The organism is Azohydromonas lata NBRC 102462, assembly GCF_001571085.1.
In the GTDB taxonomy this organism is placed as follows: Bacteria; Pseudomonadota; Gammaproteobacteria; order Burkholderiales; family Burkholderiaceae_C; genus Azohydromonas; species Azohydromonas lata.
Genome location: NZ_BCTC01000018.1, coordinates 1 through 56,784, shown reverse-complemented (window position 1 = coordinate 56,784; position 56,784 = coordinate 1). Strand labels below are relative to the sequence as shown.

At 71.0% G+C, this 56,784-nt stretch carries 45 protein-coding genes; 23 read left to right on the top strand and 22 right to left on the bottom strand.

The window, feature by feature from the left end; genetic code table 11:
* Window positions 1-196 precede the first annotated feature (196 nt).
* Window positions 197-1,801, top strand: coding sequence for a 4-alpha-glucanotransferase (malQ, locus tag ALA01S_RS09095; RefSeq protein ID WP_259375515.1), 1,605 nt, complete (start codon window positions 197-199; stop codon window positions 1,799-1,801).
* A 31-nt stretch (window positions 1,802-1,832) separates the two neighbouring features.
* Here malQ and ALA01S_RS09090 read toward each other — a convergent pair whose 3' ends face one another.
* The 3 genes from ALA01S_RS09090 to ALA01S_RS09080 all read right to left on the bottom strand — a co-directional run bounded on the left by ALA01S_RS09090 (window position 1,833) and on the right by ALA01S_RS09080 (window position 4,312).
* Window positions 1,833-2,255, bottom strand: a complete 423-nt coding sequence (locus ALA01S_RS09090; protein WP_066335030.1) for a VOC family protein — start codon at window positions 2,253-2,255, stop codon at window positions 1,833-1,835.
* A 58-nt stretch (window positions 2,256-2,313) separates the two neighbouring features.
* Entirely contained in the window at window positions 2,314-2,949 is a 636-nt protein-coding gene (locus ALA01S_RS09085; RefSeq protein WP_066335029.1) for a LysE family transporter, read from the bottom strand.
* 112 nt (window positions 2,950-3,061) lie between these two features.
* Window positions 3,062-4,312, bottom strand: coding sequence for an MSMEG_0565 family glycosyltransferase (locus ALA01S_RS09080; RefSeq protein WP_066335026.1), 1,251 nt, complete (start codon window positions 4,310-4,312; stop codon window positions 3,062-3,064).
* A 275-nt stretch (window positions 4,313-4,587) separates the two neighbouring features.
* Here ALA01S_RS09080 and ALA01S_RS09075 point away from each other — a divergent pair, with 275 nt between their 5' ends.
* Window positions 4,588-5,046 carry a hypothetical protein gene (locus ALA01S_RS09075; protein WP_066335023.1) on the top strand — a complete coding sequence of 153 codons (459 nt, stop codon included), beginning with the start codon at window positions 4,588-4,590 and terminating at the stop codon, window positions 5,044-5,046.
* Window positions 5,047-5,064: 18 nt separating this feature from the next.
* On the opposite strand, the gene ALA01S_RS09070 is transcribed toward ALA01S_RS09075, so the two are convergent.
* The 3 genes from ALA01S_RS09070 to ALA01S_RS34695 form a co-directional block, all read right to left on the bottom strand.
* Window positions 5,065-6,432: a class II 3-deoxy-7-phosphoheptulonate synthase gene (locus ALA01S_RS09070; protein WP_066335020.1), complete on the bottom strand. Its 1,368-nt coding sequence runs from the start codon at window positions 6,430-6,432 to the stop codon at window positions 5,065-5,067.
* A 191-nt stretch (window positions 6,433-6,623) separates the two neighbouring features.
* The gene (locus tag ALA01S_RS34700) at window positions 6,624-7,298 is read right to left on the bottom strand and encodes a LysR substrate-binding domain-containing protein (protein WP_259375514.1); all 675 of its coding nucleotides are present in this window, start codon (window positions 7,296-7,298) and stop codon (window positions 6,624-6,626) included.
* 9 nt (window positions 7,299-7,307) lie between these two features.
* Window positions 7,308-7,997: a LysR family transcriptional regulator gene (locus ALA01S_RS34695; protein WP_238455740.1), complete on the bottom strand. Its 690-nt coding sequence runs from the start codon at window positions 7,995-7,997 to the stop codon at window positions 7,308-7,310.
* Between the two features lie 438 nt (window positions 7,998-8,435).
* Here ALA01S_RS34695 and ALA01S_RS09060 point away from each other — a divergent pair, with 438 nt between their 5' ends.
* The 8 genes from ALA01S_RS09060 to ALA01S_RS09025 all read left to right on the top strand — a co-directional run bounded on the left by ALA01S_RS09060 (window position 8,436) and on the right by ALA01S_RS09025 (window position 16,929).
* On the top strand, window positions 8,436-8,897 hold the full coding sequence (locus tag ALA01S_RS09060) for a MarR family winged helix-turn-helix transcriptional regulator (protein WP_066335019.1): 462 nt from the start codon (window positions 8,436-8,438) through the stop codon (window positions 8,895-8,897).
* Between the two features lie 82 nt (window positions 8,898-8,979).
* Window positions 8,980-9,171 carry a heavy-metal-associated domain-containing protein gene (locus ALA01S_RS09055; protein ID WP_066335017.1) on the top strand — a complete coding sequence of 64 codons (192 nt, stop codon included), beginning with the start codon at window positions 8,980-8,982 and terminating at the stop codon, window positions 9,169-9,171.
* Window positions 9,172-9,239: 68 nt separating this feature from the next.
* A complete protein-coding gene (locus ALA01S_RS32735) occupies window positions 9,240-9,761 on the top strand; it encodes a hypothetical protein (RefSeq protein ID WP_157118865.1) in 522 nt (173 codons plus the stop codon).
* A gap of 121 nt (window positions 9,762-9,882) precedes the next feature.
* Window positions 9,883-11,163, top strand: coding sequence for a TolC family protein (locus tag ALA01S_RS09045; protein ID WP_084267368.1), 1,281 nt, complete (start codon window positions 9,883-9,885; stop codon window positions 11,161-11,163).
* Window positions 11,160-11,747 (top strand): hypothetical protein, encoded by a 588-nt coding sequence (locus ALA01S_RS09040; protein ID WP_066335005.1) that lies wholly within the window; start codon window positions 11,160-11,162, stop codon window positions 11,745-11,747. The genes ALA01S_RS09045 and ALA01S_RS09040 overlap by 4 nt, the downstream gene beginning before the upstream one ends.
* A gap of 406 nt (window positions 11,748-12,153) precedes the next feature.
* Window positions 12,154-13,308 (top strand): efflux RND transporter periplasmic adaptor subunit, encoded by a 1,155-nt coding sequence (locus ALA01S_RS09035; RefSeq protein ID WP_066335003.1) that lies wholly within the window; start codon window positions 12,154-12,156, stop codon window positions 13,306-13,308.
* 13 nt (window positions 13,309-13,321) lie between these two features.
* Entirely contained in the window at window positions 13,322-16,438 is a 3,117-nt protein-coding gene (locus tag ALA01S_RS09030) for an efflux RND transporter permease subunit (RefSeq protein WP_066335001.1), read from the top strand.
* A 56-nt stretch (window positions 16,439-16,494) separates the two neighbouring features.
* Complete coding sequence (locus ALA01S_RS09025) at window positions 16,495-16,929, top strand: hypothetical protein (RefSeq protein WP_066334997.1); 435 nt, start codon at window positions 16,495-16,497, stop codon at window positions 16,927-16,929.
* Between the two features lie 7 nt (window positions 16,930-16,936).
* On the opposite strand, the gene ALA01S_RS09020 is transcribed toward ALA01S_RS09025, so the two are convergent.
* Window positions 16,937-18,004 (bottom strand): alpha/beta fold hydrolase, encoded by a 1,068-nt coding sequence (locus ALA01S_RS09020; RefSeq protein ID WP_157118864.1) that lies wholly within the window; start codon window positions 18,002-18,004, stop codon window positions 16,937-16,939.
* A gap of 195 nt (window positions 18,005-18,199) precedes the next feature.
* Between ALA01S_RS09020 and ALA01S_RS09015 the strand changes: the two genes are divergently transcribed.
* Entirely contained in the window at window positions 18,200-20,035 is a 1,836-nt protein-coding gene (locus ALA01S_RS09015) for a GGDEF domain-containing protein (RefSeq protein WP_169805885.1), read from the top strand.
* A gap of 368 nt (window positions 20,036-20,403) precedes the next feature.
* Window positions 20,404-22,203 carry a galactose oxidase early set domain-containing protein gene (locus ALA01S_RS09010; RefSeq protein WP_169805884.1) on the top strand — a complete coding sequence of 600 codons (1,800 nt, stop codon included), beginning with the start codon at window positions 20,404-20,406 and terminating at the stop codon, window positions 22,201-22,203.
* Here the strand turns inward: ALA01S_RS09010 and ALA01S_RS09005 are convergent.
* The gene (locus ALA01S_RS09005) at window positions 22,190-23,083 is read right to left on the bottom strand and encodes a ketopantoate reductase family protein (RefSeq protein WP_066335092.1); all 894 of its coding nucleotides are present in this window, start codon (window positions 23,081-23,083) and stop codon (window positions 22,190-22,192) included. The two genes, ALA01S_RS09010 and ALA01S_RS09005, sit on opposite strands and share 14 nt — an antisense overlap.
* Before the next feature lie 363 nt (window positions 23,084-23,446).
* On the opposite strand from ALA01S_RS09005, the gene ALA01S_RS09000 reads away from it, so the two are divergent.
* Window positions 23,447-24,559 carry an exonuclease/endonuclease/phosphatase family protein gene (locus tag ALA01S_RS09000; protein ID WP_157118862.1) on the top strand — a complete coding sequence of 371 codons (1,113 nt, stop codon included), beginning with the start codon at window positions 23,447-23,449 and terminating at the stop codon, window positions 24,557-24,559.
* A gap of 161 nt (window positions 24,560-24,720) precedes the next feature.
* The gene (locus tag ALA01S_RS08995) at window positions 24,721-25,872 is read left to right on the top strand and encodes an exonuclease/endonuclease/phosphatase family protein (RefSeq protein ID WP_066334988.1); all 1,152 of its coding nucleotides are present in this window, start codon (window positions 24,721-24,723) and stop codon (window positions 25,870-25,872) included.
* Window positions 25,873-25,894: 22 nt separating this feature from the next.
* Here ALA01S_RS08995 and ALA01S_RS08990 read toward each other — a convergent pair whose 3' ends face one another.
* The 11 genes from ALA01S_RS08990 to glgX form a co-directional block, all read right to left on the bottom strand.
* Window positions 25,895-26,422 carry a hypothetical protein gene (locus tag ALA01S_RS08990; RefSeq protein ID WP_157118861.1) on the bottom strand — a complete coding sequence of 176 codons (528 nt, stop codon included), beginning with the start codon at window positions 26,420-26,422 and terminating at the stop codon, window positions 25,895-25,897.
* 40 nt (window positions 26,423-26,462) lie between these two features.
* The gene (locus tag ALA01S_RS08985; RefSeq protein ID WP_238455739.1) at window positions 26,463-27,581 is read right to left on the bottom strand and encodes an extracellular catalytic domain type 2 short-chain-length polyhydroxyalkanoate depolymerase; all 1,119 of its coding nucleotides are present in this window, start codon (window positions 27,579-27,581) and stop codon (window positions 26,463-26,465) included.
* Between the two features lie 275 nt (window positions 27,582-27,856).
* Window positions 27,857-28,108, bottom strand: coding sequence for a YbdD/YjiX family protein (locus ALA01S_RS08980; protein ID WP_084267363.1), 252 nt, complete (start codon window positions 28,106-28,108; stop codon window positions 27,857-27,859).
* A complete protein-coding gene (locus tag ALA01S_RS08975) occupies window positions 28,105-30,168 on the bottom strand; it encodes a carbon starvation CstA family protein (protein WP_066334980.1) in 2,064 nt (687 codons plus the stop codon). The genes ALA01S_RS08980 and ALA01S_RS08975 overlap by 4 nt, the downstream gene beginning before the upstream one ends.
* Window positions 30,169-30,327: 159 nt before the next feature.
* On the bottom strand, window positions 30,328-30,966 hold the full coding sequence (gene ptuB, locus ALA01S_RS31635) for a retron Ec78 anti-phage system effector HNH endonuclease PtuB (protein ID WP_084267362.1): 639 nt from the start codon (window positions 30,964-30,966) through the stop codon (window positions 30,328-30,330).
* On the bottom strand, window positions 30,967-32,418 hold the full coding sequence (locus tag ALA01S_RS08970; RefSeq protein WP_066334978.1) for an AAA family ATPase: 1,452 nt from the start codon (window positions 32,416-32,418) through the stop codon (window positions 30,967-30,969).
* A gap of 141 nt (window positions 32,419-32,559) precedes the next feature.
* Window positions 32,560-33,786, bottom strand: a complete 1,227-nt coding sequence (locus ALA01S_RS08965) for an amylo-alpha-1,6-glucosidase (RefSeq protein WP_084267361.1) — start codon at window positions 33,784-33,786, stop codon at window positions 32,560-32,562.
* A 266-nt stretch (window positions 33,787-34,052) separates the two neighbouring features.
* Window positions 34,053-34,502 carry a hypothetical protein gene (locus ALA01S_RS08960; RefSeq protein ID WP_157118860.1) on the bottom strand — a complete coding sequence of 150 codons (450 nt, stop codon included), beginning with the start codon at window positions 34,500-34,502 and terminating at the stop codon, window positions 34,053-34,055.
* Between the two features lie 233 nt (window positions 34,503-34,735).
* On the bottom strand, window positions 34,736-39,814 hold the full coding sequence (locus ALA01S_RS08955) for a malto-oligosyltrehalose synthase (RefSeq protein WP_157118859.1): 5,079 nt from the start codon (window positions 39,812-39,814) through the stop codon (window positions 34,736-34,738).
* Window positions 39,807-41,624 carry a malto-oligosyltrehalose trehalohydrolase gene (treZ, locus tag ALA01S_RS08950; RefSeq protein WP_066334968.1) on the bottom strand — a complete coding sequence of 606 codons (1,818 nt, stop codon included), beginning with the start codon at window positions 41,622-41,624 and terminating at the stop codon, window positions 39,807-39,809. Before treZ ends, ALA01S_RS08955 begins: the two co-directional genes overlap by 8 nt.
* Window positions 41,625-41,695: 71 nt before the next feature.
* The gene (gene glgX, locus ALA01S_RS08945) at window positions 41,696-43,828 is read right to left on the bottom strand and encodes a glycogen debranching protein GlgX (protein WP_066334966.1); all 2,133 of its coding nucleotides are present in this window, start codon (window positions 43,826-43,828) and stop codon (window positions 41,696-41,698) included.
* A gap of 115 nt (window positions 43,829-43,943) precedes the next feature.
* On the opposite strand from glgX, the gene ALA01S_RS08940 reads away from it, so the two are divergent.
* The 7 genes from ALA01S_RS08940 (at window position 43,944) to ALA01S_RS08910 (ending at window position 49,140) form a co-directional block, all read left to right on the top strand.
* Complete coding sequence (locus ALA01S_RS08940) at window positions 43,944-44,588, top strand: hypothetical protein (protein ID WP_066334964.1); 645 nt, start codon at window positions 43,944-43,946, stop codon at window positions 44,586-44,588.
* Window positions 44,585-45,229: an RES family NAD+ phosphorylase gene (locus ALA01S_RS08935; RefSeq protein WP_066334961.1), complete on the top strand. Its 645-nt coding sequence runs from the start codon at window positions 44,585-44,587 to the stop codon at window positions 45,227-45,229. Before ALA01S_RS08940 ends, ALA01S_RS08935 begins: the two co-directional genes overlap by 4 nt.
* Before the next feature lie 124 nt (window positions 45,230-45,353).
* Window positions 45,354-46,151 (top strand): SEL1-like repeat protein, encoded by a 798-nt coding sequence (locus tag ALA01S_RS08930; RefSeq protein ID WP_066334959.1) that lies wholly within the window; start codon window positions 45,354-45,356, stop codon window positions 46,149-46,151.
* A 5-nt stretch (window positions 46,152-46,156) separates the two neighbouring features.
* Entirely contained in the window at window positions 46,157-46,645 is a 489-nt protein-coding gene (locus ALA01S_RS32730) for a MotA/TolQ/ExbB proton channel family protein (RefSeq protein ID WP_066334957.1), read from the top strand.
* The gene (locus tag ALA01S_RS34690) at window positions 46,642-46,959 is read left to right on the top strand and encodes a DUF2149 domain-containing protein (RefSeq protein WP_238455737.1); all 318 of its coding nucleotides are present in this window, start codon (window positions 46,642-46,644) and stop codon (window positions 46,957-46,959) included. The genes ALA01S_RS32730 and ALA01S_RS34690 overlap by 4 nt, the downstream gene beginning before the upstream one ends.
* A 55-nt stretch (window positions 46,960-47,014) precedes the next feature.
* Window positions 47,015-48,511, top strand: a complete 1,497-nt coding sequence (locus ALA01S_RS08915; RefSeq protein ID WP_157118858.1) for a sensor histidine kinase — start codon at window positions 47,015-47,017, stop codon at window positions 48,509-48,511.
* Window positions 48,508-49,140 (top strand): response regulator, encoded by a 633-nt coding sequence (locus tag ALA01S_RS08910; RefSeq protein ID WP_066334953.1) that lies wholly within the window; start codon window positions 48,508-48,510, stop codon window positions 49,138-49,140. Before ALA01S_RS08915 ends, ALA01S_RS08910 begins: the two co-directional genes overlap by 4 nt.
* Window positions 49,141-49,168: 28 nt before the next feature.
* Here the strand turns inward: ALA01S_RS08910 and ALA01S_RS08905 are convergent, their stop codons facing one another.
* A complete protein-coding gene (locus ALA01S_RS08905; protein ID WP_066334946.1) occupies window positions 49,169-49,594 on the bottom strand; it encodes an SRPBCC family protein in 426 nt (141 codons plus the stop codon).
* 456 nt (window positions 49,595-50,050) lie between these two features.
* On the opposite strand from ALA01S_RS08905, the gene ALA01S_RS08900 reads away from it, so the two are divergent.
* Entirely contained in the window at window positions 50,051-52,213 is a 2,163-nt protein-coding gene (locus ALA01S_RS08900; RefSeq protein ID WP_238455736.1) for a 4Fe-4S binding protein, read from the top strand.
* A gap of 20 nt (window positions 52,214-52,233) precedes the next feature.
* On the top strand, window positions 52,234-53,202 hold the full coding sequence (locus ALA01S_RS08895) for an FAD:protein FMN transferase (protein ID WP_066334944.1): 969 nt from the start codon (window positions 52,234-52,236) through the stop codon (window positions 53,200-53,202).
* Window positions 53,203-53,233: 31 nt separating this feature from the next.
* Here ALA01S_RS08895 and ALA01S_RS08890 read toward each other — a convergent pair whose 3' ends face one another.
* Both ALA01S_RS08890 and ALA01S_RS08885 read right to left on the bottom strand, forming a co-directional pair.
* Window positions 53,234-55,483 (bottom strand): hybrid sensor histidine kinase/response regulator, encoded by a 2,250-nt coding sequence (locus ALA01S_RS08890; RefSeq protein WP_066334943.1) that lies wholly within the window; start codon window positions 55,481-55,483, stop codon window positions 53,234-53,236.
* Window positions 55,480-56,784, bottom strand: a 1,305-nt coding sequence (locus tag ALA01S_RS08885) for a response regulator (protein ID WP_157118857.1), incomplete at its 5' end; no start/stop codon positions are given. The genes ALA01S_RS08885 and ALA01S_RS08890, both read right to left, overlap by 4 nt.

The following is a 56,784-nucleotide window of genomic DNA, read 5'->3' as shown; positions in this document are numbered from 1 at the left end:
CGTACTGGGGCGCAAAGCCCGGTAATTCCTGCATCACCTCTGCGCTTGGGCGTGGGCCCGCCTGGATTCCCGCCTCCGCGGGAATGACGGCTCGGGATGCGCTGCGCCGCAAGCTCCGGCCGCCGCCCGTCAACTTCGCCAATCGCCCGCCTCGCCGCTTACTCACTTTCGTGAACAAGCTGGCGTTCCCGCCGGATTGACAGGGCGGTGTGCGGGCGCGCCCGTTGACGGGGGGCGTGCAAAACGACGACACAGCACACCAACACCCAGGGAGCCTTTTTCCATGCCCATCGCCCAACGCTTGCCCCGCGGCAGCGGTGTCGTCCTGCATCCCACCTCCTTGCCGGGCCCGCACGGGGCGGGCGATTTCGGCGCGGGCGCCTACCACTTCGTGGACTGGCTGGCCGCCGGCGCGCAGACGCTGTGGCAGATGCTGCCCCTGGGCGGCGTGGGCCTTGGGCATTCGCCCTACATGAGCAGCTCGGCCTTCGCCGGCAACGTGCTGCTCATCGACCTGCACGCTCTGCACCGCCAGGGCTGGCTCACGGCCGAGGAGGTGGCCGCGCCGGCCGGCTTCAGCGACCGCCACGTGGACTACGAGCGCGTCATTCCCTGGCGCATGGAGCGCCTGGCCGCCGCCGCGCGCCGTTTCGCCGACACCGCCACGCCGGCCGAGCAGGCGGCTTTTGAAAGCTTCCGCACCGAGCAGGCTGCCTGGCTGCCGGATTACGCCCTCTTCATGGCCCTGGCCGAGGCGCATCCCGGCCAGGACTGGATGGACTGGCCCGCGCCCCTGGCCTGGCGCGAGGGCCCGGCCCTGCGCGCGGCGCGTGCGGAGCTCGCCCAGCGCATCGCCTTCTGGGAATTCACGCAGTGGTGCTTCAGGACGCAGTGGGACGCGCTGCATGCCTACGCCCGCGCCCGCGGCGTGCGCATCGTGGGCGACATGCCCATCTTCATCGCGCTGCAAAGCGCCGACGTGTGGTGCCACCCCGAGCTGTTCGAGCTGGACGCGCGGGGCCGCCCAACGGTGGTGGCCGGCGTGCCGCCGGACTTTTTCAGCGCCGACGGCCAGCGCTGGGGCAATCCGCTCTACCGCTGGAGCGCGCATGCCGAGCAGAACTTCGGCTGGTGGACCGAGCGGCTGCGCCGCACGCTGGAGCTGGTCGACATCGTCCGCATCGACCACTTCCGCGGCTTTGCCGGCTACTGGGAGATACCGGCCGAGGAGCCGACGGCGCTCAAGGGCTGCTGGAAGCCGGGCCCGGGCGCGGCGCTGTTCCAGGCGGCGGCCGCCGCGTTGGGTGAGCTGAGCGTGATTGCCGAGGACCTGGGCGTGATCACGCCGGACGTGGAGGCGCTGCGCCTGGAGCTGGGCTTTCCCGGCATGCGCGTGCTGCAGTTCGCCTGGGGCGATCCGGCCGACGGCGGCGAGCCGCGCTTTCTGCCCCACCGCCACGCGCACGACACCGTGGTCTACACCGGCACCCACGACAACGACACCACGCGCGGCTGGTGGGCCAGCGCGCGTGAAGACCTGCGCCACCACCTGCGCGAATACCTGGCCACCGACGGCATGGCCATCCACTGGGACCTCATCCGCGCCGCCATGGCCAGCGTGGCCGACCTGGCCCTCTTTCCCCTGCAGGACGCGCTGGGCCTGGACGGCACGCACCGCATGAACCGTCCCGGCACGCCGCAAGGCAACTGGGCCTGGCGCTTCGACTGGAGCCTGGTGGCGCCGGACACCGCGGCGCGGCTGCGCCGCATGGCGCAGCTCTACGGGCGGCTGCCCGCGTGACGCGCGACAGGGCGGCGCGCGCCGTTGCGCCTCAACCCAGGTCTTTGAAACCCGGGTTGAAGCTCACTTCCCACAGGTGCCCGTCCGGGTCCTGGAAGTAGGCGGCGTAGCCGCCGTAAAAGGTGTCGGCGGCCGGCTTGACGACGGTGGCGCCGGCCTGGCGGGCCAGGGCCAGCGCCGCGTCCACCTCGCCGCGCGAGCCGACGTTGTGCGCGAGCGTGACGTGGGTGGGCGCCGGGCCGCTGTCGGCCAGCCCGGTGTCGGCGGCGATGCTCTTGCGCGGCCACAGCGCCAGCTTCAGCCCGCCTTCCAGCTCGAAGAAGGCCACGGCGCCGTTCTCGAACTCGCGGCCGACGATGCCCTGCGTCGGCCATCCCAGGCCGTCGCGGTAGAAGGCCACGGCGCGCTCCAGGTCGGCCACGCCCAGGGTCAGCAAGGTGATGCGCGGTTTCATGCCGCGGGCGGGGCAGGCCGCGTGCCGAAGCAGGGCACGCGCATCGGCTGCGCCGGCCTCAAGCGGCCCGCTTGAACGTCGCCAGCAGCATGGCCACGAACACGAACAGCGAGCCGAAGACGCGGTTGAGCGCCTTCACCTGGCGCTCCGAGCGCAGCAGCCGCAGCACGCGCGCGGCCAGCACGGTGTAGCCGGCCATGACCACCAGGTCCGTGAAGGCCAGCGTCGCGCCGATCACCAGGTACTGGCCACCCAACGGCCGTGCCAGGTCCAGGAACTGCGGCACCACGGCCAGCAGGAACACGGTGCCCTTGGGGTTGACGGCGTTGACCATCCAGCCCTTGAGCACGAGCTTGTGCCGCGCCACGGGCTGCGCGGGGGCGTCCGTGGGCTCGCCGGCCAGCGCCTGCGCCGGCGCGCGCCACTGCTTGATGCCCAGCCACAGCAGGTAGGCCACGCCCACCCACTTGACCACCGCGAAGGCCAGCGACGAGGCCGCGATCAGCGCGCCCAGCCCAACGCCCACCACCACGATCTGCGTCCAGATGCCCAGCACCAGGCCCAGCGTCATGAAGTAGCCGCGCTTGAACCCGTGCGCCAGTCCGGCGCTCATGGCCGCCACGGCACCGGCGCCGGGCGAGAGGCTGATGGCCCAGGAGGCCGCGAAGAATGCAATCCAGACGGAGATATCCATCCCGCGATGGTAGAGCCCCCATCCAGGGGGCCGACGGCCACTTTCAACGGCCGCCGGCAAAGCCCGCGGTGGTGAGGGCTAAGAAAAGCGGTTTAGTCCCGCCAGGCGGGCTTCAAGCCGCCCGGCGCCGCACCTGCCGGTGCGCCAGCACCTGCGCGTACCAGGCCTCGTGCGCGGCGGCGCCGTGCTCCCAGCCGTGCTCCACGCACACCTTGGGCGGCCGCTGGTGCCGCGGCTGCATGGCTGCGCGCTGCAGGCCCAGGGCGATGGAGTCCTCGTCGCCCGGGTCGCACCAGGACACGCCGCCGGCCTGGTCCATGAGCTCGCTGAAGGGCGCGCGGCGCGACAGCAGCACCGGCGTGCCGCAGGCCAAGGCTTCGAGCGCGGCTTGGCCGCTGCCCTGGGCCAGCGAGGGCAGTGCCAGCAGGCGGGCCCGGCGCAGCAGCGCGGGCAAGGCCGTGTCCGGCACGCTCCCGCAGCGCCACACCGGCTCGCCGGGGCCTTCTTGCCAGCCCAGGCGGCGCAGCGCGTCGCGCCAGGCGCGCTGGGCGGCGCCGGCTTCCGAGCAGTCATCGTCCCCGGCCAGCACCAGGCGGGCGTGCGCCCAGTGCGGGCGGGCGGCGCGCCAGCTCGCGAAGGCTGCGAGCAGCCGCGCGGCGTTGCGGTGCGGCTGCAGCCCGCCCAAGGCCAGCACCAGTGGCGCGCCGTCGTCCGGCAGCCCAAGCGCGCGAAGGTGCGCGGCATCGTCGGCGCGTGCCGTGGGCTGGAATGGGCTCAGGTCCACGCCGGCGTGCAGCCGGCGGGCTTGCGCGCCGTGCTGCTGGCGCAACTGGCGGCAACTGGCCTCGCTCAGGCAGGCCACGGCATCGGCCGAAAGCCAGCCCCGCGCCTGCCAGCGCTCCAGCAGCGGCTGGCGCAAGGCGTCCAGCCGGTGCACGGTGCGCACCCAGGGCGGCAGCTGCGGCAGGTGGTTGCGCAGCGTGGCCAGCGCGTTGCCGTTGAGCCCGTCCTGGGCATGCAGCAGGTCGAAGCGGCCGGCTGTCAGCACCGCCGGCAGCGCCTGCTCCAGCGCGGCGATGCGCCGCGCCACCTGCTCCACGCGGCAGCCCGTGGCCGGCGGCACGGGCAGCAGCGCCACCGCGCAGCCCGGGTCGCGGAACGGACGCTCGCCGGCCTGCGCGGGCGCCACCACCGTCACCGCGTGGCCGCGCGCGGCCAGCGCACGCGCCAGCCCAAACGTGTGCGCCGCCGCACCGTCCGGCTGCACGCCCGGCGCCAGCAGCGCGATGCGCATGGCGTCGCCGTACCGCGCGCCGCGCGTTGCCGGCCACTGTTCAAAGGCTGCTTGCTGCTGTGCTTCCACGGTGGGCTGTCCTCCTGCGGATGTAGGCCGCCCGCCACGTCGGCGGGCCGGGGTTGGGCGGCGCAGGGCAAGCCGCGGGCCCGGCGCCTGGCGCACCCCGCAGTGGGGCAATTCCCCATGGTCCCGGTACAAAGCTCCTGTGGTGCGTGTCGGACATGGCTATGGCCGCACCGTGGGGGAACCGGGACCATGGTTTCCAGCCCGTTGCGATGCAGGACGGCAGCGGGCCAGGCGGCGCGGGCCTGGGCTGCGCCGAACCACAGCGGAGGGAAGCCATGAAGAACGTCGTCATCCATGTCGCGGCCGGTTCCTGTCTGGCGGCGCTCCTGCTGGCCGGCGGGGGGCTGCTGGGGGGCGAGGACGCGGACCTCTCGCCGCGCGGCTGGAGCCGCGCGCTGGCGCTGCGCACCGAGGTGTTCCAGGCCGAGCGCAGCGCGGGCGACGGGCGCATCACCGTCACGCTGGTCAACGAGGGCGAGGACACTGCCACCCACATCCAGCCCCTGGTGCTGCCGCCGCATTTCAAGCTGCTGCGCGACGACTGCACCGCGCAGCGGCTGCCCGCCGGCGCGAGTTGCGGCTACACGCTGGCGCTGGACGCGGCCGGCCCGCGTGCCGGCACGGTGGGCCTGGAGGTGCGCTACGACTACGCCGACGCGCGCGACCGCAGCGTCGGCGGCACCGTCTCCTACCCCGGCGTCGCGGCCGTGGCGGCCACCAGCCTCAACGACTGACGGCCGCCGGACCCGGCCTCAGGCGGCGGCCGGCGCCGCTGTGCGCTGCCCGCGCAGCATCTCGGCGATCAGGAAGGCCAGCTCCAGGCTTTGCGAGCCGTTTAGGCGCGGGTCGCAGGCCGTGAGGTAGCGCTGTGACAGCCCCTCGTCGGTGAGCGCCTGCGCGCCGCCGCGGCACTCGGTGACGTCCTGCCCCGTCATCTCGAAGTGCACGCCGCCCGCGTGCGTGCCTTCCGCCGCGTGCACGGCGAAGAACTCGCGCACCTCCTGCAGGATGCGATTGAAGTCCCGCGTCTTGAGCCCGTTGGACGCCGTGACGGTGTTGCCGTGCATGGGGTCGCAGCACCACACCGGCAGCCGCCCGGCGCGGCGCACCGCGCGCAGCAGCGCCGGCAGCTTTTCGCCCACCTGGCCCGCGCCCATGCGGCTGATGAGCACCATGCGGCCGGGCTCGTTGTCGGGGTCCAGCACGTCCAGCAGCCGCAACACGTCGTCGGGGTGGGCCGTTGGGCCGAGCTTGACGCCCAGCGCGTTGTCCAGCCCGCGCAGGAATTCCACGTGGGCGCCCTGCGGGTCGCGCGTGCGCTCGCCCAGCCACAGCATGTGGGCCGAGCCGCCGTACCAGCGGCCGTTCTCGCCGCGGCGGGCCAGGGCCTGCTCGTAGTGCAGGTGCAGCGCCTCGTGCGAGATGTGGAACTCCACCTCGCGCAACTGCGGCGTCTGCGCCGCGAAGCCGCAGGCCTCCATGAAGGCCAGCGAGTCGGTGATGCGGTCGGCCAGTTCCTCGAAGCGCGCGCCCTGCGGGCTGGCCTTCACGAAATCCGCCGTCCAGCGGTGCACCTGGTGCAGGTCGGCAAAGCCGCCGTGCGAGAGCGCGCGCAGCAGGTTGAGCGTGGTGGCCGAATGGCCGAAGGCCGCCAGCAGCCGCTGCGGGTCGGGTTGGCGCGCCGCGGCGTCGAAGGCGCCGGCGTTGACGATGTCGCCGCGGTAGGAGGGCAGCGTCACGCCGCCCTGGGTCTCGGTGTCGGAGGAGCGCGGCTTGGCGAACTGCCCGGCGATGCGCCCCACCTTCACCACCGGGCACTTGGCCGCGTAGGTGAGCACCACGGCCATCTGCAGGATGACGCGGAAGGTGTCGCGCACCGTCGCTTCGCTGAGCTCGTCAAAGCTTTCGGCGCAGTCGCCGCCTTGCAGCAAAAAAGCCTCGCCGCGGGCGACCGCCGCCAGGCGCTGGCGCAGCGCGGCGATCTCGCCGGCAAAGATGAGCGGCGGGCGGCTGGCGAGCTGGCGTTCGGCCTCCTGCAGCGCGGCCGCGTCGGGGTAGGCGGGGAGCTGGCGCGCGGGGCGGCCGCGCCAGCCGTCGGGGGTCCAGGGCGTGGTGGGCATGAGGGATGTCCTTGTGTCGTGTGCCGCGTGCGCGGCCAGGGCCGGCAGCGTAGCGCCGCGGCTGGGCTTGTCCGGGGATTGTTCTGCCGGCGACAACGAAGCCGCCGCCTTTCGCGCCGCACGCCTTGCAGGCGGGCCGGCGGCGGGCCGAATTGCAACCGGGCCACGGGTTCGGCCCGCCAGCGGGCCTCCTACAAGCGGGGCGCCGCTGGCTTGTCGATGGCTACGGCCGGCAGCACCGCCGCCACTGCCGCCGCGCAATGCTCGACAAACCGCTGCAGCTCCGGCGCCGGCTCGCCCGTGCCGCGCAAGGCCAGGCCGATGTGGCGCGCGGTGCCCGGCAACGGCACGGGGACGATGGCCGCCGCCCCGTCGGCCTCCGCCAGCGTCTGCGCCCGCGACGCCAGCGCCAGGTGGCCGGTCTGCAAAGTGAACGCCTGGGTGAGCGCCGGGCTGCTGGCGCGCAGGCGGCCTGGCGGCGGCTGTAGACCCTCGCGCTCGAAAGCCAGGCGCAGCGCGGCGGCCGCGGGCGTGCCGGGCAGGGGCACCACCCATTCCCAGGCCAGCAGCGCGCGCAGCGAGGGCGACGGCAGCGCCAGCGCCGGGTGGCCGCGCCGCGCCACCACGGCCAGCTCGTCCTCGAACAGCTTCAATTGCCGCACCTCGGCCGGCGGCGCCTCGGCGCGCAGCGCGCCGGCAATCACGTCGACGTCGGCGCTCAGGAGCTGCTGCACCAGGCTTTCATAGGTGCCGTCCACCACCTGCACCTGCACGTTGGGGTGCTCGCGCAGCAGCGACTCCACCGCGCGCGGCAGGAACAGCGCCACCGACAGCGGCAGCACCCCGACCACCACGCGGCCGCGCACCTCGCCGCGCTAGGCCGCCACGTCGCCCGCGATGGCGCGCAGCTCCGCAAACGCCAGCTTGGCGCGCCGCAGCAGTGTCTGGCCCGGCGGCGTGAGCCGCGTCCCTTGGGCCGACTTGTAGAAGAGGCGCAAGCCCAGTGCCTGCTGCAGCGCCTGCAGCGCCCCATGCACGGCCGGCTGCGACAAGCCCAGCGCCTGCGCCGCGCGCGCCTCGCTGCCGCGCGCGGCCACGGCCACCAGCGCGCGCAGCGCGGCCGGCGTGACGGCGGCGGCAAAGCGCTCGGCCGCCACGGGCCGCGGCGGCTGGTCCGGCGCGGCGGCCTCGGCTTCGGCCGCGCCACGGGCCAGGTGGGCGAACACCGTGTCCGCGCGCCGCGCCACGCGCTCGCCCGCGGGCGTGGGCACCATGCCGCGCGCGGTGCGGACGAACAGCGGCACCTGCGCCGCCCGCTCCAGTTCCGCCACGGCCCGCGCCACCGCCGGCTGCGACAGGTGAATCGCCTCGGCCGCCCGCACCGTGCTGCCATGCCGCGCCACGGCGCGCAGCGCGAACAAGGCCTTCAGGCGCTCGGCCAGTGGCGGGAATTCAAAGGGGTCCGGCCCCGCGGGTGCTGCGGCCTGGGGAGGGGCGGCGGCGACGGGCGCGCGGCGGGCCAAAGACGCCGGGCCGGCGCTGTGCCGGCGAGCGGGATCGGACATGGAGGGCTCGGTGGGCTTCGATGCCGGGCGGCGACAAGCGGCACGCCGCGGAGGCGGCGGATTGCACCACGCCACGCGCCCGGCCGCCGAAAAAAGATCAGGCTGCAACTGCACGCTCAACCGTGCGCGTGGAAGACGCGCCGGCCAAGCGCACCCTCTGCGAGCTGCCGGATCGCGGCGACGTCGACGCCTTCGTCGCCCTGCGCCCGCCCAGCCGCCACGTGCCGCGGCGCAACCCGGACATCGCCCGGCTGTTCGACGATCCCACTGCCACCGCAGGGCGGTTGCGTGCGTCATCAATGGCGCGGCGGCCGCTGCAGTCGCTGCGGCCAGGAGCTGCGGTGGCGTTTGCGAGAATTCCCCACCCTGCCACTTCGCCCTGCTGCCGTGCGTGTCTCCAAAGCTGCCCAGGAAAGAGAAAACGAAGTCGCCCGCCGCATGCTTCGGCACTGGCACGAGGCCGTGCCCAACGACCGCATGGCGCACCTGCTCAAGGACACCATGCGCGCCTTCGACCGCTCGCTGCGCGCGCGGCTGGCGCGCCACGGCGTGCAGATGGGGCACTGGGTCTACCTGCGCATCCTGTGGGAGCGCGACGGCCTCACCAAGCGCGAGCTCAGCATGGAGGCCGGCGTGGCCGAGCCCACCACCTTCATCGCGCTGCGCGCCATGGAGTCGCTGGGCTACGTGCGGCTGGAGCAGCGCGCCGACAACCGCAAGAACGTCTACGTCCACCTCACCGACGAAGGCCGGCAGCTCAAGGGCGTGCTGGTGCCGCTGGCCGAGGAGGTCAACGCCATCGCGCTGCAGGGCGTGCCGGAAGCCGAGGCCGCCGCCGCGCGCCGTACCCTGCTGACCATGCTGGACAACCTCTCGCGCGACGAGGCGCAGGGCGATTGAAAAAAAGCGGCCCCGGTGCTTGACCTTCCCACCGTGGCAAGGCTGAGACTGGCGCCCATCCACCCCTTGAGGAGCACTTGCCATGATCGAGTTCACCCTGCCTGACATGAGCTGCGGCCACTGCGTGGGCGCCGTGACCCAGGCGTTGCAGGCCGCTGCGCCGCAGGCGCGCGTGCACGTCGACCTGGCCACCAAGAAGGTGCAGGTCGAGAACGCCGAGGACCGCGAGGCCCTGGCCCGCGCCCTGTCCGACGCCGGCTACGACCCCGCGTGACGCACTGCCGCCCCGTGCGCCCGGCTTGACCCTGGTAAAGCCGGCGCGCGCGGCGCGGACGCCTAAACTTGCGTCCACCCCTGCGTCCTTCATCCGCCGTCCTGCCCGTGCGCCGCCTCATCGCCATCGTCCTGATGCTCCTGCTGCCGCTGCAGTCGGCGTGGGCGCTCGTGGCCATGCCGTGCCTGGGGCACCTGAGCCTGCCGCTGGCCGTCCAGGCAGCCCAGGCAGAGGCGCAGGGACACGGTGCGGCGCACCATGCCGCGCATGCCGGCCATGACGTGGCGCCTGCAGCCCTGGCGCATCAAGCCGGTGCGGCAGCGCATCAGCACCACGACGGTCACGATGGCCATGACGCCGCGGCGACGGGCCCGGCCGATGACGGCGGCACTTCTTCCTCCCCCCTGACCGATCCCTGCAGCGGCTCCGCCGCCTGCATGAGCCTGCACTCGCCCCCGCTGTCCGCCGCGTTCGACGCCGGCTTGCCGGCCCTGGCGCCCGCGGGCTGGCTGCCGCCCGCGCCAGGGCAGCGCTTCAGCTCCGTGCCGCCGCAGCGGCTGCACCGGCCGCCCATAGGCCTGGCCGCCTGAAGCGGCGCCAGGTTCCTTTCCCAGCCTGACCGCGACGAGGCTGCTGCCGCCGTGCAGCGCCGCCCGCCCGTGCGCCGCTTCCCCAACGCCTTGCAGTTGCACCGTTGCAGAGGAAGCCTCGATGAGACGAATCACCGTGCCGGTGGTGCTCGCGGCCGCCGTGTCCGCGTGGGCCGCCGACGCGCCCCCGCCGTCCGCCGCGCCCGTGTCGGCGCCCGCCGAAACCCCGGCCGCGCCTTGGACGCCCTCGGCCGCCGCGCCGGCCACGCTGCGCGACGCGCTGGCGCTGGCTTGGGCACGCTCGCCCGCCGGCCAGGCCCTGCCCGCGCGCGGCGAGCAGGCGCAGGCCGCCGCCGAGCTGGCCCGCGGCCTGGCGCCCGGCGCGCCGCGCGTGAGCCTGAGCGCGCTGGACGACCGCTTCAACCACCGCGCCGGCCGCCGCGAGCTGGAGGCCGAGATCGGCGTGCCGCTGTGGCTGCCGGGGCAGCGCGAGGCGCAGCGCTCCGTCGCGCAGGCCCAGCTCCAAAGCCTGGCCGACGACGGCCAAGCGCGCCGCCTGCAGCTTGCCGGTGAGCTGCGCGAAGCCTGGTGGCTGCTCGCCGCCGCGCGCGAAGACGCCGCGCTGCAGCAGCGCCGGCTGGCATCCGCCCGCGCGCTGCAGGCCGACGTGGAGCGCCGCCAGCGTGCCGGCGAGCTGGCGCGCACCGATGCCAACAGCGCCGCGGTGGAAACGCAAAGCGCCGAAGCCGCGCTGGCCGACGCGCGGCTGCTGGAGCGCCTGGCCGCCGACCGGCTGAGCGCGCTCACCGGCGCCCATGCTCCCGCCGTGCTGACGGCCGAGCCCGCGGTGGCGGCCCCGCCAGACGCCGACGCCGTGCATCCGCGCCTGGCCGCGGCGGCGGCGGCCGTGCGCGTGGCGCAGGCGCGGCTGCAACTGGTGGAGCGCAGCGCGCGCGAGGCGCCGGAGGTGTCGGTGCGGCTGCTGCGCGAGCGCGGCGCCGCCGACGAGCCCTATGCCACCGCGGTGGGCGTGCGGCTGAGCGTGCCGCTGGCCTCCGCGCCGCGGCGCTTGCGCGACAGCGCCGAGGTGCGCGCCGAGCTGCTGGAGGCGCAGGCCACCGAGGCGCAGTTGCAAACGCAATGGGCGCTGGAGCAGCAGGCGGCGCGGCGCGAGCGCGACGCGGTTGAAGCCAAGGCCGCGCTGGCCGCGCGCCGCGCCGCGCTCACGGCCGACACGCTGGCGCTGATCCAAAAATCCTTTTCATTGGGCGAAAGCGATCTGCCCACGCTGCTGCGCGCCCGCGCCGCGGCCTTCGACGCCGAGAGCGACGTGCGCCGGCTCGAAGTTGCCCGCGCCGCCGCTTTGTCTCGCCTGCGCCAAGCCCTTGGAGTGCTGCCATGACCCGCTTTTTCCTGTTTTCCCTGGGCCTGCTGTTGGGCTTCGTCGTCACCTCGGTGTTCGCCCACGGGGGCGAGGACCACGGGCCGCCCGCCGTGGTCAACGCCCGGCCGCTGCTGCCGCGCGTGATGGCGCACTCCGAGCTGTTCGAGCTGGTCGGTGTGCTGGAGCCCGGCGGCCGGCTGCTGCTGTGGCTGGACGCCGCGGCCGACAACGCGCCCGTGGCCGGCGCGAGCGTGGACGTGGAGGGCGCGGGCGCCAACGCCAAGGCGGCCGAGCTCTCGGCCGGCGTCTACGAGCTCAAGCTGCCGCAGGCCCCGGCCGTTGGTCAGCACCCGATGACGTTCACCGTGCAGGCGGGCAGCGACATGGACTTGTTGGGCGCGCCGCTGGTGGTGGCGCCAGCCGCCGCGCCTGCGCACGGGCCTGCGGATGCGCCCGCAACGGTGCCCGCTGCGGGCGAGGGCACGCCGCGCGCGGCCTGGCTGCAGCCGCTGGGCTGGATCGCGCTGGGCGCGGCCGGCATGGGAGCGGCGATGGCCGCGATGTCGGCGCGGCGGCGGCGGCGCGTGGCGGGTGGACGGTGAGGGAATGACCGTGGTCAAGAACGAAAACCAGGCCGCTCGCCGAGTGGCCTGTCGCATCCCGCAAGCGCCCACGGTTCGCCGTTGGCTGGTCCTTGCATCCCGGGAACAGGAGCGTCTCGCTCCCCACTTCGTCATTCCCGCGAAGGCGGGAATCCAGGCGGCCCCACGCTGGAGCGAAGGGGCGACGCAGGAAAAGCGCGGTTTGGACCTTGTGACGCCGGCTCATGAGCTGGCGGCCGGCTTGAGGGCCGCCTGGATTCCCGCCTTCGCGGGAATGACGGCTCGGGGGACGCCGCAGGCCAGTCTCCGGCTGGCGGCTATCAACTTTCCCCGGACAGCAGTGCGCCTGCGCGGGGATGACGACAGGGTGGGGTTGGCGCATCGGCTTGCGGCTGGCGTCCACCGCGTGGCGCTCGCTGCACTGCTGTCCCTGACTGCCCTTGCTCCCACCGCCCACGCCCACGGCGACGAGGACCATTCCCACGACGCTCCCAAGACCGCCACTTCCGCCGCGGGCCCCACCGGCAAGCCGGCCGCCGACGCCGCCCCGGCCGGTGCTGCATCGCTGGAAGCCTCCGCCCGCCTGGCCGACGGCAGCCTTTTCGTGCCCAAGCACGTGCAGCGGCTGCTGGCCGTGCGCACGGTGCCCGTTACCGAGGGCGCGCTCTCGGCCGCCGTGGAGCTCAACGGCCGCGTCGTCATAGAGCCCGGCAGCGGCGGGCGCATCCAGGCCACGCAGCCGGGCACCGTCGTTCCCGCCGGCAAGGCGTTCCCCGTGCTGGGCCAGAAGGTGCGTAAAGGTGAAATCGTCGCCTGGCTGCGCCCAACGGCCAGCTCGCTGGAGCGCGGCGACCGCGTCGGCCAGCAGGCCGAGTTGGGCGCCCAAACCGCGCTGGCCGAGCGGCGCATCGCGCGGCTGGAGCAGCTCGAAGGCTCCGTGCCGGCCAAGGAAATCGAGGCCGCCCGCGTGGAGCTGCAGGCGCTGAAGAAACGCCAGGCCGCGCTCGCCGCCGCGCTGGACGCGCCGCAGCCGCTGGCCTCGCCCGTGGACGGCGTCATCAGCGCCGTCGACATCGTCGCGGGCGAGGTGGTGGACGCCAAGGCGCTGCTGTTCGAAGTGGTCGATCCCACGCGGCTGGCCGTCGAAGCGCCGGCCTACGACCTGGAGCTGCCGTCGAAAGTCTTGTCAGCCGAAGGGCTGGCCGGTGGTCGCCTGTTGAAACTGCAGGTGGCTGGCGCGGGCCGGCTGCTGCGCGACCAGGCGCTGCCCATGCGGTTCCGCGTGCTGGATGCCGCCGCGCCGCTGGCCGTGGGCCAGCCGGTGAAGGTGACGCTGCGCACTCGCGGCACGGCGCAGGGCGTGGCGCTGCCGGCCTCGGCCGTCACGCGCAACGCGGCGGGTGAAACGGTGGTCTGGGTGCACGAGGACCCCGAGCGCTTCGAGCCGCGCCGCGTGCGCCCGCAGCCGCTGGGCGCGGACACGGTGGCCGTGCGCGAGGGCCTCAAGGCGGGCGAGCGCGTCGTCACCAGCGGCGCGGCGCTGCTGGCGCAGGTGCGCTGAAGGGGCCGCGCGCATGTTCGACCGCATCATCCATTTCAGCCTGCGCCAGCGCCTGTTCGTGATGGGCGCGGCGCTGGCGCTCATGGCCTTCGGCCTGATCAGCCTGCAGCGCATGCCCGTGGACGTGTTCCCGGCGCTGGACAAGCCCACGGTGACGCTCATGACCGAGGCCGGCGGCATGGCGCCGGAGGAGGTGGAGCAGCTCGTCACCTTCCCCATAGAAGCCGGCATGAACGGCATGCCCGGCGTCACGCGCGTGCGCTCCACGTCCGGCATCGGCCTGTCGGTGGTCTACGTCGAGTTCGAGTGGGGCACGGACATCCACCGCAACCGCCAGCAGGTCAGCGAGCGGCTCAACCTCGTGCGCGAGCAACTGCCGCCCGGCGTGGTGCCGCAGCTTGGTCCCATCGCTTCCATCATGGGCGAGGTGCTGCTGCTGGCGCTGCCGGCCGATCCGGCGCAGGTCAGTCCCATGGCGGTGCGCGACTACGCCGACACCGTGGTGCGCCCGCGCCTGCTCACCCTGCCCGGCGTGGCGCAGGTGGTGACCATGGGCGGCCAGGTGCGCCAGTGGCGCGTGGAGGTGAACCCGGCGCAGCTCAGCGCCCTGGGCGTCACGCAGGAGCAGCTCACGGCCGCGCTGCGCGACTTCGGCGCCAACACCAGCGGCGGCTTTCTCGAAGCCCAGGGCCGCGAGCTGCTGATCCGCCAGATCGGCCGCAGCACCGACGTGCAGGCGCTGCGCAACCTGGTGGTGGCGGTGAGGGACGGGCAGCCCATCCTGCTGCGCCAGCTCGCCGACGTGCAGGTCGCGCCCGCCGTCAAGCGAGGCGACGGCAGCTATGCGGGCAAGCCGGCCGTGATCCTCTCGGTGCAGAAGCAGCCGGACGCCGACAGCGTGCGCCTCACCCGCGCGGTGGAGCAGGCCATGGAGGCGCTGGCGCGCAGCCGGCCGCCCGGCGTGCAGGCGCCGCAGTTCCTCTTCCGCCAGGCCGACTTCATAGAGCGCTCCATAGGCAACGTGGCCGAGGCGCTGCGCGATGGGGCGGTGATGGTGGCCATCGTCCTCTTCGCCTTCTTGCTCAACGCGCGCACCACGCTGATCTCGCTGGCGGCCATCCCGCTGTCGCTGCTGGTCACGGCGGTGGTGTTCCGCTGGCTCGGCCTGTCCATCAACACCATGACGCTGGGGGGCCTGGCCATCGCCATTGGCGAGCTGGTCGACGACGCCGTGGTGGACGTGGAAAACGTGCTGCGCCGCCTGCGCGAAAACCGCGCGCTGAGTGAACCGCGGCCGGTGCTGGAAGTGGTGGCCGACGCCTCCAAGGAGGTGCGCTCCGGCGTCGTCTACGCGACGCTGATCGTGGTGCTGGTCTTCCTGCCGCTGTTCGCGCTGCCGGGCATGGAGGGGCGGCTGTTCACGCCGCTGGGGCTGGCCTACATCGTTTCCATCCTGGCCAGCATGGTGGTGGCCACCACCGTCACGCCCGTGCTGTGCTTCTGGCTGCTGCCGCGCATGAAGCGCTTGCACGTGGGCGACAGCCCGCTGGTGCGCCGGCTCAAAAGCTGGGACGCGCGGCTGCTGGCCTGGTCGTTCAGGCACGACCAGGCGCTGCTGTCGGCGGCCGGCCTGGCCGTGGTGCTGGCCGCGCTGGGGGCGTTGAGTTTCCCGCGCACCTTCCTGCCGCCCTTCAACGAGGGCACGCTGACGGTGAACGTGCTGCTCAACCCCGGCACCTCGCTGGAGGCGTCCAACCACATAGGCACGCTGGCCGAGCAGCTCGCGCTGCAGGTGCCGGAAGTCACGCACGTGGGCCGGCGCACCGGCCGCGCGGAGCTGGACGAGCATGCCGAGGGCGTGCACTACACGGAGATGGACGTGGACCTGCGCCCGTCCGGGCGCCCGCGCGAGGCCGTGGTGCAGGAGCTGCGGGCGCGGCTGGCCGTGCTGCCGGCCTCGGTGAGCGTGGGCCAGCCGATTTCGCACCGGCTGGACCACCTGCTCTCCGGCGTGCGCGCGCAGATCGCGCTCAAGGTCTATGGCGACGACCTGGACACGCTGCGCGGCCTGGCCGAGACGCTGCGCGGCCGGCTCGCCGCCATCCCCGGCGTGGCCGACCTGCAGGTGGAAAAGCAGGTGCTCATCCCGCAACTGAAGATCCGGCTGGACTACGAGGCCGCCGCCCGCTTTGGCGTGGCGCCCGGCGCCGTGCTGCGCAGCCTGGAGCAGCTCATCGAGGGTGAGCGCGTCACGCAGCTCATCGACGGCCCGCGCCGCATGGACCTGCTGGTGCGCCTGCCGGAAAGCGCCCGCGGCGCGCAGGCGCTGCGCGATCTGCTGATAGCGACGCCCACGGGCCCCGTGCCGCTGTCCGCCCTGGCGCAGGTGGAGGAGGGCGAAGGCCCCAACCAGATCGGCCGCGAGAACGCGCGGCGGCGCATCGTGATTTCCGCCAACGCGGGCGGGCGCGAGCTGTCGGCCGTGGTGGGCGACATCCGCGCGGCGCTGGCGGCCACGGCGCTGCCGGCGGGCTACTTCACGGCGCTGGAGGGGCAGTTCCAGGCGCAGGAGGAGGCGTCGCGGCTGATCGCGCTGCTGGCGCTGGTGTCACTGACCTTGATCTTCGGCGTGCTGTATGCGCGCTACCGCTCGGCGGTGCTGGCGCTCATCGTGATGGGCAACATCCCGCTGGCACTGGTGGGCAGCGTGGCGGCGCTGTGGCTGACGGGCCAGCCGCTGTCGGTGGCGGCGCTGGTGGGCTTCATCACGCTCACGGGCATTGCCACGCGCAACGGCATCCTCAAGCTGAGCCACTGGATCAACCTGTGCGCGTTCGAGGGCGAGCGTTTCGGCGACGCGCTGATCGTCCGCGGCTCGCTGGAGCGCCTCACGCCCGTGCTCATGACGGCGCTGGTGGCCGCCTTCGCGCTGGTGCCGCTGCTGCTGTCGGCCGACGCGCCGGGCAAGGAGGTGCTGCACCCGGTGGCCGTCGTGATCTTCGGCGGCCTGGTCAGCTCCACGCTGCTGGACACCCTGTTGACCCCCTTGCTGTACCGCCGCTTCGGCCGTGTGCCGACCGAGCGGCTTCTCGCCGCGCGCGAGGCGGGCACGCCCGCGCAGGCCTTTTGACGCGTTCCCAACCCCCGTTGTTTGACTTCTTTCCCAACCCGACCAGGAGAAATGCCATGAAAGCCCTCCCATCCCTCATCGCCGCGCTGGCCCTGGCGCTGGGCGGCGCCGCCTTCGCGCACGATGACGCGACGCTGGACAAGATGAAGGCGGCCAACGGCGGCCAGTTGCGCGCCGCCGGAGCGCAGCACTACGAGCTGGTCGTGGCGCCCCCGGGCAGCAAGGGCGAGGCGCTGCCGGTGGCCGTCTACGTCACCGACCATGCCGGCGCCAAGGTGCCGGTGGCCGGCGCCAGCGGCAACGTCACGGTGCTTTCCGGTGGCCAGAAGGCCACGATTGCGCTGCAGCCCGCGGGCGACAACCTGCTCAAGGGCAGCGGCGCCTACGTGCCGGGGCACGATCTGAAAGCCATCGTGTCCGTGACGCTGCCGGGGCAGCCGGCGGGGCAGGCACGCTTCGAGCCGTTCGGGGGCGGCGGGCACAGCCACTGACACTCGCCTATACCGCCCGCTGCGCCCGCGCCGAGCCGATCTCCACCACCGGCGCCAGCGCCGCCTCGGCCAGCGAGCTCGACGTCGCCACCAGCGGCTGTGACATGTGCCAGGCGTCGTAGAGGCCTTCCATCACCGCCTGCGTGTGCGTGTGGTGGACCATGTGGCCGGCGCCGGGCACCAGGTGCAGCCGGGTCTGGGGCAGGCGCTCGTGCAGCCGCTGCGACTGCCAGCGCGTCATCACCAGCAGGTCGCCTTCGCCGGCCACGACCACGGTGGGCACGGCCAGCGCTCCTTCGCGCCGGCGCTGCTTGATGCCCTCCCAGATCATCATTCCCGACTCCGCCGCGCTGGCCTGCAGCGTGTGCGGCCGCAGCGACATCCAGGTCGGAAAGCGCTGCTTGAACGCCTGCGGCACTTGGGCCGGGGCGAAGATGCGGCGCAGCATCAGCGGCCACAGCAGGCGGCCGAGCAGCGGCGAGACGGTGTGGCGCATCAGCGGGCCGATGACCGGCAGCGCGGGCAGGCCCATGAGCGGCGCGTCCAGCCGCGCGCTGGGCGTGTAGTAGCCCGCCACCAGCACCAGCGCGCGCAGGGCCTGCGGCTCGGCCAGCGCCATGGACAGCGCCACCATGGAGCCCCAGGAGTGGCCCAGCACCAGGGGCCGCTGCACGTCCAGCGCGCGCAGCGCGTCCAGGAAGAGCCGCGCCTGGGCGTCCGGCGTCCAGGGGTGCCCCTGGTCCGGCCGCTCGCTGTGGCCGTAGCCCGGGCGGTCGAACACGTAGACGCGGAAGTGCCGCGCCGCGTGCGCCACCAGGCCGCTGATCTCCATCTCCACGGCCGAGGCGCCGTTGCCGTGCAGCAGCACCAGCGGGGGGTGCGCCGCGTCGCCGTGCACCGTGTAGTGCAGCCGCAGGCCCTGCACCTCCACGAACTGCCCCTGCGGCGGGTTTTGCGCCTGCGCCCGCGCCGTCATGACGCGCGTCACCGCCCAAGAGGCGCCGAGCACGGCGGCGGCGCCAAGGAGGCGGGCGATGGGTTTGAAGTTGCGGCGGTCCGTGATGCCGATGGCCATGGGAAAGCCCTCCGGTGAGTTGGTCAGGGGTGTCCCGCGGCAACCGCCATACCCGTCTTGTTGCAGTGCATCACGGCCAGGGGTCTTTGCCGCGGCGTGAACGATTTGCTGGAACCCGCCATGTTCAAGGCGCTGTTTGCGCCTTCTTGTTCCATGTCAAGCGAGGCCGCGCGCCCAACGCTTAGGCTGCCGGCCATGATCCGAGCGTCGCGTCGCCAGTCCGGCAGTTCGTTGGCCGACGCGCACTGGGGTTCGAGCTTGGCTTCTTCCCCGGGCGCGGCGCAGGTCGAGCGTGCACGTCTGCTGTGGCCGGCATGGGCCGCCCTGCTGGCCCTGGCCTGCGCGATCTGGCCGGCCGCGGTGCACGCGCAGGCGCAGCCCGCGGCGGGCGGCCAGCCGCTGCAGGCGGTGACGCTGCAGCTCAAGTGGAAGCACCAGTTCCAGTTCGCCGGCTACTACGCGGCGCTGCAGCAGGGCTACTACCGCCAGGCCGGGCTGGACGTGACGCTGGCGGAAGCCGGACCCGAGCAGGACAGCGCCACCCCGGTGCTGGAGGGCCGCGCCCAGTACGGGGTGGGCGACTCCAGCCTGGTGCTGCTGCGCCAGTTGGGCCGCCCGCTGGTGGTGCTGGCGGTCGTCCTGCAGCACTCGCCCAACATCTACATCGCGCGCGGCGAGGTGGACCACGTGCACGCGCTCGTGGGCAAGCGCGTGATGCAGGAGGCCTCGGCCGACGAGCTCTTCGCCTACCTGCACAAGGAGGGCGTGCACCCGGAACAGCTCAGGTTCGTGCCGCACGACTTCAGCGCCGCGGACCTGCTCGCGGGCAAGGTGGATGCCATCTCCGCCTACTCCACGGACGAGCTCTTCGACGTGCGCGCTGCCGGCAAGCCCTTCACCGTGCTCACGCCGCGCTCGGCCGGCATCGACTTCTACGGCGACAACCTCTTCACCACCGAAGAGGAAATCCGCCAGCACCCCGCGCGCGCCAAGGCCTTCCGCGAGGCCAGCCTCAAGGGCTGGCAGTACGCCATGGCGCATCCGGAGGAGGTGGCCGACCTCATCCTGGAGCGCTACAGCCGCCGCCACGGCCGCGAGCACCTGCTGTTCGAGGCCAGGGAGATGCAGCGCCTGATGCAGCCGGAGCTGGTGGAGATCGGCCAGGTCAATCCCGGGCGCTGGCTCCACATTGCCGAGGTCTACCAGGAGCTGGGCATGCTCAAGAGCACGGAGCTCAAGGGCTTCATCTACAGCCCGGCCGCGCCACGGCCGTCCAGGCTGTACGTGGCGCTGGCCGTGTTCGCGGCGGCCACGCTGGTGTTGGGCGGCGTGGTGGCCTACCTGCGCCGGCTCAACCACCGGCTGCGCCTGGCGCACTCGGCGCTGCAGGCCCGCGTGCACGAGATCGAGGCGCTGCAGGCCCGGCTGCACGAGCAGGCCGTCCGCGATCCGCTCACCGGCATGTTCAACCGCCGCTACATGGACGAGACGCTGGAGCACGAGCTGGCCCGCGCGCGCCGCTACCACTACCCGCTGGCGCTGGTGATGCTGGACGTGGACCACTTCAAGCGCGTCAACGACACCTTCGGCCATGCCGGCGGGGACGAGCTGCTGCGCCGCCTGGGACGGCTGCTCAGGGAGAACTGCCGGGGCGGCGACATCGCCTGCCGCTACGGCGGCGAGGAATTCATGCTGCTGTTGCCCGGGCTGGACGAGCCCGCGCTGCACGAGCGCGCCGAGTTCTGGCGCTGCAGCGTGGAGGCGCTGTCCATCACCTACGGCAGCGCCACCTTCCACGTGACGGCCTCGATCGGCGTGGCCGTCTTTCCCAGCCACGCGCAGGACGTGCCCTCGCTGCAGCGCTGCGCCGACCGCGCGCTCTACACCGCCAAGACCGGCGGGCGCAACCGCGTGGTCTTCGCCCAGCCGGCCACGGCCCAGGATGCCGGCGCGCTGTCGCTGAACGCCGCACCGTGCCGCGCCGCTGCGGCCTCATCTGCCGAATCTGCTGCAGCGGCCTCCACCGTTTGATCCTGCGCCGGCCTTGCCGCACTGCCGCGCGCCTGGAGCTTTACAAGGCGGCAAACAAATCTCGCCTTGCGTGCAATTGCAAGTGTTTTGAATTGATCCGAGTTTTGTGATCTGAAAAGCGCAGCAATTCGTTCGTGCACTACATGAAGAGACCTGGGATTCTTCTGGGTTTACCGGGTGAATCACGAGAAACATGCCGCCACAACCCCCGTCGGGATGTGGGGTGTTTAAGGAATTGAATATTCAGCAAGGTGTCGGACCTTGGAAGCGGTCCCGCAAGGGGCCGGCAGATAATGAAACGCAGGCCCGATACGATGATCCGACAAAATCCTCTGGTTATTTTTGCGACCCGTCTTCCCCGGCAAGCCTTGTACCTTTCGATCGTGGCCGCGCTGGCGGCCTGCGGCGGTGGCGGGGGTGGCAGCACGGGTGCGGCGCCCGCGAATACCGGGAGCACCGGCAATACGCCAAGTACCGACAATACGCCGAGTACCGGCACTGGTACGGATGCCGGCACGCCCACCAATACGCCCTCGGTGGACGTGGAGGAAACCGACGTGGACGCGCCGGTGGATTTCGGCTCCGGCCCGGTGAGCACGTCCACCGTGCTGGCGGAAACGCTCAGGCAAATGGCCGCCAATGGCGACCTCATGACGGTTTACCGGCCGCAAGCCACTTCCAGCGCGGCATTCACGGCCGGCGCCTTCGGCCCCGCCGTGGCCTGGCCCGTGATGCCCATTCACATGGTGCTGCTGCCCGACGGCCGGGTATTGAGTTATGGCACCGACGACAAGGGCGTGCAGGGCGCGCAATTCAGTTATTCGGTCTGGGACCCGAACTGGAATCCTAACCTGCCGGGTGAAGCCAGCTCGCCCCATCAATTGCTTGCCAACACCACGGGCACGGATTTGTTTTGCAGCACCCAATTGATATTGCCCAGCAATGGGCAGGTGTTGTTGGCGGGTGGCGATCGTATCGTCAACGGCAAGCGCAATTATGCCAATGGCGACCTGAATTTCTTCAACCCGGCCGACAATACCGTGCGCAAGGAGGCCACGCCCATGGCCGCGCGCCGCTGGTACGCCACGGCGGTGACCACGTCGCAGGGCGAGGTGGTGGTGATGGGCGGGCGGGACGATTTGTATTATCCCGGCACCAAGACCATCCCCGGCACCAGCGTGAGTTATGCCACCACGCCGGAAATCTACGTGCCCGGCACGGGCTGGCGCACCCTCGCCACGGCCAAGAGCGACGCGGTATTCGGCGCCGTCAACGGCAACAACTGGTGGTATCCGAAATCGTGGCTGGCGCCGGACGGCAAGATTCTCACCATCACGCACGAGGGCAATTTCCACGCGCTGGACCCGGCCGGCACCGGCACGCTCACGCAGTTGACCGGCAAGCTGCCCGGTGCCAACTGGAATTTGCCGTCGCTGATGTACGCGCCGGGCAAGATACTTTCGGTGCGCAACGACAATATCGTGTCGCTGGTGGACATCAACGGTGCGCAGCCTGTGATCTCACGCACCACCAACCCGATCAGCACCGGCCGCAAATGGGGTTTTGCCACCGTGCTGGCCGACGGTTCGGTGTGGTTCAACGGTGGCTCGGTCAATGCCAACGCGCTGGCGGATGCCGTCAAGACCACGGAATTGTGGAATCCGGCCACGGGGCAATGGACCATGGCGGCCAACGCGCAAAAACCCCGCATGTACCACAACGCCTCGCTGCTGCTGCCCAGCGGCGCGGTGCTGACCGGCGGCGGCGGATCGCCCGGGCCGGTGCGCAATCTCAATGCCGAGGTGTATTTCCCGCCCTATTTGTTCAACCCCGACGGCAGTTGGGCCGCGCGGCCGGTGGTGAATGCGGCCCCCACGGCGGTGAGCCGGAACAGCAGTTTCGCCGTCACCATGGGCAATACCACGGCGGTGGAAAAGGTGGTGATGGTGCGCACCGGCTCCGCTACCCATTCCTTCAACAACGAGCAGCGCATCAAAACCCTGCCGTTCACCCAGAGCGGCGCGGCGCTGACGGTCTCGGCGCCCACCAGCGCCACGGAAATGCCGCCGGGCTATTACCTGATGTTCGTGCTCCAGAAAAACCCGCTGGCCCCGGCGGACGCGAACCGGCTGGTGCCTTCGCAGGCGCGCATCGTCAAGCTGTCGTGACGGCGCAGCGCCCCTCCAGCAGCTTCACCAGCGCGTGCAGCAGCCGGTTGACCGGGGTGGGAATGCCCAGCGCGGCGCCGCGGCGCAGCACGTAGCCGTTGAGGTGGTCGATTTCGCTGGGCTTGCCGCGGGCCACGTCCTGCGCCGTGGAGGAGACCTGGCCCGGCATGGTCGACGCGATGCGGCGCACGGCGGCGTGGAGGTCGCCGGGCACCTGCACGCCGTCGGCGGCGGCCACGGCCAGGCACTCGGCCACCACGTCGTCCAGCGCTGCCGGCACGCCCTCGCCCTGCGCCAGGCGGCCGTAGGGCATTTGCGTGATGGCCGACAGCGCGTTGTAGGCGCAGTTGATGACCAGCTTGGCCCACAGCGCGCCGCGCACGTCGTCCGACACCTCCGTCGGGATGCCGGCCTCGCGCAGCAGTTGCGCCACCGCCTCGCTGCGGCGGCCGGGCTCCAGGACCAGCTCGTTGCGGCCGAAGTGGCGCACGTGCCCGGGCCCGGCCATGCCGGTGGCCACGTAGACCACCGTGGCCGCCACCTCGTGCGCGGGCAGCGCGGCACGCAGCCGCTCGGCGTTGTCCACGCCGTTCTGCATCGACAGCAGCACCGCATCCGGTGACAGGTGCGGCGCGAGCTGCGCCGCGGCCGTTTCGGTGTCGGTGGACTTCACCGTGAACAGCACCAGCGAGGCGCCGCGCACGGCGGCGGCGTCGGTGTCGGCCTCCACGCGCAGATGTCCATCGAAACCTTGCATTTCCAGCCGAAGGCCTTGTTCGCGCACGGCCTGCACGTGCTGCGGCCGGCCTATGAGCACCACCTCGTGCCCCGCGCGCGCCAGCAGCGCGCCATAGAAGCAGCCCACGGCGCCGGCCCCCATGACGGCGATGCGCGTGGCCGGCGCGCCGCCCGCGGGGGCGTGCGGCGTGGTGGAGGCGGTGGGTGGGGTCGGCGGCATGGCGGCGGCTCAGGTGGTTGTGGACGGGCGGCCATGGTAGGCGGCTTGAGTGCAAACGCTGCGCAGGGGCGGGGCCCATGCACAACGCGTCGGCGACAACCCGCAAAGGCCCGCCCTTCGCACGGTGCTGTCCAGCGCCATCCACGTGCAGGGGTGGGTTCGCTGAGCCCGCCCCGTGGTGGAAACGCCTGGAATCACCCGCCGCCAGGCCCCCGCGCCACCATCCTCACGCTGCGCCGCCGGCAAGCACGCGTGGCGGCGGTCAGCGTGCGAGGAGCATCGAGCATGCACAAGCGATTTCGCGGGAGGGTCCTGGCCATGCTGGCCGCCGTCGCCGCCTGGCCCATGGCCGGCCAGGCCCAGACGGACACCGGCAGCACCTTGGGCGTGATGACCTACAACGCCGGCCAGGGCACGGATTTCGCCGCGCTGCTGCGCGCCCGCGATGCCGAGAGCTACCACCTGGCCGTGGCCCAGACGCTGCGCCAGGTGCAGGCCACGCAGCCCGCGGCGCGCATGCGCGCCGTGGCGGCGCAGATTGCCAAGGTGCGCCCCGCGCTGGTGAGCCTGCAGGAGCTCAACCGCTGGAAGACCGCACCGTTCAACCCGGCCACCGGCCGTTGCGCCGCGGGCACGGTGAGCCTGGACATGCTGCAGGACCTGCGCGAGGCGCTACGCGCCCAGGGCCTGGACTACCGCGTGGCCGCGCAGGTGGCGGCCTTCAACCCGCGGCCGCTGCTGGGCCGGTTCGGCGAGGGCGCGCTGCAGTGCGTGCAGGTGCTCGGCCGCAACGTGATCCTGGCCCGCGCCGGGCTCTCCAACACCGTCTTCCAGTGGCGCAATCCGCGCGCGGGCCGGCTGGACGCGCCCGCACAGCCCCAGGACGACGGCAGCGGCACGCCGGCGCCCGTGGGCACCGTGCCCACGGGGCAGGCCTGGGTGTCGGTGGAGGCGCAGCTGAGCGGCCGCTGGCTGCGCCTGTTGGGCGCGCAACTGGACGAGCGCGACGCCCAGCGCCGCCGCGACAACGGTGCCGCGCTGCGCGCCGTGGGCGCCACCGGTGCGCTGCCCGTGGTGCTGGCTTTCTCGGCCAACGCGCAGGCCGCGCCGGCCCCGGCCGATGACGTCTACACCGACTTCATCGCCGCCGGCTGGATCGATGCCTGGCAGCTGCGCCACCCGGGCCTGGCCGGCTACACCTGCTGCCAGGCGCCGTCGTTGGACAACCGCTTCTCGCGCCTGTCCAGCCGCACGGACCTGGTGTTGCTGCGCGGCGCGGTGCAGGCGCCGCGGCTCAGCCTGGTGGGCGCCTGGAACGAAACGCGCACGCCCACCGGCCTGTGGCCCTCGGACCACGCCGGCGTGATGGCCCAGGTGGTGCCGGACACGGCGCCCTGACGCCGCGCGGCGCCCCCGGGAGCGCTGCGGTCCGCGCTCCGTCCCGCCCTGGTTCCGCTTGACGCCGCTCAAGGCGCCGCCTGCCCCCGCGCGGGCACCATGGCGCCCCGCCGCCGCACGGCCCCCGTGCGGCGGCCCGCCATCGGAAAGGACTTGCATTCATGACCGGAAACCGCCGCCGCCCGGGGCCGGCCGCCCTGGTGGCCGCGGCGCTGGCGCTGGGCCTGCCGGCGGCGCGGGCCCAGCCGCAGCCGCCTGAAGCGCTTCAACCGGCCGCGGACGCCGGCCCGCTGCGCGTGATGACCTACAACGCCGGCGCGGGCACGGCCTGGACGCCGCTGTTCTTCTCGGTGGACCTGCTGACCTACGTGGACGCCGCCGGCCGCGTGCTGCGCGAGGTGCGCGCCACGCAGCCGCACGCACGCATGCGCGCGCTGGCGGCCCAAGTGGCCCAGGCCGCGCCGCACCTGGTGGCCGTGCAGGCGCTGGGCCGCTGGTCCACCGGCACGCTGGCCCTGCACGGCCTGCGCTGCGGGCCGATGAAGGTGGAAATCGACATGCTCGCGGCACTGCTGCAGTCGCTGCGCGCGTTGGGCCGGCCCTACCGCGTGGCGGTGCAGGCCGCGCAGTTCGAGCTGCCGCCGCTGCCCGCGCGGCCGGCGCCGGGCGAGCTGCGCTGCGTGCAGGCCAGCGAGCGCGTGGTGATCCTGGAGCGCGCCGACCTGCCGCGCGGCGCCACTGCCCGCCCGCAGCGGGGCCGCCTGGACGCCCCGGCGCCGCCGCCGGCCCTGGCCGCCGCGCCGGGCACGGCGCAGGTGGGCGTGTGGCCGGGCGGGCGCGCCTGGGTGTCGGTGGATGTGCGGCTGCCGGGCGGTGCCCTGCGCTTCGTGAGCGCGCAGCTCGCGCGGCTGGACCCGTTCACGCCGGACGAGCGCCGCCAGGACGGCGAGCTGCTGCGCGCGCTGGCCGAATCCAGCCCGCTGCCCGTGGCGCTGGCCTTGTCCAGCACCGTCCCGGCCGCGCCGCCGCCGCCGGACGAGCTGCAGGCGGACTTCCTGGCCGCGGGCTGGCGCGACGCCTGGGCGCAGGCCCAGCCGGCGCAGTTGGGCGCCACCTGCTGCCGGGCGCCGTCCATGGACGACACGGACCCGCAGCTCTCGCGCCGCAGCGACGTGCTGTGGCTGCGCGGCGCGGTGCAGCCGCGTGCCGCCCGCCTGGCGGGTGCCGCGGCAGCGGACCGCACCTCGGCCGGCCTGTGGCCCTCGGACCACGCCGGCGTGGTGGTGGAGCTGCAGACGGCGCCCGCGCGCTGACGCGCGAGCGCCGCTGGTGCCGTCAGCCCCGCGCCTGCGCCCGCTTGCGGGCCAGCCACCAGCCGGTGTCCACCATCACCGCGTCCATCCACTCGGCCATGTTGAGCTGCCAGCTCGACACGTTGGCCTGCGCCTGTTCGGTGTAGTTGATCTGCATGGACAGGTAGTTGGAGACGCTGCGCGCCTGCTTGAGCTCGCCCATTTCCTTGCCCAGCTCGACCCAGTCCCTGACGCTTTGCGCCTGCACCGACCACCAGCGCTGCACCGCCGCGCCGGCCAGGGCCCAGGCTTCCTGGGCGGCGTTGGGGTCGTTGGCCAGCGAGGGCAGCGCGGCGCCGGCCTCCGCGGCCCGCGAGGCGTAGCCGGAGGCCTCGTGCGCCAGCGTGCTTTGCAGCATCTGCAGTTGCGCCAGCGGCACCAGGGGCAGCGGTACCCGCGCCGGGTCCTGGGCGTCGGGCATGGCGGCCTTGGCTGCCTCGATCTGGGCCTTGAGCCAGTCGTCGGCCCGCGAGCCGCGGGCCTTCATCATCGTGTTCTGTACGGTGCTCATCGTCGTGCGTGCAAGGAGTTGAAGCGGTCGTTGCGCCGGCTCAGGCCGTTGCGGCCGCAAGCTTGTCGCGGCGCGCCTTGGGCGCGTGCTTGCCGCCCAGGCGCTGCAGCATGCCGTGTATGGCCTTGATCTGTATGGCCTGCTGCGAGTAGTAGTCCGGCGAGTCCACTTGCGGGCAGGTGTAGCCCCACCAGTCCCAGCAGCCGTTGGGGTTCTGCACCGCGGCTTCGTTGCGGCTCTCGGCCTGGGGGTACAGCACGACGATGTTGTTGGCGTCGGCCAGCTCGTTGTAGCCGGTGGTCGTGTAGTAGCGGTTGCCGTAGGGCGCGTCGCCCGTGCGGTTGATCTTGCCGTTTTCCATGGGCACGAAGTTGTAGCCCTGCATGCAGCCGTGCAGGACGACGTGCACCCGGCACGGCGCGCCTTCTTCCACCGCCTTGGGCACGTAGGCGTAGCCGTAGGCGCTCATGCTGGCGCGGTTCTCGTGGTTGAAGAACTCGCGCTGGTCGAAGCGCACGATGCGGCCCGTGGGCGCATGCTTGGGCCGCTCCAGCCGGCCATAGATGTGGTCCAGGATGTCCCAGCTCTGCATGTGCGTCCAACGGTTGATGTAGGGCGGCCGGTTCTCGCCTATCGGGTTGTCCTCCAGGTTGCTGGTGAGGATGGAGTGGCCCGCGGGCACGTCGTCCACGAACTCGATGTCCTGGTTGGCCACGCCCAGCGCCTCGTAGAAGGCGCGCGTGGTGCGCACCACGCAGGAGTCCACCACCTTGTCCTCGCTGCCGGTGAAGATGTAGACCTTCTGCCCGGCCAGGTTGGACAGCGGATCGATCAGCCCGCGCTTTTCCGTCTCGCGCGCCAGGCCCACCAGGCGCTCGGAATCCGGGCCGGTGTAGGGCGTCAGCGGGTTCATGCACACGTACAGCGCGTTGAGCAGGTAGGCGTCGTCCGCGATGGGCGCCGCGGCGCGGAAGGACTCGGCGCTGCGGTACGGGCCACCCGCGATCACGCCCGCGCCCACGAACAGGGACGAGTGCGCCAGATGCAACTGCACCGTCATGAAGGCGCCCGACGACAGGCCGGACACAGAGCACTGGCTCAGGTCGGCGTTGAGGCTGGGCAGGGAATCGGCTGGCGGCGCGGCCATCGTGTCGAGCATGGGCTTCTCCAAGGGGGAACGAATGGGCCGGCGCATGGGCACGCCGGCCGAATGCGCAACCGCCAGGCACGCCTTCACTGCCTGGCGGCGGGGTTGCGTTACAGCCTATTACGTTTGCTGCATTGCAGCATGGGCGCAAGGGGTCGTCAAGCGACCTCTTGCGGCGGCTTGCAAAAATGCCTGGCCGGCAAACAGCCCCTGCGCGCGGGCAAAGCTTTCACCACGGCGGCGGCGCTGAAGACGCCTCGCCTGGCCGAGCCCGCCCTCTCAAGCCCTCAGCAGCAGCGCATGCCGCCTGAGCCGCCGCCGTAGCGGCGGTCTATGGCGCGCTTGAAATAGTCCTCGCGCGAGAGCACGGGCTCGCCCGGGTGCGTGGCCGCGGCGTGGGCGAGGTAGCGCTCGTAGTCCGGCATGCCGAACACCTGGCGGCAGGCGCTGCACGCGCTGCGCCAGCGCGCGGCCAGGCTGGTGAAGGCGTCGGCGGCTTGGGCGCCGCCGTCCTGGTCCGGGGTCGCTGGCGCGCTCATACGGCCGCCTGGCGCGTGGAGACGGGCGGAATCTCGTGCGCCGTCGGATGCGGCTTGCGCCGCGCCTGCAGGCAGGTGCGCAGCGCGAAGAAGCACATCGCCACCACCAGCAGGACGAAGAAGCCGCACACCACCGCGTCCAGGTAGTTGTTGAAGGCCACGCGCTGCATCTCCGCCACGGTCTTGGCGGGGGCCAGCACCGTGCCCTGCGCCGCCGCGTCGCTGAACTTGTGGGCCAGCGCCAGGAAGCCGATGGACGGCGAGGGATGGAAGATCTTCTGCACCCCGGCCGTGAGCGTCGTCACCAGCAGCCATGCGGTGGGGATGAGCGTGATCCACACGTAGCGCCCGCGCTTCATCTTCACCAGCACCGTGGTGCACAGCAGCAGCGCGATGCCCGCCAGCATCTGGTTGCCCACGCCGAAGAGCTGCCACAGCGTGTTGATGCCGCCCAGCGGGTCGACCACGCCCTGGTACAGGAAGTAGCCCCACAGCGCCACGCAGGCCGCTGTGGCCAGCAGGTTGGCCACGAGGTTGTCGGTGTTGCCGAACGGCTTGTACACGTGGCCCAGCATGTCCTGGATCATGAAGCGGCCCACGCGCGTGCCCGCGTCCACCGCGGTGAGGATGAACAAGGCCTCGAACAGGATGGCGAAGTGGTACCAGAACGCCTCCATGGACTTGCCGCCGAAGGCCTGCCCCAGGATCTGCGCCATGCCCACGGCCAGCGTGGGCGCGCCCCCGGCGCGGGAGAGGATGGTGGATTCGCCGATGTCGCGCGCCGTCTGCGTGAGCACGTCCGGCGTGATGACGAAGCCCCATTCCGAGATCACCCGCGCCGCGTTCTCCGCCGTGGTGCCTATGACCGCTGCCGGCGCGTTCATGGCGAAGTAGATGCCCGGGTCCAGCACGCAGGCGGCGGTGAGCGCCATCAGCGCGACGAAGCTTTCGGTCAGCATGCCGCCGAAGCCGATGAGCCGCATGTGCGACTCCTTCTCCACCATCTTGGGCGTCGTGCCCGACGAGATGAGCGAATGGAAGCCGCTGACCGCGCCGCAGGCGATGGTGATGAAGAGGAAGGGGAAAAGCTTGCCGGAGAACACCGGCCCGCTGCCGTCAATGAAGCGCGTGGTGCTGGGCATGCTCAGCAGCGGCGCGACGAAGTAGATGCCGAGTGCGAGCGCAACGATGGTGCCTATCTTCAGGAAGGTGCTCAGATAGTCCCGCGGCGCGAGCATGAGCCACACCGGCAGGCTGGCGGCGATGGCGCCGTACACGATGAGCGCCCAAGCCAGTTGCGGCCCGTTGAGCGTGAACATCGGCCCCCACGTCGGGCTTTCCGCCACCACGCGGCCCAGGAAGATGGAGCCCAGCAGCAGCACCACGCCGAAGGCCGAGGCCTCGCCCACGTGCCCCGGGCGTATCACGCGCATGTAGATGCCCATGAGCAGCGCGATGGGGATGGTGGCCGCGATGGTGAACAGCCCCCAGGGGCTGCCCGTGAGCGCCTTGACCACCACCAGCGCCAGCACGGCCAGGATGATGATCATGATGGCCAGCACGCCTATGGAGGCCAGCGTCCCGGCCAGCGGGCCCAGCTCCATCTTGATCATCTCGCCCAGCGACTTGCCGTCGCGCCGCACCGAGGCGAAGAGCACGATGAAGTCCTGCACCGCCCCGGCGATGACCACGCCGGAAAGAATCCACAGCGTGCCGGGCAGGTAGCCCATCTGCGCCGCCAGCACCGGGCCGACCAGCGGGCCGGCGCCGGCGATGGCCGCGAAGTGGTGGCCGTAGAGCACCCACTTGTTGGTGGGCACGTAGTCCAGCCCGTCGTTGTGGCGCATGGCGGGCGTGGGCCGCGAGTCGTCCAGGCCCAGCGCGCGCTCGGTGATGAACTTGGAATAGAAGCGGTAGGCGATGAAGTAGACGGACAGCCCCGCCGTCACCAGCCACACCGCGTTGACGGCCTCGCCGCGGTGCAGCGCCAGCGTGGCGAACGAGAAGGCGCCGACGAGCGCCACCACCGGCCACACGAGCACGGACACGAGCTTGTTCATGGTCTCCTCCGTCGTTTGCGCGGCTGGGACGCAAACAACAGCGCCCACCGGCCAGGGCGACGGGGCAATCGGTGTGCACGGGCGGGGCGGGGAGAACCCCGTGTCGGTGCCGCAGACGGCCAGCCTGCCGCCGGTCTGCGGAATAAGGTCAGCTGGAACTCAGAAATTTCGGCTCAGCACGTGCCTTATCACCGTGGCAAATGGCTGGCCGGCCGTCTTCTCAATTTCCTCCTGCACCAGCGCCTGTAACTCTTCTTGGGACAGTTGGCTCGCCAATTCGGCGAGACATTCGGCTGTTTCTACGTAGTCTCTTGCCGCCTCACGGCGCATGCTCCGCAAAGGCCCATGCTTGGCATCGAGATTGAGAATACGCAAGGTTTCCTCCGCCCTATGCTGGTCCCGAGGTGAGATGCCACGGCGTATGCCTATGTTTCCTTCAACCGTAAATACGAAGAAATTATCAGGGTCTTCAATGTCAGGCTTTACCAAGTCTGCCGGATCATAGAGTGGTAATTTATCCTTGTAGTCGCCGCATGTGCCCTTGCGCAAACAGGAGCCAAATAGATTGGCCCAAGCGAACGTCAATGACGGATTGCGATCTCGTTGAACAAAATGCTCAATATGCCGTTTTTTGGGCGCAATTGCGCATTCGCAATAGGCGCAGCGGGCGCCCTGCATGGCGTCGAGCTCAACCCAGATTTCCTGTTTGTCCGAGGACGATACAGCGTCCCAGTTATCGCGCCCGTGTTTGTAATTGTTGAGGCAACGGGGTGCCGTGCCTCTGTTCAACTTGTGCATTCAGGATGCTCTCCTGGCATTGGGAAATCTCTTCTTCATGCTCTCCAGGCGAATCATGCGGTCGCAATCCAACATGACCGGATGGTTCGAACCAAAATGAGCCTCCAGGGCTGACCGCAAATTCAAGCCCTCGTCGGAGTTGTGCAGGTTTTGGACGATCAATTCATGGTATTGAGCCAGCATTTTGGCTTCCGGCACGTTGGGTACCGGGTCCACGCCCATGATGCGGGCCAGTACGTCGGAACTGGCCACGCCGCGGGTTTGCACGTCCACGGTCTGAATGCCGATATGTATCCCGTCCGCGCGATCGCCTAGGACCGGCCCAATAAGACGGATGCATTCAGCGTCCACGCTGGTGAGCACTTGAGGGCTGTGTGTCGTGACTATGAATTGAGTGGCTGGAAAAGCTTTCAGGAGATCGTCCAATACCCGCTGCTGCCACGATGGGTGCAAATGAACGTCAATTTCATCCACCAGCATGATGGCTGGCGCCATGAGTGGGGCAGATTCTGAAGAGTAATCCTCATACCCAGCTTCCTGCCCGAGGCGACTCCACGCCTCCCACACCTTGTCCAATGACGACGGCTCCAAATAATCCAATTGCGGATTGCCTAAGGCCATACGCCGCGCAAAATCAAGTCCCAGCGCCAACATGCTCTGGTAACCCTGGCTCAGTTGCGAAACTTGCAGCGGGGCTCCGCCTCCTGAAGGTTCGACGACAAGCTTGTGATCGCGATTGAAATGGGGGTTTTCGTAGGCGCCTCCAAGCAATTTTCCAATTGTCGCCCTTACGGCATCGAGCGCTCTGGACGGCATGTATTCAGGGTTGGGGCGCCCCTTGTTGGCCCGCAATTCTGCAGCCTCTTCTGCATCGAACCACTTGAGCATTTCCTTGAAATCGCTCAACGGCTCCAGCGCATCCACCAACGCGGCCGTTGGATAGTTGTAGTTGGCCTGTGTCGAATGAAGACGTTCCGGGATTTTGATGTAACCCCGTCTGGCCCCGTAATATGCAAAAACCGGCAGCAACTCGGGTTCGCTGGAATTGAGGCTGCCGCTGATTTTTTCCAGGTAAGAAGTCAGGGAGGCTTCGCCAAATTTCTCCTCCGGCGTTTTCCCCGCCATGGAAGGCTGCCAAACGTCCCAAACCAAATCATCCTGAGCACGAACAATGATTTGCGTGGTGTCGCTGGCATTCCAGCGTTCGCGGCCGGCGCGGACCTCCGGACCGACGAGACGAAAATCACTGTCCTTGATGCGCACGCCCTTGAGACGCTGGTTGGCGGAGGACAGGTGCCGCAACACCGGCGAGAGCCCAATGGCAATGGCGTCCAGGATGGCAGTCTTGCCGGCGCCGTTGTCGCCAATCAGCACGGTCAGCCGCGGGTGCAACTTCACGTCCAAGTGCTCAAAGCACCTGAAATCCCGCAGTGAAATGCTTTTGAGGCGCATGGCGATCCAAAACGGCGTGAGTCGGGCTGGAGATGGTTCAAGCAGGAATTGAAGAAAGCCCCCATGCGGGGGCCTTCTACAAGCTTGCGGCCAATGATACCCGCCGCATGTCCGGCGCCTTGAGCCGGTAAATCGTTGATTTCACATGCAAAACTGCCCCGTCTCCAGCGCGTTGAGCGCCGTCAGGAACGTCGCCGCATTCCAGCTCTGCCCCGCCATGCCGCAGGGTTTCAGGGTGCGGCCGTGGAACCACTCCGTGAAGCGCCAGTCGGCCGCGGCGTTGGCCTGCGCCAGCTGGACCAGCTCGCGGCGCGCCAGCTCGCGCTGGCCCATGAGCGCCAGCGCCATCACGTAGAAGCCGCCGATGAAGGGCCAGATGCCGCCGTTGTGGTACTGGTGCGGGTGGTTTTGCTGGTGGCGCGCCATGTACTGGCGCCACAGCTCGTGGCCTTCGTCCATCGGGTTGAGCACGGCGCGGCCGGGGTAGGGCGTGCCCGCGCCGCCGGAGCGCAGCGTCTTGAGCACCTGCTGCGCCATGGAGTCGCCCGCCAGCCCGTACAGCACCGCCAGCACGTTGCCCAGCACGTCGCCCTCGTCGCCCGCGAACGACAGGTTCACGAAGCTCAGGTACAGCCCCGGGCTCGCCTTGCCCCGCCGCGCGTAGTGGCCCATGAGGCGGCTGCGCTTGTACTGCGGCAAGTCGCGCTGGAACGGGTGGAACAAATGGTTGAAGTGGTGGCGCGTCTCCTCCCACTGCGGGAGCTCGTACAGCGACTTCACGCGGAACCACAGCGCGTTCGTGTAGAGCACGTAGCCGGAGCGGGGCATGATGTCCGCCCAATCGCTGGCCTCGTTTTGCTGCAGCAGGAAAAAGCGCTGGTGCTCCTGGGCCTGCAGCCACTGGAGGGCCTTGTCCACCTCGGCCTGCCAGCGCGTTTTGAGCGCCGCATCGCGCCCCTGGCGGCGCACGTGGTCCACGGCGATGAGCCACCACAGCGTGGCGTCTATGCAGCCCAGGTACCAGAAGTCGGCCTCGGTGCCGGCGGGGTCCACGTACTTGGGAATCTGGCCGTTGGGCGCCTGGCCGCGGGCCAGGGCGTCCAGGCTGGCGATGGCGCCGGCTTCGAGCTCGGCGTCGCCGCTGCCGGCCATGGCCAGCACGCAGATGGCCGCGTCGCGGCCGAACACGCGGGTGTAGCTGCGCGACTCGGCCAAGGCGCCCGGCGTGGCCGCCAGCACGCCGCCGGCGGTGGTGTTGCGCCTGAGCAGTTGCAGCGATGCCTGGCGGCAGCGCTCCAGCAGCGCGGCCTCGTCGGCGGTGGTGGCCGGCGAGGGCTCGGGGTCGTGGGCGTCCTTCAAGGTCAACATGGGCAGAACTGCTGGCGTGGTCATGTGTTGGGCGGCATGGTCGCGTGCGCGGCCCGCGTTCAAACGCCCAAATGGCAGGCCTTGACCTGCCAGTTCACGCTGTCTCCACGCTTGCCGTGACGGATGCACGCAGCGTGTCGAACGCGCCGCACGCACCCTGGGTTGACCCGGGGCCTGCCTGGGCCGACCGCCGTGGCCGCTTGGCGTTGCGGCCCGCTGGCCTCCAGCGTGAAGCGCCAGTCCCTTTCCCAACCGACCGGCTGCATTCATTCCGCGAAATCGGCAAAGCGCGTGGGCTCGTCGCCGGTCAGGTTTTCCGGGGCCTGGGGCTGGGGTTTGCGCGAGCGGTGCGGGGCGCCGGGATGCTTGAGCAGGCGCAGCAATTCGCCGTCGCTTACCGAGCCTGGTAAATCAAAAGGTGCGCACAGGAAATTGCGCGTGCAATTTCTCGTATCGCCGGGCAGGAAGAAATAGCGCTTGATGGGCGAGGGTTTGCTGCTGCGGCTGCAATATTTGAGCGCCGTCGTGATGATCATGAATTTCGCGGCCAGGGCCCGATCGCTGAGATCGGCCTGATAGGCATTGGCAACGGTGTCGGCGCCGGCTTTGAGCTCGGAGCGGGTGTAGAGCTTGAATTGCCGCGTCCAATGCCGGGCAAATGCCTGCACCCGTGTGGCAGGCTCCCGGCGATGGCGCAAAAAAGACAACGATTTCATCGCCTGGGTTCTCCCTGGAGCTTTGATTTTCTTGGCCCGCGGGCAGTCTGGCATGGCGCTCGACGGCGTGCGCGGCGCAGGCGTGAATATGTCACAGGGGGTGACCGGGCGAGGGAAAGCACACGATTCCGGCGGTCGGTTTTGGGAGTGAATTCTTGATGAAAATGCCATCGCTCCCGTGGTGGACGGGATCAATGGCCTCCAATCACACAAGCAAAGTGATGCGTCCGAATTTACGAATCCACCACCAGCACCGCCCCCGGCACCGTCGCGAACAATTCGGCCAGCCTGACCCGTCCTTCCGCCGGTTCGTGCTTTTCTCCGGTCAAAATGTTGCGCAACGTCAAACCCTCGGTCCAGGCCGGCAGTTCCACGGCCGTGTCGCCCCAGGCCTCTTCGCCCAAGGGCCAGCCCGTTTGCAGCCCCATCAGCCGCGCAAAGAATCTCCCGGCCACGGTGATTAATTTTTCTCCGTCGGCGGTTTCCCGCGCAAAGGCAATCACGTGGTCTGCACGCTCGCCCGCGCCATTGAGCGGCTGGTAGTCGCCCTCCCGAAACAGCGCTGCATGTGCCGACCGCCACTGCAGCAGCCGCCACGTGAACCAGAGTTTCAATTGGCCGTCGTGCAGCGAGGGCATCAGCTCCTGGATATTCACCAGGCCGTCCGGGCTGGCCGCGTGCTTTTCAAAGGATTCCAGCATGCGGCTGCGCAATTCATAATCCACCGGCCGGCGGTTGTCCGGGTCCACCAGGCTCAAGTCCGGTAATTCATTGCCCTGGTACAAGTCCGGCACACCGGGCAGCGTGTATTTCAACAGCACCAGCGTCAGTGAATTCAGCGCTCCGAACCAGGCCACGGCTTCCGCCTGCGCCTGGATATCGGTGAGCAGCGGATTGGGCTTCACGCGCGGCAGGGCGCTGCGGATGAAGGCCAATAAGGCGTCCTCGTACTCCGCGTCCGGGTTCACCCAACTGCTGTGCCGCTTGGCCTCGCGCACGGATTTCAAGGCGTAGCGCTCGATGCGCTCGCGGTATTGAGGCAGGCTTTCTTCCGTCAGGCCGCCCGGGGGCAGGGTGCCCAGGAGCGTCTGCAGCAGCAGGTATTCGTCCGCCCGCGAAGGCATGGCCTTGCCGCCCGTGCCATCCACCCGCGCGCGCTGCAGTTGCGGCGCCAGGTGGAAACGCCGCAGCGACAGCCGCCACGCGGCCGGGAATTCGCTGAGCACGTCCAGGCGGCAGCGCACGTCCTCGCTGCGCTTGTTGTCGTGCGTGGAGGTCGCCAGCATGGTGTGCGGCCAGCGTGCCGCCCGATCCGCATTCGCGCCGTGGAAGCCGCGCAGCGAAAAACCGAAGGTGTCGGGCTCGCCCCCCACCTCGTTGAGCGGCAGGAAGCGGTTGAAGCGGTAGAAGGCCGTGTCCTCCACGCCCTTGGCCGTCACCGGCGCGGTGAACTGCTGGAAGCGCATGGCAAAGCGCCGCACCCGCTCGCGCAGCGCCTCGTCCGCGCCTTCCTCGGCCTCGGCCAGCAGCGTGCGGCGCACGAAGTCGAAGACGGTCGTGTCCGCCGCGCGGCTGCGCCGGCGCGCCTGCGCCACCGCCCAATCGATGAAGCGGCGGTCCTGCGCCGAAGGCTCCCGGACGATGTAGGACCGGTACACCGGCATGCACGCCGCCACCTCGGCCAGCGCCCGGCGCAGGCTGTTGAGGCTGTGGTCGCGCGTGCGCCGGTGCGCGCGGGCGATGCGCAGCAGCTCCGTGGCCAGCACCGTCAGCTCCGAGGCCAGCGACACCCGCATGATCAGTTGCTTGCCGCCGTAGGCGACTTCCTCGAAAGGCTCCGTCTCGCCGCTCACGCGCTGCCAGATGCGGTCGAAGCGCTCCTTGGCCGCGCAGTCGATCAGTACCCCGTTGAGCACGTTCATGGCGCGGTAGCCCGTGGTGCCGTGCAGCGCCCAGTCCTCCGGCACGTCCTCGTGGCCTGCGGCGATCTTTTCCGCCAGCACGTACAGCGGCCGCGCCGGGCGCCCTGCCGCGTCCTTGTCCGCCAGCAGCAAGCCCGCCCGGCGCGCGTAGCCCTGCTGCAGCCGCTGGAAATACTGCAGCGGGTCGTGCAGGCCGTCGGGGTGGTCGATGCGCAAACCGTCCACCACGCCGGCCGCGCACAGCTCCAGCGGCAGGCCATGGGTGGCCTCGAACACGGCCGGCTCCTCCATGCGCAGCGCGGCCAGCTCGTTCACGTCGAAGAAGCGCCGGTAGTTGATCTCGTCCGACGCCACGCGCCAGAAGGCCAGCCGCCAGGCCTGCGCGGCGTGCAGGCCGTCCAGCGCGTCGGCCGTCTGCTGCTCGGCCACGGCCCCCTCTATGGCGCCCAGCACGCGCGCGTCCTCGCGCAGCAGGTCCACCAGCCGCTCCTTGAGCAGCGCCTGGTCGCGCTGGCGCTCGAAGCGGCCTTGCGGCGACGCGTCCTCGCGCGGCGGCAGGTGGCCGAAGGCCGTGGACAGGCTTTGCAGCGCCAGCGACGCCGCCCCCTCCAGCCGCTGCGCCGCGCGCTCCAGCAGCGGCGCCACGGTGCGCGGGTCCAGCGGAAAGCGGTGCTCCCAGTACTGCAGCGCGAAGGCGCCCAGGGCCGGGTCGAACACCAGTTGCAGCTCGCCCGCCTCCAGCACCCGCCCGTAGTGCTGCCCAAGCACGGGCAGCAGCACCTTGCCCTGCAGGGCCGGATCGACCGGCTGCCAGTCGATGTCGAAATAGCGCGCGTAGGCCGAGGCCTCGCCGTGCTCCAGCACGTCGTGCCACCAGGCGTTGTGCCCGCCCATCACGCCCATGTGGTTGGGCACGATGTCCAGGATCAGCCCCAGCCCGCGCTCCCGCGCCGCGGCGGCGAAGCGCTCGAAGCCTTCCTTGCCGCCCAGCTCCGGGTTGAACTCGTCGTGCGCCACCACGTCGTAGCCGTGCGTGCTGCCCGGGCGGGCGCGCATCAGCGGCGAGCAGTAGACGTGGCTCACCCCCAGCCGCTGCAGGTAGGGCAGCACGGCGATGGCGTGGTCGAAGTTGAAATCCTTGTGGAACTGCAGCCGGTAGGTGGCGCGGGGAATGAGGGCCTGCGCCCGCGGCAGTTGCGCCGCCTTCAAGGGCGCATGCGGGCGCAGCTCGGAGAGCACCCGCGACAGCGACACCACCCGCTCGTCCGCCAGCAGCGCATCCAGCGGCATCTGGAATTTCTGGCGCCAGTTGGGGTGCTCGTTGACGGTGCCGGGGAGGTTGGGCTGGTCCAGCACGCCCAACGCGTCTTCCAGCTGCACCACCAGCACCCGCGAGGGCGTGCGCGCCATGTAGGCGTGCACCGCCTCCACCAGCGCCTGCGTGAGCGGCGGCGGGTGGGCCAGGTCCAGCGCCACGTCCGCCGGCAGCAGGCCCTCGTGCTGCAGCGCCAGCAGCAGCCGGTATTTCTCCTGCGCGCGGCCCACGAGCTGTTCCTCGTAGACCTTCTCGTCGGGGTAGAGGCCCAGGCCCTTGCGCACCTGCAGGTCGTGCCCGGTCCACCAGCCGGCCAGCGTGGGCAAATCGTGGGTGGAGATGGCCACCAGCGCCTCGCGCGGGTACTCGCGCGGGCGCTTGAAGGCGCCGCCCTCGCCGCGCTCGAAGTACAGCAGCCGGTAGGAGAGCACCTCGGCCTCGGCCAGCGCGGCGCGCATCTCGTCGGCCACCGTGCCCAGGTCCTCGCCGATCACCATGCACTGGTTGCGCTGGCTCTCCAGCGCCACCACGGCCATCAGCTCCTGCAGCGGGTAGTGCACGTAGGCGCCCTGGGTGGCGCCGCGCTCCGGCGGAATCCAGTACAGGCGCATCAGCCCCATGACGTGGTCGATGCGCAGCGCCCCCGCGTGGCGCATGTTGGCGCGCAGCGTGGCGATGAAGAAGCGCAGCCTGTCCGTCAGCAGCCGGCCCGGGTGCAGCGGCGGCAGGCCCCAGTCCTGGCCCTGGACGTTGATCTCGTCCGGCGGCGCCCCCACCGTCGCGCCGGCGGCGTAGAGGGCCGCGTGCCCCCAGGTGTCCGCCCCCGCGCGGTCCACCGACACGGCCAGGTCCAGGTACAGGCCGACGGCCAGCCCGCGCGAGCGGCAGCGGTGCGCCACGCGGGCGAGCTGCAGCGTGGCCTGCCACTGCAGGTACTCGTGGAACTCGATGGCCTCGCGCCCCTCGCGCTGGAAGCGCCGCACCGCCTCGCCGCGCGGGTCGCGGAACTCCTGCGGCCACACCGGCCAGCCCCAGATGCCGCCGTCCTGCGCGTGAAACCGCGCCTGCAGCGCCTCGAAGGTGGCGAACAGGCGCAGCGGCTCGCCCTGGTCGGCCTGGAAGGCGCGGAAGGCCCGCCCCCGCGCGCTGGCCGTGTCCAGGTGCCGTTCCTTGAAATGCCGGTACAGCCGTCGCAGCACCTCCAGCTTGGCCGAGGCCACGCCCGCATGGTCCACCTGCGGCGCCTCGCGCAGCCGCTGCAGCCGGTTCTGGAAATCGGCCGAGCGCACCAGCGCCTGCGCCGCGTCGCACTCGCGGAAATCCTCCACCGCCTCCACGTCGATGTAGAGCGTGTTGAGCTGCGAGCGCGAGTTTGGGCTGTACGGGCTGATGTGGTGCGGGTTGTGGCTGAAGAGCGCGTGCAGCGGGTTCAGGCCCACGATGCCCGCGCCGCGCTCGCCAAAGGCCACCGTCAGCTCGGCCAGGTCGGTGAAGTCGCCCATGCCCCAGTTGCGTTGCGAGCGCAGCGCGTAGAGCTGCAGGGCCGGGCCCCACACGCGCCCCTCGCCCTGCAGCTCCGGCGGGCGCCAGCAGTGCGCCGGCGCCGTGACCAGCAGCGACTCGCCCAACGCGATGCCCTCGGTCTGCAGCACCAGCCGGTGGTAGCCCGCGGGCAGCCGGGTGTGGATGGACAGCCGCAGCGCCCGCATGGCGCGCCCGTGCACGGTCGCCTCGCCGGTGTGCGGCAACCCGTCCGCGTCGGCGTCCCAACTGTGCACGGCGCCGTCTTCCTCATGAACGGTCCAGCGCAGCAGCCGCACCTCGCGCGGCAGCTTCAAGGGCACGTCGAACCGGTCCGCACCGGCCTTGAGCGCCAGCACCGGCGGCAGCGGCTGGTGCCACTCGGCGGCGACGGCGGCGTCCAACGCCTCCTCGTCCAGCCGCGGCACGCCCAATTGGGCCAGCAGCGCCTTCAAGCCCTCGTCCGGCACCTCGTGGCGCTGGCCCCAGACGTCATGCCATTCGGTGCCGACCTTGAGCCGTTGACACCAGCGTTGCAGCAGCCCGTCAGACATCGACACCCTCCACGCTCACGATCACGCCGTCGGGGAGCAGTTGCGCGTCCTCGGCATGCAGCTCGAACACGATGTGCCCGGCCAGCGGCGGGCGCGGCTGCGGCGCCTCGCCGAAATTGGCTGCCAGGCGCAGCGTCGCGCCCTCGCCCAGCCACCACACGACCTGCAGCAGCCCGCCTTCCACGCGGTGCTTGCCGCCCGCGGCCATGCCCGCCAGCCGCGGCGTGATCCACTGCCGCCGCAGCTCCAGCAGGTGCTGGATGAGCGCCAGCCGCCGCGAGTGCGGCTCGATCTCGCGCTCGGCCCAATTGGGCCGGCAGACCGTGAAAGTGGCTTCGGCGTTGGGGTCGGGGATGCCGGCGCGCGCGGCCTCGCTCTGGAAGGCGTCGAAGCGGCCGAACTCCTCGCGCCGCCCCTTGGACACCGCCGCGGCCAGCTCCGGGCCGAAGTCGCAGAAGTACAGGAAGGGCGCCGTGGCCGCGAGCTCCTCGCCCATGAACAGCATGGGCACGTGCGGCGACAGCAGCAGGCAGGCGTAGAGCGCATCCAGCCGGGCAGCGGGCGCCAAGTCGCTGAGGCGCTCGCCGAAGGCGCGGTTGCCGATCTGGTCGTGGTTCTGCAGGAAGGAGACGAAGGCCGGCGAGGGCAGTTGCGCACTGGGCTCGCCGCGCGGCTCGCCCTCGCGGAAGGGCGACGGGTCGCCCTGGTAGGCAAAGCCCTCGGCCAGGCAGCGGCCCAAGGTGTTCACCGGGTCGGTGGCGTAGTCGGCGTAGTAGCCGTCGCGCTGGCCGGTGGCCAGCACGTGGGCCGCGTGGTGGAAATCGTCGTTCCACTGCGCGACGGCGCCGCCGGGGGTGCCGTCCTCGCCGCGGGCCAGCAGCCGCGCGGCGTTGGCGTCGTTCTCCAGCACCACGTGCACGGGGCGGAAGCGCCCGGGCCCGGCGCGCAGCGCGCGGGCGATGTCCACGGCGATGTGCGTGGGCGAGTCGTCGGCGATGGCGTGCACCGCGTCCAGCCGCAGCCCGTCGAAGTGGTACTCCTCTATCCAGTAGAGCGCGTTGGCGATGAAGAACTGCCGCACGTTGCCGCTGTGCGCGCCGTCGAAGTTGATGGCCGCGCCCCACGGCGTCTGGTGCGCCGCGTTGAAGAACGCCTTGCAGTAGGCGTGCAGGTAATTCCCTTCCGGGCCGAAGTGGTTGTAGACCACGTCCAGGAACACCATGAGCCCCAGCCGGTGCGCCTCGTCCACGAAGCGCTTGAGCTCCTCGGGGCGGCCGTAGCGGGCGTCGGGGGCGAAGGGCAGCACGCCGTCGTAGCCCCAGCCGCGCGTGCCGGGGAAGTCGGCCAGCGGCATCAGCTCCACGGCCGTGATGCCCAGCGCCACCAGCTCCGGCAGCCGTGCCATCGCGGCGGCGTAGGTTCCCGCCTCGGTGAAGGTGCCCACGTGCAGCTCGTAGAGCACGGCCTCGTGCCAGGGCCGGCCGCGCCAGCCGCTGTCGTTCCAGCGGTAGCCGCCGGGGTCCACCACTTCGCTTGGGCCGTGCACGTCCTCCGGGTTGAAGCGCGACGCGGGGTCGGGCACCGACATCCCGTCCGGCAGCATGAAGCGGTAGCGCGTGCCGGCGCCGGCTTCCTGCACGGTGATCTCGTGCCAGCCCTCGTCCAGCGCGTGCATGGGCAGCAGCCGGCCGCGTCCGGCGCCTTCGAGCTGCAGGCGCAGCGCCTGGACGTCCGGCGCCCACAGGCGAAAGCGCACGCCGCCGCCGTCGTCCAGCAGCTCGGCGCCGAAGGGCATGGAAAAGTTGGGCATGGTGTGTGGCAGGTAAAAATGTTTTGGGGTCGGGAACCGGTGCGCGCCGCGCTTGGCCGCTCATGCGGCGCTCACGCCATCGCCATGGGCCGCGTGAGCACCACCAGCGAGCGCCCGCGCAGCGCACAGCGCTCGCCGGCATTCAGCAGGCCATCCCCCAGCCCTTCCGGCTCGAAGGTGTCTATGACGACGCGCCAGGCCTCGCCGGGGATGTCGGGGACGGTGAAGAGCACCTCCTCGGCGTGCGCGTTGAAGGCGATCAGGAAGTCGTCGTCGTAGACGGGCCGCCCGCGCCGGCCCACGTCGCCTATGGCGGCGCCCGCCAGGTACATGCCCAGGCAGCGCGCGTGCTCGTGCTCCCACTCCTGCGGGCTCATCTCGCTGCCGTCGGGCTTGAGCCACAGCACGTCCTTGATCTGGCCGCCGAAGAGCGCCCGCCCGTCGAAGAAGTCGCGGCGGCGGAAGGTGGGGTGGCTGCGGCGCAGGTTGATCAACATCTGCGTGAAGCGCAGTTGCGCCTCCTGCATGCTGGAGAGGTCCCAGCGCAGCCAGCTGATCTCGTTGTCCTGGCAATAGGCGTTGTTGTTGCCGCCCTGGCTGCGGCCCAGCTCGTCGCCGGCCAGCAGCATGGGCACGCCCTGCGACAGCAGCAGCGTGGCGATGAAGTTGCGCTGCTGGCGCTCGCGCAGCGCCAGCACGGCGGGGTCGTCGGTCACGCCCTCGGCGCCGCAGTTCCAGGAGCGGTTGTTGTCGCTGCCGTCGCGGTTCTCTTCCCCGTTGGCCTCGTTGTGCTTGCCGTTGTAGGCCACGAGGTCGTGCAGCGTGAAACCGTCGTGGGCGGTGATGAAGTTGATGCTGGCCAGCGGCTTCTTGCCGGAGCGCCCGTAGAGGTCCGAGCTGCCGGTGAGCCGCCGCGCGAACTCGCCGATCACGCCGCCGTCGCCCTTCCAGTAGGCGCGCATGCCGTCGCGGTAGCGGTCGTTCCACTCGGCCCAGCCGGGCGGGAAATTGCCCACCTGGTAGCCGCCGGCCCCGAGGTCCCAGGGCTCGGCGATCAGTTTTACCCTGTTGAGCACCGGGTCCTGGCGGATGACGTCGAAGAAGCCGCCCAGGTGTTGGACAACCCCGCCTTCCCGCGCCAGCGCCGAGGCGAGGTCGAAGCGGAACCCGTCCACGTGCATTTCCTCGACCCAGTAGCGCAGCGAGTCCATGACGAGCTGCAGCGCGCGCGGGTGTTCGAGGTTCACCGTGTTGCCGCAGCCGGTGTAGTCGGCGTAGTAGCGGCGGTCCTCGCCCAGCATGTAGTAGGCGGCGTTGTCCATGCCGCGCATGGACAGCGTGGGCCCAAGCTGGTGGCCTTCGCAGGTGTGGTTGTAGACCACGTCCAGGATGACCTCGATGCCCGCCGAGTGCAGCGTGCGCACCATGGTCTTGAACTCCTTGACCTTCTCGGAGGCCGAGTAGCGCATCTCCGGCGCGAAGAAGCCCAGGGTGTTGTAGCCCCAGTAGTTCTGCAGCCCCTTCTGCACGAGGTAGTGGTCGTTGATGAACGAATGGACGGGCAGCAGCTCCAGCGTCGTCACGCCCAGCCGCTTGAGGTAGGTGATCACGGGGGCGGTGGCCAGGGCCGCGTAGGTGCCGCGCAGGGCGTCCGGCACTTCGGGGTGGCGCATGGTGAAGCCGCGCACGTGCATCTCGTAGATCACCATGTCGGTCCACGGGATGTCGGGGCGGCGGTCGCCGTCCCAGGTGAAGGCCGGCTCCAGCACGCGGCACTTGGGCATGAAGCTGGCGCTGTCGCGGCGGTCGAAGGAGAGGTCGCCCTTGCGGTGGCCCAGCGTGTAGCCGAAGAGGGCGTCGTTCCAGCGCAGCCGGCCGATGAAGTCCTTGGCGTAGGGGTCCAGCAGCAGCTTGTGGTGGTTGAAGCGGTGGCCTTCCTCCGGCTTGTAGGGCCCGCGCACGTAGTAGCCGTAGGCCAGCCCCGGGCGAGCCTCGGGCAGGTAGCAGTGCCAGATGTCGTCCGTGCGCTCCTTGAGCTCGATGCGGTGGCGCTCGCGCCGTCCGCTGGGGTCGAACACGGCCAGGTGCACGGCCTGCGCGTGCTCGGAGAACAGGGCGAAGTTCACGCCCTCCCCGTCCCAGGTCGCGCCCAAGGGGTAAGGGCGGCCGGGCCAGGCGGTGGTGATGGGGGTTTCACGGCTCATCGCGGGTGCAAGAGAGCAAATTCGGCGCCCGTTTTCCCGTCGGCGACATCGGTTCTCCTATATTGCCAAGCAGGTGCTATCTTCTTGGCAATATCGGAACTCGATGGAGCGCGCAATGGCCTTGGACACCGACCTGCTGCTGAAAGTGCACCTGCCCGCCGGCTTGCCGCCGGACGTCGATCCGGCCGTGGTGCAAAGCCTGGAAAGGGCAGTGGAGCGCGCCACGGCGCTGGTGCTGCAGGCCGCGGTGCCGGCGCAGGTGCTGGCCCGCGCGGACGAGCTGGCCGGGCAGCTCGCCGCCGTGGCCGGGCAGCTCGCCGAGCCCGGCCAGGAGCTGCTGGAAGAGCGGCTGCGGCGCGTGAACACCATCCGCCGCATGCTGGCCGAGGGCGACTGGCTCACGGCCGAGGAGATCAACCGGCTGCAGCCGGCGCCGCCCACCAACAAATCGCTGCCGGCCAGCGACTGGAAGCGGCGGGGGCGCGTCTTCAGCGTCACCCACGGCGGGCGCGAGTACTACGCGCGCTGGCAGTTCGACGCCGGCTACGCGCCGCTGCCCATCGTGAAACCGCTGCTGGAAGCGCTGGGCCCGGGTCGCGACCCCTGGGCGCTGGCCGCGTGGTTCCACTTTCCCAATGCCTGGCTGGTGCGAATGGCCGCGGACGGCCGCGAGGCGCCCACGCCGCCCAAGGACTTGTTGCACGAGGCCGATGCCGTGCTGGAGGCCGCCCGCCGCTACGACCGCAGCCACGTCGCATGACGGCGGACGCGCTGCCGCCACCTGGCGCCGCAGAAGCCTTCACGCTGCGCGCCCTCACGCGCGCCGAGGTGCCGCGCTGGTACCACGTCTACAGCACGCGGGATTTCCCGCTGACGGCCGCCTCCTTCAACGAAGGCCACGGTGCCTCGCGCTCCGCACCGCTGCGCGGCGCCGACGGGCAGCCGCTGCACACCTACTACGCGGCCAGCACGCCGGAGTGCGCCTGCATGGAATCGCTGCTGCACGACGTGTCGCTGCAGCCGCCGGGCGTGTTCGAGGTGGCGCGGCTGGCGCACTACCACCTGGCCACGCTGGAGCTCGATGCGCAGCTGCAGTGCGTGAGCCTGCACACCAAGGACCTGCCGCGCCTGGGCCTGACGCGGGCGCAGCTCATCGATTCCCTGCCCAACGCCTACCCGCTCACGCGCGCGTGGGCGCAGGCGGCTTTCGACCAGCGTCCACAAGCGCAGGCCCTGAGCTACACCTCCCGGCGCGACGACGCAGGCCGCTGCCTGCTGCTGTGCCGCCAGCGCCTGTCCTCGCCGCCGTTTCGCATCGTGGCCGACGAGCCGCTGGCCCTGGCGCCGCGGCGCCAGGACGTGCTGGCGCTGGTGCGCAGCCTGGGGGTGTGGGAGATCTGATTCGACGTGGCCGCGAACCCGGGCAATTTGCCCGCCCCCCGCCGTGGCACCTGCTCTGTCGCGCGTCCGCCCGCATGGCCACAGTGGCGCCATCCCGTCACCGGCCCGCCGCGGCCCGCGTCCCATGCCATCCACACACCTGCACCGCGCCGCGCCGGCGCTCGCCCTGGCGCTGCTCCTGTCCATCGCCGCCCATGCCGCCGGCCACTGCGGCGGCACCTCGCCCGCCGATCCCGCCGCCAGCGACCCGCTGCGGCGCGAGGTCAGCACGCTCTCCATGGAGTACTGGGCGGACCAGCCCGCGGGCATGATCACCTGCAGCTACGGCTACTGGGCCGCCAAGTGCGGCGACTTCGAGGCCGCGCACAAGATCTTCGACAAGTGCATCGCCAAGGGCTACGGCGGCGCCATGATCTGGAAGGGCCTGCTGCTGGAGGACGGCTCCGGCGTGCCCCGCGACCCGGCCGCCGCCGCCGCCCTCTACAAGCGCGCCGCCGAAGGCAGCGGCGACGAGGACTACGCCGCCCTGGGCAGCCTGCACTACGCCTCGGCCCTCCACGAAGGCAACGGCGTGCCGCGCGACGAGGCCGAGGCCCGCAAGTGGTTCGAGCGCGCCGCCGCCCTGGGCAGCGAGGACGCCAGGACCTTCCTCCAGACCGGCCACCACACCGGCTCGCGCAACCAGCGCGGCGAGGGCGTGGGCACGCCCAATGGCGTCGTGGCCGCGGCCACCGCCAAGGCCCAGCGCCTGGTGCAGCAGGCCGCGCAGTCGCTGCCCGCGCTGCCGGACTGGTCGCTCGCCCTGGCCGCCGCGCTGGCCGCGCTCGTGGGCGCGGGCGCCTGGCACCAGCGCCGCCTGGCCCGCCCCGCCGCGCCGCGCGTGGCCGCGCCCCGCGCCCTCGACCGCATCGCGCAGGCCTGAAGACCATGCTCGCCACCGTAGACGGCGCCATGTACGGCGCCAGCCAGCTCTTCCTGCTGCCCGTGCTGCTGGGCATCGCGGCCCTGTTCGCCTACGCCTTCTTCGCCCTGGGCGCCTGCGTGGTGCAGGCGCTGCAGCGCCGCCGCGGCCAGCCCGCGGGCTTCGAATTGCACCAGGTCCGCGCGCAGCAGCCGCACCTGGACGCCGCCGCGCTGGAGCTGATGGCGCTGCGCCGGCTGGAGCTCGTCCGGGTGAGCACCCGCGTGGCGCCCATGCTGGGCCTGGTGGCCACCATGATCCCCATGGGCCCGGCCCTCAAGGCGCTGGCCGACGGCCAGCTCGAAGCCGTCTCCCAGGGCCTGACCATGGCCTTCTCGGCCGTGATCCTGGCCCTCATCGCCGCAGCCATCACCTACACCATCGCCCAAGTGCGCCGCCGCTGGTACGCCACCGAGCTGCTGGCGCTGGCCGCCGCCGGGGAGGGCCGCGCGTGATCGCCGAACGCCTGCTCGCCGAGGAGGACGACGACCCCGTCCTCTCCCTCGTCAACCTCATCGACGTGTTCCTGGTCGTCATCGCCGCGCTGCTGCTGGCCATGGCCAGCCACCCGCTCAACCCCTTCAGCGCCGACAAGGTCACCGTCATACGCAACGCCGGCCAGCCCGACATGCAGGTCGTCATCAAGGACGGCCAGCGCGTGCAGCGCTTCCAGGCCGCCGAGGGCAGCACCGCCGCGGGCAGCGGCGGCGTCAAGGCCGGCGTGGCCTACCGCCTGGCCGACGGCTCCATGGTCTACGTGCCGGAATGAAATCTGCGCTGCGCCGGCCGCCGCGCGGCGGCGCTCGTGCAAGATGCGCGCGCCGATGAGCGCCCCGTCCACTTCACCCGCCGCCGATTCCCCCGCTGCCCCTGTGGACGCCACCGCGCAGCGTCCGCCGGTGCTGCTGCTGGGCCGCGCCCTGCGCTGGCGGCTGGGCGCCGCAGCGCTGCTGGTGCTGGCGCTGCTGGCCTGGGGCGACTGGCGCGAATGGCGCCAGCGCAACGTTCAGGCGCTGGCCAGCACCGCGGTACTGGCCACGCAGTTGCTGGCCGACGACCTGGCGCAGCACACCAGCGCCTTTGACCGCAGCACGCGCACCGTCACGCTGGAGCCCTTGCAGCTGCTGGCGCAGCGCGCACCCTTGTGCGCCGAGGTGGTGGACATCTACGGCCGCCAGCTCGATGCGGGCTGCCTGCCGCAGGTGGACGATCCCAGCGCGCTGTCGGCCCGCCTGGCGCGCGCGCTGGCCGGCGGCAGGCACGGCGCGTGGACACAGGCGCTCACCCTGACCACGTCCGAGGGCGTGAAGGTCGCCACGGTGGAGGTGCAGCCGCACTGGGCGCTGGAGGGCCGCCAGCTCTGGCAACGCTGGGCCTGGCTGGCCGCGGCAGCGCTGGCGCTGCTGGCCGCGCTGTGGCTGGTCTCGCGCCTGGTGGCCCGCGCGCTGGCGCCGGCCAACCAGATCCTGGGTGCCTTGGGCCGGCTCTCGGCCGACGACTTGCAGGTGCGGCTGCCGCCCATGCGGCTGCGCGAGCTCCAGCACATCGGCCAGGGCTTCAACCGGCTCGCCGAGCACCTGGGTGAGCTGCGCCACCGGCAGCAGCAGCTCACGCTGCACCTGCTGCAGGCGCGCGAGGCCGAGCGCCGGCGCCTGGCGCGCGAGCTGCACGACGAGATGGGCCAAAGCCTGAGCGCGCTGCAGGCCGAGGCCGCCGCCATGGGCCTGATGACGCAGGCCTTGCCGCAGGCCGCCGCCAGCGCCCAAGCCATGGCCCGCACCACGGCGCAGCTCCTGGACGGGCTGCAGCGCGTGCTGGCCGACTTGCGCCCGCAGGCGCTGGACCGTTTTGGGCTGGCGGTGGCCCTGCAGTCGCTGGCCGCGCAGCCGCGCCGCCGCCCGGACGGCAGCGAGCTGCGGGTGCGGCTGAAGCTGCCCACGCCCTGGACGCCACTGCCGGCCGACCACGACGTGCATGTCTACCGCATCGTGCAGGAGGCGCTGACCAACACGCAGCGCCACAGCAGCGCCTGCACGGCCACCGTGGCGCTGCGGCGCGGCCCCGGCGGCCTGCTGCTGAGCGTGGCCGACGACGGCGTGGGCGCGCCGCAGCCGGCGTCGGCAGGCCATGGCCTGCTGGGCATGCACGAGCGTGTGCTGGCCTTGGGCGGCCGGCTGGATTGGGAGCAGCCCGCCGGCGGCGGGCTGTGCCTGCGCGTGTGGCTGCCGCTGGACAAGGCCTGCGGCACCGCGGCCCTGGACGATGGGCCGCCGCCGCAGGGGCTGGAAAAGCAAGATGACCCTGAGGAGATGAGGCCGTGATCCGAGTCATGCTGGTGGACGACCACGCCGTGGTGCGCGAGGGCTACCGACGCCTGCTGGAGCTGCAGGGCGACATGCAGGTGGTGGCCGAGGCCGGAGACGGCGCACAGGCGCTGCAGTACTGGCGCGAGCTGGAGGTGGACCTGGTGGTGGTGGACCTCGCGCTGCCGGGCCTGGGGGGGCTGGAGCTCATCGGCCGCTTGCGCCAGCGCGACGCCGAGGTGCGCCTGCTGGCCTTCAGCATGCACCGCGATCCGGTCTGGGCGGCGCAGGCACTGCGCGCCGGCGCGCTGGGCTACGTGACCAAGAGCAGCCCGCCGCAGGAGCTGATCCAGGGCGTGCGCCAGGTCAGCCAGGGCCGCCGCGTGATCAGCGCCGACATCGCCGGCGAGGTTGCGGCGCTGCTGCTGCAGCCCCAGCCGCCGGCCGCGCATGGCCTGTCGCCGCGCGAGTTCGAGGTCATGCGCGCACTGGTGGCCGGACGCAGCCCGCAGGACATCGCGCAAGCCCTGGCGCTGAGCGTCAAGACCGTCCACAACCTGCACTACCAGGTCAAGGCCAAGCTCGGCACCAGCAGCGACTTCGAGCTGGCGCGGCTGGCCTGGCAGAACGGGTGGACGGGAGGGTAGCGCGCGGCTGCGCCGCTGCGGCGCGGCCTCAGGCGCCGGCCTTCAGCTCCCGCTCCATGCCGTCGATGCCGTCGGAAATCGCCTGCTTGACGAGGGCGGCAACGGCCTGGCTGTCTTGCGGCTGGGACTCGAAGTCGATGGTCCAGGCCACGACGGCCCGCCCGTCGTAGGAGTCGAATATCTCGACGGTGCCGCGGTAATGCGTGACCGGAAACGGAGAGGTCGTCCGCAGATAAATGAAGCGCCTGCGGCTGTCGTCAACGGCCTCGATGAGATCCGTGATCTGCCCGCCTTCCAAGGTCATGTGGCGGTGGGCGCCGACGCCGCTGCCCTCCACGCGGCAGGTCTCGATAATGGGAAACCAGCGGTCCAGCCCGTCGATGCCGCGAATGGCCGCCCAAGCCTTTTCACTGGAAGTATCGAGTTTCTTGGTGATCGCTTGCTTGGTCAACATGGGTATATCCTTGTCTCAATTTGATGGGTTGTGAGTGTTTGCCTTCGCATTGGAAAGCGAGCACATTGTGGTTTTCGGTGCGCAACAGGGCTATTGGAATATTGCCTTTTCAGGCACGGGTAAAGTGCCCGTCCGCATAAAAATATAAAAGTGAAGCAGCCCAGTCGAAATGCTCGGCGCCCTGGCGGCTGGCCAAGCGTGCCTGATCAGGCAAATTGCCCGCGTCAGTAGGGGCAGCACGCCTTTCCAGCGTATTCGTAAAATTTCAGGGTCCGTGCCGGATACCATGACCAGGCTGGATTCATGTGAATCCTTGGGCCGGTATATGGACTCGGTGGCAACAAGAGCTCCGAATGCCGCGGGTTGAAAATTCGGGGGGTTTTGATGTCGGGCTGCAGTAAATCAGGCCACCATGCCATTGGAGGCGCGGCAATAGGGCAGTGGATGGCCCTGGTGATGGGATTCGCCCTGGCGCTGTGGTGCGTGCCGTCCTGGTCAGGCCTCCTGCAGAAACCGGATATCGAGCGGCGCTTCGGCCATCCCTATCACGTGGAGGAAAAGCTTTCGGATATTCCCGTCTGGCCGCTGACCAGCCCGCTGGAGCATGAGGCCGGGCCCGTGCTCTACGTCTTCGAGTCCATCGATATCGCGCCCTTGCCGGGTTTCGAGGGCAATCCCATGAATTTCCTCATCGCCATCGACAGGAAGGGGAATTTCGTGGACGTGGAGCTGCTGCAGCAACGCGAGCCCGTGTTCACCTTCCGCGATCTCGGCGGCCAGAAGGACAGGCCGCTGAAGGAATTCATTGCGCAATATCCTGGGCACAGCATTGCCGATCAATATCTGATCGCCCAGGACGCCGCACGCAACAAGAGCGGCGGCCCGCCCCGAAACCATGCCGGACAAGCCATGCTGGATGGCGTCGCCAAGGCCACCACGTCCATTCGCATCATCAATCAAACCGTGCTGACCGCGGCCCTGGAGGTCGCGCGCGCCAAACTGGGTTTCGCGGACCAGAAACAGGCCGGCCCGCCCGCCCAGGTCAAGGATGAAATATTCGAGGTACAAAGCTTCGACGCGCTGATGCGGGACGGCTCCATCGGCCATTTGCGCCTGACCAATGCCGAAGCGGAAAAGCTTTTCGCCGGCACCGAGGGCGAGGGGCTGGATGCCTATGCCGCCGCCCACCCCGACGAAACCTTCGCCGAATTGTTCGTGGCTTATTTGAATGTGCCGACCATAGGGCAGGCCGTGCTGGGCAAGGAAGCCTATGCACAAACTATGGCGCGCAATTTCGACCATCAACATCTCTGGTGGATAGCCACCCGCGGACGCTTCACCCTCGTGGATGACGAATTCATCCCAGGCGCCCAGTCGCGCCGCCTGGCGCTGGCGCAGGACGGGCTGTTCCTGGAGTTCCGCGACCAGGGACTCGAACCCCGCCAGGCCGGCGGTCCCGGTGACTTGGGCGCATCGCGGGTGTTCGGCGTGAATGCCGATGCCAGCCTCGATCCGGGGCGGCCGGCCGAATTCAAGCTCACGTTCAGCCGGGCCAAGGGCACGGGGCTGCCCAGCATCACCTACAAGGCCGCCACGCTCACCTACGCACCACCGCAGCGGTTTTTCACCTTTCCGCCCAAGCGCTTGCCGCCATGGCTGCTCGCCTGGCAGGCGCGCGCGGTCGATATGGCCGTGCTGCTGGCGGCGCTGGGGGTGCTCAGCGTGGTCCTGGCCCGCCCGCGCTGGGTGTCCGCGTCGGCGCGGCGGCTCAGGCTGTTTCGCATGGGCTTTCTGGCCTTCACGCTGATTGACGTCGGGTGGCTGGCGCAAGGCCAGTTGTCCATCGTGCAGGTCACCGGCCTGATCAAGTCGCTCAGAGGCGGCCACGGGCTGTCGAACTTTCTGTACGACCCGGTCAGCCTGATGCTGATGGCCTTCACCGTCCTCTCGCTCTTCCTGTGGGGGCGGGGCGCCTTCTGTGGCTGGCTGTGCCCGTTCGGCGCCTTGCAGGAATTCGTGGGGCTGCTGGCACAGCGGCTGCGCCTGCCGCAACTGCGCTTGCCGCCGCGTCTGGCCCGCCGGCTGGAGCGGGGCCGGTACGCCGTCCTGGCCACGCTGGTCGTGGCGGCTGTCTTGTTTCCGACGCTGGGCGAGACGCTCAACGAGGTCGAGCCCTTCAAGACCTCCATCACGCTGGGCTTCGACCGCCCCTGGCCCTTCGTCGCGTACGCCCTGGCCGTGCTGCTGCTGGGCGCCGCGTACTACAAGTTCTTCTGCCGGGTGCTGTGCCCGCTGGGAGGCGCCTTGTCGCTGGGCGGCAAGCTCAGGCGGCTGAACTGGCTGCCGCGCCGCGCCGAGTGCGGCAAGCCCTGCCAGCGCTGCAAGGCGGCTTGCCGCTACGACGCCATCGAGCCCTCCGGCGAAGTGCGCTACGACAACTGCTTCCAGTGCCTGGACTGCGTGGGCATCTACCACGACGCGCAGCGCTGCGTGCCCGTGATCGTCCACCAGCGCACCGGCAAGCGCCTGGCCGTCCAGGTGGCGGCCGCGCCGGCGGCACTCCCCGCCGGGCCTGTGCCGGGCAAGGCACTGCCGCAGCGCGCCACCGGCACCCCATGACGCTCCACCCCGTACACACCATGCAAAGACGCACGCTTCTTTGGGCCGCGCTGGGCGGCCTGCCCTTCACCACCGCCCGCGCCGCAGCGCTGCCATGGCACAGCCGGCACCTGCAGGGCTTGGGCACCCACCTGCACCTGCAAGTGGCACATGCCCAACCCGCCCAGGCCGAGAAGGCGCTGTCGGCGGCACAAGCGGTGCTGCACGACATCGAGGCCGCCATGAGCCTGTTCCAGGCCGACAGCGAGCTGCAACGGCTCAACCGGGACGGCCGGCTGGCCCGTCCCAGCGCGCACCTGCTCAAGGTGCTGCGCGAAGCGCAATGGGTGGCCCGCCACAGCGCAGGGGCGTTCGACGTGACGGTGCAGCCGCTGTGGCTGCTGTCGGAGGCTGCCCGCCAGGCCGGCCGGCTGCCCACGGCCGCGGAACGCACGCAGGCCTTGTCGCTCGTGGGCTGGCAAGGCTTGAAGGTCACCGACCAGGCCGTCGAGCTCGCCCGCCCCGGCATGGCCGTCACCTTGAACGGCATCGCCCAGGGCTACGCGGCCGATGCCGTGCGGGCCACGCTCCAGGCGCACGGCATCGAGCACGCGCTCATCGATACCGGCGAATTCGGTGCCCTGGGACGCAATCCGCGCGGCCAGGACTGGACGCTGGGCGTGGAAGACCCGCACCGCGCCGGCCAGCTCATCACGGCCTTGGCCTTGGACGGCAACAGCCTGGCCACCTCCGCCGACAACCGCAGCGCCTTCACGCCGGACCATCGCCACCACCACATCTTCGACCCCTCCACCGGGGACTCGCCCTCCGGAATGAGCAGCATCACCGTGGCCGCCCGCAGTGCCATGCGGGCCGATGCGCTCACGAAAGTCATGTTCATGGCCCAGCCGGCGCTCATTCCACGGCTGGCCCAGCGCTGGCAAGTCGGCGTGCTGTGGGTCGATAAGCAGGGCCGCTGGGGAGCCACGCGCTCTTTGCGACTGGCCTGAGCAGCGCCGTCCCGCGCCGCCCGCCAGCCGATCAGGGCACGCCGGCCTGCTCCTGGGCGCTGCCGCCCGCGCGCCCCGTCAACCACTGCGTGATCAGCGCGGCCAGCGCCGCGATGTCGGCGGGCTTCACCAAGTGGTGGTCGAAACCCGCGGCGCGCGAGTGCGCCTGGTCGGCCTTTTGCCCGTAGCCGGTGAGCGCGATCACCAGCGACAGCCGCGTGGCCGGCAGCGCGCGCAGCCGCTGCGCCACCTCGAAGCCGTCCATGCCCGGCAGGCCGATGTCCAGCAGCACCACGTCCGGCTCGAAGGCCTTGGCCCGCTCCACCGCCTGCGGCCCACTATGCGCCGTTTCCACGCTGTGGCCCTCCATGCGCAGGAACAGGGCCACCGTGTCGGCCGCGTCCACGTTGTCGTCCACCACCAGCACCCGGCACACGGCCGGCGCCTGCGCGGGGTCGGCCTGTGGCGCCGGCTGCGGCGCGGGTGCGCCCACGCCGCTGAGGCAGGGCAGTTGCACCACGAACTCCGCCCCCTGGCCCGGCCCGGCGCTGCTGGCGTGCACCGTGCCGTGGTGCAACTGCACCAGGCGCTGCACCAGCGTCAGCCCAACGCCCAAGCCGCCCTGGCTACGGTCCAGCGAGCGCTGGCCCTGCTCGAACAGCTCGAACACGTTGGGCAGCAGCGCCGGCTCTATGCCCATGCCGTTGTCGCGCACGCTCACCAGCGCCACGCCCTGGCGCACCTGCAGCGACAGCTCGATGAGCCCGCCCTCCTGCGTGTACTTGGCCGCGTTGTTGAGCAGGTTGGACACCACCTGCGACAGCCGCGCGAAGTCGCCGCGCAGCCACACCGGCTCGGCGGGCAGTTGCGTGGTCAGCCGGTGGCGGCGCCCGTCCAGCATGGGCCGCGCCGTCTCCACGCCATGCGCCACCACGGCCAGCAGGTCTATGGGCTTCAACTGCAGGCTGATCTTGCCCTGGCTGATGCGGGCCACGTCCAGCAGCTCTTCCACCAGCTCCGTCATGTGCCGCACCTGGCGGTCCATCACGTCCGTGGCCCAGGACATGCGCGGCAGGCCCGGCGGGGCGATGCGGCGTATCACCTCCACCGCGTTGCGTATGGGCGCCAGCGGGTTGCGCAGCTCGTGCGAGAGCATGGCCAGGAACTCGTCCTTGCGCCGGTTCAGCGCCGTGAGCTGCTCCTGGGCGTGACGCCGCTCCTCGATCTCGGCCTGCAGCGTGCGGTACAGCCGCGCGTTCTCGAAGGCCAGCGCCGCGCGCTCGGACAGGGACTTCAGCAGCTCCCTGTCCTCCAGCGCCGCCACGTACAGCGCCCCCAGCACGCGCTGGCCGTGCACCAGCGGTGTGACCACGCCCTCCGGCAGCGCGCTTGGGGTGGCGGCCGGGCCTTCGTCCAAGGCCTCGCAGGGGTCCACGCCCACGTCCTGCGGCTGGCGGCTCTCCAGGGCCCGCGCAAAGGCGCGGCGCACGCAGGGCGCCATGTCCTGCAGCGCGACGTCGGAGAAGTCCGTGCCGTCCCCGTCCGTGCCCATGCCCGTATCCGTGTCGGCGTCCGTACCGCCGTCCTGCTCGCCGCGGCCCACCAGCAGCCGCTGCGGCGCGGCCTCGTCGTCGCTGCACAGCAGCAGCGCGGCGCAGGGGCTCAGCGCGGGCACCACCTGCTCCAGCAGCGCGCGCATGCCCACCCCGGCATCCAGCGAGGCGCTGAGCACGCCGCTCAGGTGCGACAGGAAATTGGAGCGCCACGTGGCGTGCTCCGCGGCACGGCGCGCGGCCTCGGCCGCGGCCAGCGCCACGCGCTGCTCGGCCTGGTGGCGCACGCGGCGCTGCATCACGTGCAGGTCCACGAACACCTGCACCTTGGAGCGCAGCACCTGCGGCACCACCGGGGACATGATGTAGTCCACCGCGCCCAGCTCGTAGCCGCGGTGCGTCTGCATCTCGTCGGCGTAGGCGGTGATGAAGATGATGGGCGTGTGCGCCGCGCGCTTGTACTGGCGGATCAGGCGTGCCGTCTCCAGCCCGTCCATGTCGGGCATGTTCACGTCCAGCAGGATCACGGCGAACTCGCGCCTGAGCACCTCGCGCAGCGCCTGCGCGCCGGAGTAGGCGGAGACGAGCTCCTGCCCCAGGTCCTCCAGCACCGCGCGGAACACCAGGTGCTTCTCCGCCAGGTCGTCCACGATGAGGATGCTGCTGGTGATGGCGTCCTCGTCCGCGGCCGGTGGGGGCGGCGTCGCGCCGGCAGGATTGAAGCTCATGGACACAGCCACCCCTTGAGCACGCTGAGCAGGTGCGACGGGTCCACGGGCTTGGACAGGTAGTCCCACGCGCCGGCTTCTATGCACTTCTGCCGGTCGCCCTTCATGGCCTTGGCCGTCACGGCCACCATGGGCAGCTCGCGCCCGCGCGGCAGGCGGCGGATGTGCTGCATGGTGGCCAGCCCGTCCATCTCCGGCATCATGATGTCCATCAGCACGATGTCTATGGCGGGGTCGCTCTCCACCATGCGTATGGCCTCGCGGCCGTTGTCGGCCGAGACGATCTCCATGCCGTGGTCGTCCAGCACGGTGGCCAGCGCGAAGATGTTGCGCATGTCGTCGTCGACGATGAGCGCCTTGCGCCCGCGCAGCGAGCGCCGCGCGCCGCCCACGGCCTCCACCGCCTGCGCCGCGGCCTCCGGCAGCTCCGCCGCGTTGCGGTGCAGCGCCACGCAGGCCTGGCCCAGCAGCTCCTGCGCGCTGGTGGCCGGCAGCAGGCGGAAACCCCCGCGCTGGCGCTGCCAGGGCCCGTCGTGCCTGCCCTCCGGCATCCACAGCACCACGGGCAACTGCAGCCCAAGCGGGTGCGACTCCATGGCCTCGCGCACGTCGCCCGGCGCCAGGCCGCCCAACCGCGCATCGGCCACCAGCGCGTCGGCCTCACGCAGTTGCGCGTGCAAGGCGGCGCCGTCCTGCGCGGCGACCAGCTCCACGCCGGGGCCCAGGGCCTGGGCCAGCGCCCGGCGGTCCTCGGGGTCCGGCAGCGCCACCAGCAGCCGCCGCGTGGGCCGCAGCGCGTACTGGTGCAGCGCGGCCAGCGCCTGGTCCAGCTCGTCACGCGACTGCAGCGGCTTGGCGATGAAGCGCAGCGCGCCGGCCTCCAGCGCCTGCTCGCGCGCGTCGTCGGTGGAGATCACGCACACCGGCAGGTGGCGCGTGCGCGCGTCGGCCTGCAGCCGCCGCAGGATGCGCCAGCCCGCCATGTCGGGCAGGTGGATGTCCAGCGTCACCATGGACGGCCGGTACTCGCAGGCCATGGCCAGGCCGCTGGCGCCCGTGGTGGCCACCAGGCCCTTGAAGCCGGCCTGCCGCGCCGACTCCAGCATCACCTTGGCGAAGCCCAGGTCGTTTTCCACGATGAGCAGCACCAGGTCGCCGCCCATCACGTGGCGGCGGTCGTCGTCGGCCAGGTTGTCGAAGGCGTCGGGCTCCACCTCCGGCGCGGGCAGCGGCCGCGCCGCCTCGGCCGCCGCGGCGGCCATGCGCGGCGGCGCGGGCCACGCGGCCTCGCGCGCGGGCAG

What these genes read in the sequence shown, in the direction of transcription:
- ALA01S_RS08975 (WP_066334980.1), bottom strand. Translation starts at nt 30,168, where the DNA reads ATGAACAAGCTCGTGTCCGTGCTCGTGTGGCCGGTGGTGGCGCTCGTC.
- glgX (WP_066334966.1), bottom strand. Translation starts at nt 43,828, where the DNA reads ATGAGCCGTGAAACCCCCATCACCACCGCCTGGCCCGGCCGCCCTTAC.
- ALA01S_RS09090 (WP_066335030.1), bottom strand. Translation starts at nt 2,255, where the DNA reads ATGAAACCGCGCATCACCTTGCTGACCCTGGGCGTGGCCGACCTGGAG.
- ALA01S_RS32730 (WP_066334957.1), top strand. Translation starts at nt 46,157, where the DNA reads ATGCTCGCCACCGTAGACGGCGCCATGTACGGCGCCAGCCAGCTCTTC.
- ALA01S_RS09085 (WP_066335029.1), bottom strand. Translation starts at nt 2,949, where the DNA reads ATGGATATCTCCGTCTGGATTGCATTCTTCGCGGCCTCCTGGGCCATC.
- ALA01S_RS09055 (WP_066335017.1), top strand. Translation starts at nt 8,980, where the DNA reads ATGATCGAGTTCACCCTGCCTGACATGAGCTGCGGCCACTGCGTGGGC.
- ALA01S_RS09020 (WP_157118864.1), bottom strand. Translation starts at nt 18,004, where the DNA reads ATGGCCATCGGCATCACGGACCGCCGCAACTTCAAACCCATCGCCCGC.
- ALA01S_RS09025 (WP_066334997.1), top strand. Translation starts at nt 16,495, where the DNA reads ATGAAAGCCCTCCCATCCCTCATCGCCGCGCTGGCCCTGGCGCTGGGC.
- ALA01S_RS08965 (WP_084267361.1), bottom strand. Translation starts at nt 33,786, where the DNA reads ATGTTGACCTTGAAGGACGCCCACGACCCCGAGCCCTCGCCGGCCACC.
- ptuB (WP_084267362.1), bottom strand. Translation starts at nt 30,966, where the DNA reads ATGCACAAGTTGAACAGAGGCACGGCACCCCGTTGCCTCAACAATTAC.
- ALA01S_RS08995 (WP_066334988.1), top strand. Translation starts at nt 24,721, where the DNA reads ATGACCGGAAACCGCCGCCGCCCGGGGCCGGCCGCCCTGGTGGCCGCG.
- ALA01S_RS08900 (WP_238455736.1), top strand. Translation starts at nt 50,051, where the DNA reads ATGGGATTCGCCCTGGCGCTGTGGTGCGTGCCGTCCTGGTCAGGCCTC.
- ALA01S_RS34695 (WP_238455740.1), bottom strand. Translation starts at nt 7,997, where the DNA reads ATGTCCGATCCCGCTCGCCGGCACAGCGCCGGCCCGGCGTCTTTGGCC.
- ALA01S_RS08960 (WP_157118860.1), bottom strand. Translation starts at nt 34,502, where the DNA reads ATGAAATCGTTGTCTTTTTTGCGCCATCGCCGGGAGCCTGCCACACGG.
- ALA01S_RS08955 (WP_157118859.1), bottom strand. Translation starts at nt 39,814, where the DNA reads ATGTCTGACGGGCTGCTGCAACGCTGGTGTCAACGGCTCAAGGTCGGC.
- ALA01S_RS09045 (WP_084267368.1), top strand. Translation starts at nt 9,883, where the DNA reads ATGAGACGAATCACCGTGCCGGTGGTGCTCGCGGCCGCCGTGTCCGCG.
- ALA01S_RS09070 (WP_066335020.1), bottom strand. Translation starts at nt 6,432, where the DNA reads ATGCCCACCACGCCCTGGACCCCCGACGGCTGGCGCGGCCGCCCCGCG.
- ALA01S_RS08985 (WP_238455739.1), bottom strand. Translation starts at nt 27,581, where the DNA reads ATGCTCGACACGATGGCCGCGCCGCCAGCCGATTCCCTGCCCAGCCTC.
- ALA01S_RS09005 (WP_066335092.1), bottom strand. Translation starts at nt 23,083, where the DNA reads ATGGGGGCCGGCGCCGTGGGCTGCTTCTATGGCGCGCTGCTGGCGCGC.
- ALA01S_RS09040 (WP_066335005.1), top strand. Translation starts at nt 11,160, where the DNA reads ATGACCCGCTTTTTCCTGTTTTCCCTGGGCCTGCTGTTGGGCTTCGTC.
- ALA01S_RS08930 (WP_066334959.1), top strand. Translation starts at nt 45,354, where the DNA reads ATGCCATCCACACACCTGCACCGCGCCGCGCCGGCGCTCGCCCTGGCG.
- ALA01S_RS08895 (WP_066334944.1), top strand. Translation starts at nt 52,234, where the DNA reads ATGCAAAGACGCACGCTTCTTTGGGCCGCGCTGGGCGGCCTGCCCTTC.
- ALA01S_RS08990 (WP_157118861.1), bottom strand. Translation starts at nt 26,422, where the DNA reads ATGAGCACCGTACAGAACACGATGATGAAGGCCCGCGGCTCGCGGGCC.
- ALA01S_RS08970 (WP_066334978.1), bottom strand. Translation starts at nt 32,418, where the DNA reads ATGCGCCTCAAAAGCATTTCACTGCGGGATTTCAGGTGCTTTGAGCAC.
- treZ (WP_066334968.1), bottom strand. Translation starts at nt 41,624, where the DNA reads ATGCCCAACTTTTCCATGCCCTTCGGCGCCGAGCTGCTGGACGACGGC.
- ALA01S_RS08890 (WP_066334943.1), bottom strand. Translation starts at nt 55,483, where the DNA reads ATGAGCTTCAATCCTGCCGGCGCGACGCCGCCCCCACCGGCCGCGGAC.
- ALA01S_RS08935 (WP_066334961.1), top strand. Translation starts at nt 44,585, where the DNA reads ATGACGGCGGACGCGCTGCCGCCACCTGGCGCCGCAGAAGCCTTCACG.
- ALA01S_RS08980 (WP_084267363.1), bottom strand. Translation starts at nt 28,108, where the DNA reads ATGAGCGCGCCAGCGACCCCGGACCAGGACGGCGGCGCCCAAGCCGCC.
- ALA01S_RS09030 (WP_066335001.1), top strand. Translation starts at nt 13,322, where the DNA reads ATGTTCGACCGCATCATCCATTTCAGCCTGCGCCAGCGCCTGTTCGTG.
- ALA01S_RS09000 (WP_157118862.1), top strand. Translation starts at nt 23,447, where the DNA reads ATGCACAAGCGATTTCGCGGGAGGGTCCTGGCCATGCTGGCCGCCGTC.
- ALA01S_RS08915 (WP_157118858.1), top strand. Translation starts at nt 47,015, where the DNA reads ATGAGCGCCCCGTCCACTTCACCCGCCGCCGATTCCCCCGCTGCCCCT.
- ALA01S_RS08905 (WP_066334946.1), bottom strand. Translation starts at nt 49,594, where the DNA reads ATGTTGACCAAGCAAGCGATCACCAAGAAACTCGATACTTCCAGTGAA.
- ALA01S_RS09075 (WP_066335023.1), top strand. Translation starts at nt 4,588, where the DNA reads ATGAAGAACGTCGTCATCCATGTCGCGGCCGGTTCCTGTCTGGCGGCG.
- ALA01S_RS09060 (WP_066335019.1), top strand. Translation starts at nt 8,436, where the DNA reads ATGCTTCGGCACTGGCACGAGGCCGTGCCCAACGACCGCATGGCGCAC.
- ALA01S_RS09015 (WP_169805885.1), top strand. Translation starts at nt 18,200, where the DNA reads ATGATCCGAGCGTCGCGTCGCCAGTCCGGCAGTTCGTTGGCCGACGCG.
- ALA01S_RS08940 (WP_066334964.1), top strand. Translation starts at nt 43,944, where the DNA reads ATGGCCTTGGACACCGACCTGCTGCTGAAAGTGCACCTGCCCGCCGGC.